Origin of the sequence: Leifsonia sp. YAF41 (assembly GCF_052113185.1) — a bacterium.
Taxonomy (GTDB): Bacteria; Actinomycetota; Actinomycetes; order Actinomycetales; family Microbacteriaceae; genus Cryobacterium.
This window is the reverse complement of record NZ_JBFRCS010000002.1, coordinates 286368-341695: the sequence shown is the minus strand read 5'-3', so window position 1 is coordinate 341695 and position 55328 is coordinate 286368. Positions and strand designations below refer to the sequence as shown.

The window sequence follows — 55328 nt, the reverse complement described above, 5'->3', positions numbered from 1 at the left end:
CCAAGATCGTCTTCGACGCGTTCTCGGTGCTTCCGCCGGAACGCCGCCCGATCGTCTGCGGCCTCGACATCACCGAGCAGATCGACCTGCTGCCGGAAGATGTCACGCGGATCGCCGAAATCGCCGAGAGCAGCCCGGCCGAGCTGCTTCTTCCCGAGCAGCCGCGCGGCACGCGCTCGACCGCTTCGAATGACATCGTGCGGCACCTCTCCGATGCCGTGCGCTTCTACGTTGAGAATCAGCAGGTCAACGGCGACGGCTACAGCGCCCACATGCACGACCCGTTCGCCGCGGCCCTCGCCATCCGGCCGGAGTTGGCCGAATATCGCTCGGCCACCGTCGACGTCGAACTGGCCGGATCACTGACGCGGGGCACGACGGTCGCCGATTTCCGCGGCCACTGGGGCCGGGAGCACAACGTCGACATCGCCACAGCCACCCATCCCCGGGTTTTTCTCGACGAATTCGTCGAACGAGTAGGGCGTTTCGCCCGTGAGATCCAAGGAGCTTCAGTATGAGCCGCATCCTGCTGGCCGGAGAGTCGTGGTCAACGACATCCATCCACTCGAAGGGCTTTGACACCTTCACCACCACTCACTACGAGGAGGGCGCCGGTTACTTCATCGCGGCCCTCGAGGCGGCCGGGCACGAGGTCGTCTTTCAGCCCAACCATGTTGCCGCTGACCGTTTTCCGACCACCGCTGCCGAACTCGACGAGTTCGACGTCGTCGTGCTCAGCGACATCGGCTCGAACACGCTGCTGCTGCCCGCATCCGTCTTCCAAAAAAGCCAACGGATGCCCAACCGGCTGCAGGTTCTCGCTGACTGGGTGCGGGGCGGCGGGGCGCTGCTCATGGTCGGCGGCTATCTGAGCTTTCAGGGCATCGAGGCCAAGGCCAACTACCGGGGCACGGCGCTGGCCGCGGTGCTGCCGGTGGAGATGGAGATCGGCGACGACCGCGAGGAGTGCCCGGAGGGCGCCGTGACGGTGTTGACCATCGAACACGAAATCACGCGCGGCATGGATGCGGAGTGGCCGCACCTGCTCGGGTTCCACCGCCTCGTCGCCAAGCCCGGCGCGCAGGTACTGGCGACAACCAACGATCGACCGATGCTCGTCGTCGACGAGGTGGGCACCGGCCGGGTTGCCGCGTTCGCGAGCGACATGGGTCCGCACTGGTTGCCGAGCGAGTTTCTTGCCTGGGACGGCTTCGCCGCGCTCTGGCCTCAACTGACCGACTGGCTTGCCGCATCCGGCAACACCGCGAAGTAAATGTAACTGCAGAGGAAGACGAAGCGATGAATGATGTGACCCTCAGTAACGCGACTCTGAACGCGGTGGCCCCGAGCGACGTGGCCCCGAGCGACGCGATCGTGAGCGACGAACCGCCCGCCGGCCTGGTCGAGGCGCAGCGCCTCGCGATTCGCATCGCCGAGACCGCCTGCGCCGAGGCCCGGCCCGGCGAGACGGAGCGTGAGGTGCGCGACCGCATCGACGCCCAGGTCGTGGCAGCCGGCGGCACCGGCGTGTGGACCCCGACGACGGTGGGCTTCGGCATCGGAACCCTGAGCTGCTTTCCGACGGATGTGCCGAGCGAGCGGGTGCTCTGGAATCTCGATCTCGGCATGGTCGACGTTCACCCGGTGACCCCCGACGGCTGGTGGGGTGACTGCACGCGCTCTTTCCAGGTTGGCGACAGCATCGCCCAGGCGCAGGCGCTGGCGACGATCGAGCGCATCCATGCCACCGTGCTCGCGGCGGCCAAGCCGGGGATGCGCGCCTGCGACTGGTTCGGCGTCTTCAAGGAGGAGCTCGACAGGACCGAATTCGTGCTGCTCGACCGGCTCTCGAACATCGGCCACTCGCTCGTGCAGAACTCGTCTTACGACGAGGGCTACATCGACGCTTGGAACGAGACAGTGATGACAGGGGCCTGGGCCGTCGAGCCGTTCATCGGCAACCACCTCTACGGGGTCAAGCGCGAAGATGTGGTCTGGTTCGGGCCGACGCGCTGCACCGTCATCGCGTAGGCCGACCGGTCACATCCGGCCCCGTCGTCGCGAGGGACGCCGGCGACACGAGCGATACGAGCGATACGAGCGACACCGAGCGACACGAGAGGATGCAATGAGCGAGACGCACGGAACCCGGCGCATCCACTATGCCGCGATGCTGCGGCTGCCGGGGGTGCCACTCTTCATGGTGACCTCGTCGGTCGCGCGCCTGCCGATCGCGATGGCCAGCATCGCATTCCTGCTCTACGTGCAGCGGATGACCGGAACTTTTGCGGACTCCGGGCTGGTCAGCGGCAGTGTGCTTCTGGGGGTCGCCTGCGGAACCGTTCTGCAGGGTCGCCTGATCGACACCTTCGGGATGCGACGCGCACTGGCCCCCGTGCTCGTCGTGTTCACCCTCGTGGCAGCGGCGAATTTCTGGGCCGTCGAGACACACGCTCCCGTTGCCGTGCTCGCGGCATCCGCTTTTCTCTTCGGGCTGACGCAACCGTCGGTCTCGCCCGCTTCCCGAGTGGTCTGGGTGAAGGAGGTGCCGAGCGGCAGGGCGCTGGAGGCCGCGCTCACCTATGAGGCGATCAGCCTCGAGGTTTTTTTCATCCTGGGACCGGCGCTGGCCGGAATCCTGGCCGCGCTGCCCTGGGCGGGAACCGGACTGCTCGTCACGGTTGTGCTGCTCATCGGCGGTTCACTGGCTTTTCTCGCGACGCCCCTCGTCGGCCATGCCGGCCGGAGCGAGTCGCGCGGAGAGGCGCGACGGCTGGAGCGGCTCGAGAGCAAACGGCTCTCGCGCGAACTCCTGCGGAACCCCGGGATGCACACCCTGGTTCTCATCGCCGTCGGTTTTGGAATACTCCTCGGAACCGTCGAGGTGGTGGCCCCGGCGGTGGCGGTGGATGCCGGCCATCTCGCCCTCGGCGGCGCGCTCATCGGCGCGTGGTCGCTCACCTCGGTGGTGTTCGGACTCCTCTACGGCATCCGGCCGTGGCCACAAGCGCTGCACCGGCGCACGCCGGTCCTTCTCGCCGCCTTCGCGGTGTTGATCGGGCTGATGGCGCTTCCGCACAGCTTTGCCGGCTTCGTCATCACGCTGATGGTCGCCGGCACGCTGATCACGCCCCAGGCCACGGTGCACTCTCTCTTGGTCGATCGGGTCGCGCCGGCGGCGGCATCCGGTGAGGCCTTCGCCTGGGTCGTCACCGCGGTCACGCTCGGTCTCGGCCTCGGCCAGGGGATCGCGGGCCCCCTCTATTCGAAGTTCGATGCGGCGCCGGCCCTGCTCGGGGCCGTGCTCATCGGTCTGCTCATTGCCGGGGTCGCCTGGCTGCGGCGGGCAACGCTGCTGCCGGCCGCGGCGATCGTCCACCCCACGACCGCGCCGGCGATGGCGCCTCATTCGGAGACCACGGCATGACAGAGACAACGCTCTTTCTCAGCGACCTCGACGGCACGCTTCTCGCCTCGAACGGAACGCTCAGCACACTTACCCGCACCACAATCAACCGCCTGATCGCTGACGACGGCCTGCTGTTCAGCTACGCCACGGCACGCTCGTTCGCATCGGCGAGCGTCGTGCTGGCCGGCCTTCAGGTGCGGATGCCGGTGGCCGTCTATGGTGGCGCGCTCATCGTCGACGGGATGACCGGAGCGGTGCTGACCCGGTACGGCTTGGATTCGGCGGTGGTGTCGCTGGTGCTCGCCGAGTGCCGGGCGAGAGACCTGCCGCCGATCGTCTACGAGTTTCGCGACGGGCGTGACTGGGTGAGCTGGAACCAGGCCGACGAGAGCCCCGGCACCCGAAATTACACGGCGACCCGGCGCGGCGATCGACGGATGCGGCCTGTCGATTCGTGGGAGGGTCTCCCCCACGACGGCGTCTTCTACCTGACCATCATCGGAGGGCGGGAGGCGATCACCGGCGCCGCTGATGTGCTGGCCGCGCAACTTGCCGGTCTCGCCAACCTCGTCGTTCAGCGCGACAACTACTATCCCGATGAGTACTGGCTCGAGATCAGCGCGGCCGAGGCGAACAAGGCCGTCGCTGCGGTCGCGCTGCAGCGCTACGCCGGTGCCGAGCGCCTCGTCTGTTTCGGTGACAACAACAACGACCTGCCCATGTTCGCGGTGGCGGACGCCAGCTATGCGACGGCGCTGGCCAATGAGACGGTGCGAGCAGCGGCATCCGCGGTGATCGGCGCGAGCGACGACGATGCCGTCGCCCACCACCTCGTCGCGCTGCACCCCGCCTCGCGTCGCGTGGCACGCCCGTGAGGGGCCAACTTTCGCTAGTTCGGCGCGCGTTTAACTAGCACAAGGTGGCACCTCACGGTCAGAGGAGCTTGCGCTCCAGGGCCCACGCGGTGAGCTCGTGCCGCGACGAGAGCTGCAGCTTGCGGAGCACCGCCGAGACATGGGTTTCGACGGTTTTCGTCGAGATGAAGAGCGTGCCGGCCACCTCTTTGTAGGTGTAGCCGCGGGCGATCAAGCGCATGACCTCCTGCTCGCGGGCGGAGAGCCGGTCGAGCTCGTCGACGCGTTCGGCCACCTCGCCGGCAACGGCGCCGAAGGCGTCGAGCACGAATCCGGCGAGCTTGGGCGAGAACACGGCGTCGCCGTCTGAGACGCGACGGGCGGCATCCGACACCTCGGCCCCCGACGCACTTTTGGTGATGTACCCGCGCGCACCGGCTCGGATCACGCTGACCACATCATCGGCGGCATCCGAGACGCTGAGCGCCAGAAAAAGGGTCTGCGGGGCGCGGCTCGCAGCGTCGCGAATCACTTCGGCCCCGCCGCCGCCCCGGCCGCCGGGCAGGTGCACATCGAGCAGAACGACTCGCGGTTGCAGGGCGACGACGAGGGCGATCGCCTCATCGACCGTCGCCGCCTCGCCGAGCACCTGAATGCCTGCGTCGAGGTCGGTTCGCAGGCCGGAGCGGAAGATCGAGTGGTCGTCGACGATCACGACGGGGAGGGCGGCGGATGCGGCGGGCGCAGCGGAGGCGGGGTCGGTCACGGGGTGTCCGTTCGTGAGGGGGACGTGGTGGATTTCGCTGGTTCGCGAGGTTTCGAGACACTCGCTGGCGCTCGCTCCTCAACCAACGGGGCGGGTCCGGTCGACGCGGTCGGAGGGCGGCCGTCGGAGGTCTCGACAGGCTCGACCACCGGAGACTCAACCGCCGGGAACTCGACCTGAGTCTCGACCGGCGGAGACTCGCCCGGAGAGGGCTCCACCGGCGGAGGCCCCGCGGCCGTCACCGTCGGCAAAACCAGCAGGATCTCCGTGCCGGCGCCACCCGGACCGCGGCGCACCGTGGCGCTGCCCCCGACCCGGCGCATCCGCCCGAGAATCGACTCCTTGACGCCAAGCCGGTCGTCGGGGATGTCTTCGATGCTGAAGCCGGGACCCCGATCGGTGATGCTCAGCTCGATGCCCGTCTGGCCGGTCTCGAGGTAGACCGATACCGATCCGCCGGCGTGCCGGGCCGCGTTCAGCATGGCCTCGCGGGCCGCGGCGACCAGCGCGTCGGGAACATCGTCGGGGCTCGTTCCGGCCGTGACCACCTCGAAGCGCACCGGGAAGTCTTCTTCGATCACGCCGGCGATGCGCCGTAGTTCGGTGGCGAGATCGACGGTCGTGGTGTCGGATCCGGTGAACAGCCACTCGCGCAGCTCCCTTTCCTGCGCGCGCGCCAGCCGGGCCGCATCGCTGTGCGGGCCCGCCTTCTGCTGAATCAGGGCGAGGGTCTGCAGCACCGAATCGTGCAGGTGCGCGGCGATCTCGGCCCGCTCGGCCTCACGCACGCGGGCCGCCCGCTCCTCGGCGAGGTCATCCGACAGCCGGATCAACCAGGGCGCGATGACCACTCCGACCCCGAGCAGCACCGAAACGGCGGCCACGACGACGGTCCAGATGTTGGGACTCTCACCGGTGACGAAGAACAGCAAAATGCCGACGGCCACGAGCACGAGAGCGCCGAGCGTGCGCACCATCAACGCCGAGGACCGCTGGGCCGCGCCGCTTCGGATATCGGCGAACTGGCGCCACGCGAGCGCGACACCCGCGAGCACGACGATCGCCGGAATCACGACCGCCAGTGGGATGTCGGCACCCAGGCGACTGGCCACGAGCGCCACACCCGCGGCGAGCAGCGCGATGCCGAGCAGAATCTCGGTGACCGGGGCCGACCGGGGGTCGGGCGCCGCGGCATCCACTGCCGCCGTCTGCGTCGCGGCCGGGCGAGCCAGACTGGCTTTCGGCAGGGCGCCCGATACAGCCGAGGCAGTGGGCGTGGTCACCCAGAGCCAGGCGTAGAGCAGCACGCCCGCCCCGCCGCAGAAGGCGAGAATCACAGCGGCGGTGCGCACGGCACTGACGGGCAGCCCGGTGTGCTCGGCAAAACCCGCACAGACGCCACCGATCAGGCGCAGCCTGGGCCTGATCATCCGCGGTGTATTCACACTCACGATCAAAGCACGTTGGGGCACCCCGAGAAGCCCCTGGGCTGCGAAGTCAGGGTCGAATCAGGGTAAACCCCCATGGCAGCGCCCCCGCAGCCCCGCCAGACTCGAAGCATGAACGAAGCACCGCACACCCAGGGGACCTCACCCTCACCGAACGTCACCCGTTTCTTCGACTGGGTGCGCGCCACCGGTATCGACCGCGGACACGACCGCTGGTTCGCCGGCGTCTGCGGCGGCATTGCCCACCGCACCGGTCTCGACCCGCTGATCGTGCGCGGCATCGCCATCGTGCTCGCGATTCTCGGCGCACCGGTGCTGCTCGCGTATGCGATCGGTTGGGCTCTGCTCCCCAACCAGTCGGGTCGCATTCATGCCGAGCAGGCATTCCGCGGTGTCTTCGAACCGGCGATGATCGCCATCGGCGCGCTCATTCTGTTCACGATCATTCCGTTCAGTCGCGGACTCTGGTGGGAAGGCCCGCCGCTCGCCTGGGGCATGCCGAACTGGCTGTCCACCACGCTCACCGTCGGCTGGACGATCGCGGTCATCATCGGCATCATCTGGCTTGTCGTCTACTTGCTGCGCCGGGTTCCCGCGCCGGACAGCGCGTTTCGCTCGCCGCCCGCCGCGCCGTCGGGGCCACCTGCTTCTGGGTACTCGCCCGCGGCAGCATCGGCCTCGTTCACGGCGCCGACGTCTGCCTCAACGGGACCCTCCACGGGCTCCCCGCAGGGCACGTCGTCGAGCTTCGTGAGCACACCGACCAGCACAATGGATGCCACGGTGACAACGGATACCGCGGCCACCGGGCCCGGGTCGGCTGAGGGAACCCCCTCCGCTGCTTCGACTGCTGCCTTCGTCGGTGCCACGGCTGCGGCTGCCGCCGCGCCTCCGACCCGCAGCGCGTGGGACGCCGTCGTCGATCAGACGTACGGAACCCTGGGTACGAAGACGGACCGGGCTGCTTCCGCCCACCACGGCCAGACCGCTCACCACACCCACACGAACCGCCACCCCGGTGCAGGCTTCACCGCGATCATGCTCGGCCTCGGTCTGACCATTGGCGCCGCAGCATCCGTTGTCTACTCGATCGCGTTCGACGGGGGCGTCTGGTCGGACGCCGCACTGTTGATCGGCCTCGCCTTCACCCTCGGCGTTCTTGCCCTCGGCATCGTCATCGCCGGAATTCGCGGACGCACCAGCGGCGCCATGGGCGGTTTCGCGTTTCTCGCCGCGACAGGGCTGCTCCTGCTCGGCGTACTGCCGCAGGGCACGCAGTTCGCCCTGGTCGGCGCACCGACCTGGTCGGTCAGTGCGTCGGCGGTCAACGCGGTTCCCGGCTACGCCCTCGGCGCCGGGGTGGCGACGGTCGACCTCACCGCGCTCGACAACGCCCGGGCCGTCGACGACCGCACGATCGATGTCTGGCTCGGCTTCGGTCAAACCGAACTGGTGCTTCCGAATGACCGCCCGGTGAACGTCGAGGTCAACTCGTTCATCGGCGGGCTCGACTACTCCGACGCGTCGAGCAGCAACCAGTCGAACACCGAACGCGGCGGCATCCTCCTGCACGACTCACGCACATTCAACGGTTCCGAAACGCTGGCCGTTGCCCACATTCGTGTCTGGACCTTCATCGGCCAGGTCACCGTCGTCGACGCCCTCTAGGAGCTCTCATGTCTGACTTGCCCACCGCTCCCATTCCCGATTCGACGCCTGAGTCCGACCCGACAGCGACAGAGCAGGCGCGCCTCGTACCCGATGATTCAGCGACGGCCGACTCCAGCGCGTCGCCCGATAGTTCGGTGCCCGAAGCTGCGCCGCCGACCGCTGGTTCGGCTTCGGCTTCGGCTTCGACATCGACTTCGGCATCGGCGAGCACCCCTCCCCCCGCCGCCGGCGCCGATCCGAACGCGACCAGCGCCTTCCCCACTGGCGTGTACCCCGACAACTCGCAACAGCCGACGGTTCCGCTGAACACGGATGCCTGGGCCTCGGCGGCGCAGCCCGTCCCCAGTGCGCCGAGCTCGGCATCCGCCCCTCGTCGTAACCGGCCGCGGTTCGCAACGATTCTCTGGGGCGTGCTGCTCCTCGTCTTCGCCGGCTTCATGGTGGCTGTGACGGTGCTGCCCGTGGCCCCCGACCCGATCCTGCTCTTGCTCGGCGCGGTCATCGCGATCGGGGTCGCTCTGGTCGCCGCCGGTATCGCCGCGGCGTCGCGTCGGGCCGGCTAGCCAGCCCCCGGCCCGGCTGAGGCGCGCGTGCGCCCACATCGTCGCCATTGCTCCCCGTGAGGCGACGATCTGGGCGCATGCGGGAAATTTCGACGATCACGAGTGGATGCCGAAGCGCACTCACCCACGCAGGAACCTCGGGCTAGAGCGACACCCCGATCAGCACCGGCTCCGGCTGCAGAATCACACCGAATTCCGCCGCGACCCTGCCCTGCACGAAGCGCGCCAGCTGCGCGATCTCATCGGCCGTCGCCCCGCCCGTGTTCGTCAGGGCGAGGGTGTGTTTGCTGGAGATTGCGGCCCGGGAGCCCGGCAGGCGGAATCCCTTGGCGATGCCGGCCTGTTCGATGAGCCAGGCCGCGCTGAGCTTCGTCAGACGCACCGCCTCGACGCCCGGAACCGGGCCGACTCCGGCATATTCCTCGAGCGGAATAACACGGTCTGGAATCACGCTCTGCTGCGACCAGCGGGGCGCATCATCGGGAAGCTCCCGGGCAAAACTCTCGGTGACAATCGGGTTGGTGAAGAATGAACCGGCGCTGGCCGTGTCGGGGTCATCGGCATCGAGAACCATGCCCTTCGAGGCCCGCAACTCGATGACCGTCGACCGCACGATATCGAGCGCGACGCGGTCGCCCTGCTGCACGCCGAGTGCACCGGCGAGCTGTGCGTAGGCGATCGGGCGTCCGAGGTGGCTGCCGAGCACCGCTGCTTCGGCGCGCGTGTCGTGAAACTCCAGCTCGACGGCGAGCACAATGCCGGCTCGGCCCTGTTTGAAGGCCGAGGTGCGGTAGTCGAGTTTCAGGTCAGCCACTTCGATCCGCTGCACCTCACCGCTGTCGAAGTCGAGAAAGTCGACCGCGACGAGGCACGATGCGACCTCTTGGCCGTACGCGCCGATGTTCTGCACGGGGGCGGCACCGACCGAACCGGGGATTCCGGAGAGCGCTTCGATTCCGGCCCAGCCCTGAGCGACGGTGTAGGCGACGAGTTCGTCCCAGGATTCGCCGGCCTGCACGCGCAGTCGCACGCGGGCAGCATCGCTGCCGGTCGCGCCGCCGGTCTCGCTGGGCGCGTCGCCCACCTCGCCTGCTTCGCCGTGGGAGAGATCAACAGTCCCGCCGAGCACGCTTCCGCTATATTCCGTTTCTGGAATGACTTCGATGCCCCGGGTCAGGATACGAATGACCGTGCCCTCGAAACCCTCATCTGCTGCGACGGTGTTCGACCCGCCCGCCAGCAGCATCCATTCATCGCCCTCTGCCCAAATCTCCCGGGCGGCGGTGACGAGATCCTCTTCGGTCGCCGGGGCAACCATGGCGAGCGGAACCCCGCCGACCCGCAGGGTGGTCAGGTCGCGAAGTGCAATCGGGGTCGTCGCGAAGCGCGACAGAGCGGAGTCGGGAGTCATCGAGTCCACCGGGTTACGCCAGGCTGACGCGGGCCTGCGCCTTGCCGAGAACCGTCTGCTCGTTGAAGCTGACGGTGAGATCGATGCGGGCCACGGCGGCATCCGTGTCGATGGCACCGACCGTGGCGACAACGGTGACCAGCGCACCGTCGGTGGCGTCGACCGGAACCGGGCGGGTGAACCGCACTTGGTAGTCGATCACGCGGGCCGGGTCGCCGGCCCAGTCGACGACCGGCTGCACGGCCAGGCCCATTGTGAGCATGCCGTGGGCGAGAACGCCGGGCAGGCCGACCGACTGCGCGACGTCGTCGCGGTAGTGAATCGGGTTGAAGTCACCGGATGCCCCGGCGTAGCGCACGAGGGAATCTCGGGTCAGGGTGTAGCTCGCGCCGGCAACCACGTCGCCAACGGTCAGAGTGTCGAGGGCTGGTGCGGCGTTCATTCGTCTCCCCTGACGACAAGGGTGGATGTCGCGGTGACGACGTGGGCGCCATCCGCGTCGGTGATCGCCGATTCGGCGGTGACCATGGAGTGGCCGCCGAGCGTCTTGACGCTGGCCACGGTGAGGGTGGCGGTCAGCAGGTCGCCGGCCACGATGGGGCGGCTGTAGGTGAACTGCTGGTTGCCGTGCACGACCCGGCTGAAGTCGATCCCGGCATCGGGCTCGGCCAGCAGCTGCGCGAGCGTGAGCTCCTGCACCACCACGGCGAAGGTCGGCGGCGCGACGACGTCGGAGTGGCCCGCGGCACGCGCGGCCTCAGGATCGTGGTTGATCGGGTTGGTCGCGAAGACGGCACGCGAGAACTCGCGCACTTTCTCGCGGCCGACCAGGTAGGGCGGTGCGGGCGGGAAGACCCGGCCCTGAAGTTCGGGGTTTACTGACACTCGCCCAGTCTACGGGGCAGTGTTCCTGACCGTGAGGGGTCGCAAATCGACCTCTATTGAACCGGGGAAGGTCGATTTGCGACCCCTCACGAAAGAAACAGCCGAAGTCTCGCGGCCCCACGTCTCCCGGAGGCACACCCACCGCGCGGATCGGGCAAACTTGGTCAAATGGAATTCGCACGTGTACGCCTCCTCGACCCGCGGGCCGAGCAGCTTCTGTCCGGTCTTCGCCACGAGTATGAGGTGCGCTACGGCCCCGGCGATGCCGCCGACGACGTGCCGGCCGTCGAGTTCGACCCGCCGATGGGCATTTTTCTGGTTCTGATGGATGGCGACGTGACAGTCGCCGGAGGCGGCCTCCGTCGTTACGACGCCGAGACCTGCGAGGTCAAGCGCATGTGGACCCACGCCGACTACCGCCGCCAGGGCCACGCGAAAGCGGTGCTCGCCGAGCTGGAGTCGATCGCCCGCGAGATGGGCTACCTGCGCATGCGCCTCGAGACCGGCGATGCCCAACCCGAAGCGCTGGCCCTCTACCCAAGCCTCGGTTTCGTGCAGATCGACAACTACGGCCATTATGCGACCGCAACGGGCTTCGAACGCGCGCTGACCGACGCCTAGGCGCAACCAGCATTGAAACGACGGATGCCCGTCCACTCAGTGGCCGGGCATCCGTCGTTTCAGGAAGAAGGGAAACTACGCGGTCGGAATGACCAGGCCGTCCCAGGTGTCCTTCATGAACTTCTGCGTCGCGGGGTCGAGCAGCAGTTCCTTGAGCTTCTGCACGCGCGGGTCGTTCTCGAGCTCCGGGGTGGTGGCGAGCACGTTGGAGTAGGGGCTGTCGGCGCCCTCGATCAGGATCGCCTGCTTGGCGGTGAGTCCGGCCGGGAGGGCGAACGAGATCGTCACGAACGCGGCGTCGACATCCGGAACCGCCTGCGGCAGAGTGGCGTTCTCGATCTCGACGAACTGGAAGTCCTTCGGGTTCTTGGTCACATCGGCGAGTGTGGACGGCTCGTCGATGGTCTCGATCAGGCCCTCGGCCGCGAGGATCTTGAGCGCGCGACCCTCATTGGTCGGGTCGTTCGGGATCGCAATCTTCGCGCCCTTCTTGAGGCCGTCGAGCGACGTCACCTTGTCGCTGTAGAACGCGGCGCTCGGCAGGTAGATGCTGCCAAGGCTGGTCAGCTCGCCGCCGGTCTGCTCGTTGAAGTTCGCCAGGAAGGTGGCGTTCTGGAACAGGTTGGCGTCAACGTCGCCGTCGGTCAACGCGATGTTCGGGGTGTTGTAGTCGGTGAATTCCTGAAACTTGATCGTCAGGCCGGCATCGGCAGCGAGATTGTCCTGCACGAAGTTCAGGATGTCGCCGGCCGGCGTGGCCAGCGCGCCGACGGTGATCGTGCCGAGATTGCCCGAGGCAGCGGCCCCCGTTGCAGCCGGCTTCTCGGCCGGTGCGGCGCAGGCGGACAGGCCGAGCAGAGCGGTGACGGCCACGGCCGCACCGAGGATGCGGGTGCTGCGGGTAGTGCGTGCGGTGAATTTCATCAGTGAACTCTTTCGACAAGAAACGGAACGCGACCGGTCGGGCGCGTCAGAACAGCGGGGAGAAAGAAGAAAAGTGGCGCCAAGACGGCGCTAGGCCATCAGACCCACTGGCTGCATCTCGGCACGCGCATCCGCTCCCGCGCGACCGGCCGAGGGCCGCGAGCGGTGCGAGAACCGGCGGGCCAGCCGGGTGGCGATGGCCTGCAGAATCATCACGATCACGAAAATCACAATGATCACGGCGACCATGTGGATCGTGCTGTAGCGCTGGTAGCCGTAACGCACCGCGACGTCGCCGAGCCCGCCGCCGGCCACCGTGCCGACCATCGCCGAGAAGTTGATGATCGATGTGACCGTCGTCGACAGCCCCAGGATCATCGGCGAGATGGCCTCCGGCACGAGCACCTTCGAGACGATCTGCCAACGGGTTGCGCCGAGCGACTCGGCCGCCTCGACGAGGCCGGTGTCGACCTCCTTGATCGCGATTTCGACCATCCGGGCGAAGAACGGCACCGCGACGATGGTCAGCGGAACAATTGCGGCCGTCGGCCCGATGAAGGTGCCGACCACGGCGCGGGTGAACGGGATCAAGGCGACCATCAGGATGATGAACGGCACGGATCGGCCGAGGTTCACGAGAAATTCGAGCACCCGGTTGACGACCCGGCCGAGCGCGCGCGAACCGAACGGCTTCTCGAACAGGCCGCCAGCCTCGGTGCCGACCAGGATGACGCCGAGCGGCAGCCCGATGATCACGGTCAGTAGCAGCGAGACACCCACCATATAGAGGGTCTGCCCGGTGCCGACCAGCAGCACCTCGAAGAGGCCGGGCCAGAAGCCGGGGTCTGTGGGGTCGATCATGACGCATCTCCAACGATCTCGACGAGCAGGCCTTGGTCGCGCAGATCCTTGATCGGCGCGGCATTCGCGGCAACGCTGCCCGGAAGCTGCAGCCGGCTGCGCCCGGCCTGGCTGCCGCCGATCGTCTCGATCGCGGCGCCCAGGATGCTGATGTCGAGTCCGTAGGCGCGGGCCAGCTGCGAGATGACCGGGCGGTCGGCGGTGCCGCCGCTGAAGGTGATCTCGACAATGGTGTTTCCGTCGCGGGGCGGCAGCGCGCCGAGCGGGAACAGGTCGTGCGCCAGCCGGGACCCCGGGGTCGAGATCAACGACACGATCGGCCCGGACTCGACGATGCGACCGCCCTCGATCAGCGCGGCCGAGTCGCAGACGCGCTTGACGACATCCATCTCATGCGTGATCAACAGCACCGTGAGGTTCAGCTCAACGTTGATCGTCTTGATCAGATCGAGAATCGAGCGCGTGGTTTCGGGGTCGAGAGCGGATGTCGCCTCGTCGGAGAGCAGCACCTTCGGGTTGCCGGCGAGGGCGCGGGCGATGCCGACGCGCTGCTTCTGGCCACCTGACAGCTCGGCCGGGTAGGAGTCGCGCTTGTTGACCAGGCCGACGAGGTCGAGGATTTCGAGCGAGCGTCGACGCCGCTCGGCCCCGTCGACGCCGATGATCTCCAGGCCGAGCTCGACGTTGCCCAGCACGGTGCGCCCGGCGAGCAGGTTGAAGTGCTGAAAGACCATGCCGATCTTGCGTCGGGCCGCACGGAGGCCGGCGGGGTTCAGGGCGGTCAGTTCGTCTCCGTCGACCGTGACGGTACCGGAGTCGGGGCGCTCAAGCAGGTTGATCGCCCGAATCAGGGTGCTCTTGCCGGCGCCGCTCTGGCCGATGACGCCGTAAATCTCGCCGGGCGCGACCTCGAGGCTGACGTCGTTCAATGCATAAGTGGTGGATCCGCCCGACCCAAAGGTCTTCGAGACGTGTCGTACGGAAATCACTGAGAGAATCACCCGGAGTTCAATAGAGCGGCATACATTACAGCTGTCCGATCCAGTCTGGCCAGCCGCCGCGGCATCCGCCAAATCGCCGTTTCGCATTGTGACGTCACACGTGACAATCCGCGTTTCCGCCAGTTGTCCAGGTGCGCCAGATAAACTGAACCCGCCATGGCAAACAAACTTGAAACGCACCCCGATATCCCCCTCGACCTTCCGACCGCTGAGCGCATTCAGGCGGCCGTCGCCCACTACGGCGAGGACGTCGTGAGTGCGAACGCCGTCACGCTGTTGCGCGCCAAGAACGCCGGTAAAGACTTCCTGCTCTACGCCGGTGGGCGCCACGCGCTCGGCATCCTCGAAGGCGCTCCGGCCCTCTACTGGCCCGAACTCTGGGGCGCCCGCACGCTCCTCTATGTCTGGAACGACTCGGCAGCACCCTACGTGGTCGTCGGTCTGACCAACCAGGCCTGGCGCATCCGTGAAATGTGCGCCCGTGTTGTCATGCTGCGCGAGTTGCAGGTCGCCCCGAAGCTGGTGCGTCTGACGACTGATGAGGTTCCGCGCGTGCGTTCCGCAGCGCTCACCGCTCTCGCCGCGCAGGGAACCGTCGAGCACCTCGACACCATCGCCGAGCGTTTGCGCGACCCCGACAAAGAGGTGCGCCGCACCGCACGTGCCGCTCGCGAGACGCTCACCACACGCCTCGTGGCGGCGGGCGAGACAATTCCGTCGCGCGACGCCGCTCCGGCCGTCGATGCAGCGGAGTCGACTGACGCAGCCGAATCAGCTGAAGCGGCCGAGTAACAACACGCACACCCTCAGGCCGGCGGAGTAGGCTCTCCCAGCTGGTGCGAGAGAGGTCGCGTCGGCGACGAATCGCACCGGGAGATTTCATGTATCTGCGCTACGTGGCAATGGGAGACAGCTTCACCGAGGGTCTCGGTGATGAACGCGCCGACGGCCAGCCGCGTGGATGGGCCGACCTCGTCGCGCTCGGGCTGGCCGCGGCCACTCCCGAACCGGTGGGGTACGCCAACTTTGCCATTCGCGGCAAGCTGCTCGGCCCGATCGTTGCCGAGCAGCTGCAGCCTGCCCTCGCGCTGAAACCTGACCTGTTGACGATCGTCGGCGGCGGCAATGACATCATGCGGCCCAAGGTTGAGATCTCCTACGTCATCGATCTGCTCGAGCAGGTCGTCGAGAGCGCCCAGGCCACCGGCGCTCGGGTGGTCATGCTGAGCGGCGCGAACCCGTCACGGCATCTGCCGCTCGGTTCGCTCATGCAGAAGCGGGGCGATCGGCTGGCGGATGCCGCGCGCGCCGCGTTCGTGCGACCGGGGGTCACGCTCGTCGACAACTGGGCAGACACCGAACTTGAGCAGAAGAAGTACTGGTCGGTCGACAAACTGCACATGAACGCGCTGGGTCACACGCGGGTCGCGGGCAACGTTCTGCGCGCTCTCGAGGTGCCGGTCCCGGCCGAGTGGAGCAATCTCGAACTCACTGCCGCAGGCGTACGCACGCAAAGCACCGCGGCCTACTACCGCGAATTCGTTGTGCCGTGGATCGGACGACGGCTCACCGGACGCTCCTCGGGCGACGGTCGGCCGCCGAAGCGCCCGACCCTGCAGCCCGTCGAGGTGGCCTGACCCCACCGGGATTCCCCGGGTCGATCAGCCCTGCGTCGATCAACCGCGCGTCGATCAGTCGCGCGTCGATCAGCCCTTGCGACCTGAAAAGGCACGCACGATGAACATCACCAACGCAATGAGGATGAGCACGAAGCCGACCCAGAGCAGGAACTGCAGTGAGTTCACGAGCCCGCCCGTGAAGAGCAAAATGACGGCGACAACGACGATGATGATGAGCAGCGCGTTCATGAGTAACCCATTCCTCGGCAGCGGAGACTCTCTGTGCTGAGGAGCATAGCCCGGTCACCTCTTTCCGCCGAGCTTGAGCCGTGCGGTCGAGCTTGCCTGTTCTGCCGGACAAACTCGACCGGAACGCTCAAACTCGGCGAACAGGATGTTGCCGAGCCCTGAACCGAGCGACTCAGCGGGCGGATTCCCCCCACGACTGCGACTCGCCCGCCCCAGCGCGACGCTGCGGAACGTTCCACGGGTTGTCGTCGCGCAGCGGCACCGGCAGCAAGGCGTGCGGAACGCTCTGGTAGGCGACCGGGCGCAGGAAGCGCCCGATCGCGGCGCTGCCCACCGACGTGCTGCTGTCGTTGCTCGTCGCCGGCCACGGTCCGCCGTGCTGCTGCGCCGGCGTCACCGCGACGCCGGTCGGCCAGCCGCCGAACAGCACCCGTCCGGCATGCCCTGAGATCCAGTCGATCACCGAGCGGAGCGCTGCGCTGTCTTCGCCGGCGCCCGCGTGCACGGTTCCGGTCAGATTCCCCTCGAAGAGGTCGTCACAGTGCGCGGCCAGCGTGCTCTCGTCGTCGTATTCGACGACGACCGACAGCGGTCCGAATGACTCATCGAGAAGCGCCTCCCGCTGCAGCTGCAGGCCGTCGAGGGAGACCGTGACAATCGTCGGCGTCGCCCAGCCCTGGCCGTGCTCGTCGAAACGCAGTGACCCTTCGACGATCGGGGTGACGCCCGGTGCGGCGAGCACGGCGTCGCGACGGTCGAGATACCCAGCGGCGATGCCCGGGTTCAGCAGACGGTGTTCGCCGATTGCCGCGGCTTGGGCGGCGAGGCGGTCCCCCAGCGCGTGACCGGTCGGCACGAAGAGAAACCCGGGCTTGGTGCAGAGCTGACCGGCAGAACCGGCCACGCTGGTCAGATAGCCGTCGGCGATTGCGTCGGACCGCTCGTCAAGGGCGGCCCGGGTCACGAAGACGGGGTTGACGCTGCCGAGCTCGCCGTAGAACGGGATCGGTGCCGGGCGCGCGGCGGCGACGTCGGCCAGGATGCGACCGGCCCGGATCGAGCCGGTGAAGCTGCCGGCTGCGATGCGCGGGTCGTTCAGCATTGCGACGCCCGCGGCCTGGCCGCTGATCAGCTGGAGGATGCCGGCGGGCGCACCCGCCGATTCGAGGGCGCCGGCCACGATCTCCGCGGTGCGCACCGAGAGCAGCGGATGCCCGGAGTGCGCCTTCACGATCACCGGGCACCCGGCCGCGAGGGCTGCGGCGGTGTCGCCGCCGGCCACGGAGAAGGCGAACGGAAAGTTGCTCGCCGCGAAGTTCAGCACCGGACCCACCGGAATTCGGTAGCGGCGGAGATCCGGTCGCACCCCAAGCGCGAAGGCCGAGTCCGCCTCGTCAATGCGCACATCGAGGTAGGAACCGTCGACGACGGTTTCAGCGAACAGGCGCAGCTGCACGGCCGTGCGGGTGACTTCACCGGTGAGGCGCGCCTCCGTCAGGCCGGTCTCCGCCATGGCGATCGCGACCAACTCCGCGCTGGCCGCGGCCAAGGCATCCGCTGCCGCGACCAGGGCACGTGCCCGCTCGCGGGGAGCGGTCGCAGCCCAGACGGGGGCGATGTCGGCTGCACGCTGCGCGATCGCGTCGAGCTGGTCGGGGCTGGTGGCCGTGGTGGTCGTGGCTGTCGTTGCGGTGGTCATCGCTGTGCACTCCTCAGGGTGAAATCCGGTCAGGGTGAGTCCGGTCAAAATTGAAATCCGGTCGGGAACGGGTCGGCCGGGTCCAGCAGGTATTGGGCCGTGCCGGTGACCCAGGCCCGCCCGGTGATGGTGGGGATGACGGCCGGGATGCCGGCGATCGTCGTCTCGCGAACCAGGCGCCCGGTGAATTTCGAGCCGATGAACGATTCGTTGACGAAATCCGTGTCGAGGGCGAGTTCGCCGCGTGCCCAGAGTTCGGCCATGCGCGCCGAGGTGCCGGTGCCGCAGGGCGAGCGGTCGAACCAGCCCGGGTAGATCGCCATGGCGTGCCGGGAGTATTCGGCGGTCGAGCCCGGCGCGATGAACTCGACGTGATGGCAGTGGTCGAGCCCTTCGATTTCGGGATGCTTCGGCGGATTGGTGGCGTTGATCGCCCCCATGATGGCGAGACCGGCCGTCAGGATCTCCTGCTGGTTGGCGCGGTCGAAGGGCAGGTTCACCGCATCGAGGTCGACCATCGCGTAGAAGTTTCCGCCGAAGGCGAGGCTGTATTCGATCGGGCCGTAGCCGGGCACATCGACGGTGTCGTCGAGGCGCACATTGTACGACGGCACGTTCTCGAGGGTGACCGAGTCGGCATGCCCGTCGCTGACCGCGACGCGGGCGATGACAAGGCCGGCCGGGGTGTCCAGCCGGATGGTGGTGACCGGCTCGACGACCTCGACCATGCCGGTCTCGACCAGCACCGTCGCCACCCCGATGGTGCCGTGGCCGCACATCGGCAGGCATCCGGACACCTCGATGTAGATGACCCCCCAGTCGGCATCCGGCCGGGTCGACGGCTGCAGGATGGCGCCGCTCATCGCCGCATGTCCCCGTGGCTCGTTCATCAGGAAGAGACGGATGTCGTCCATCTGCTCCATGAAATGAAGTCGCTTGTCGTTCATCGTCGCCCCCGGAATCACGCCGACACCGCCGGTGATGACCCGGGTGGGCATCCCCTCGGTGTGGGAGTCAACCGCGGTGAACATCCGCTTGGATCGCATGGGGAAATCCTCTCGTCGAAAGTGGGGCTTGTCGAGCGACGCGGGTTGAACGCCGCTGCGCGGGTCGCATCCGACCCGCGTGACGGCGTTCGACCCGCGCGGCGCCGAAACCGGCACGACCGCGCAACCGGTCCGGCGCGACCGACGGTTACGCGGCGGCGCGGGCAGCGCGCGTGGCGAGGTAGTCGAGAGCCTTCTGCGTGTCGGCGCGCACCCCGGCCTCGTGCTCGGGGCTCAGCGGTCCGCGCGGCGGACGGGTCGGTCCGCCGTAGCTGCCACCGGCCATGTCGATCGAAAGCTTGATGGCCTGCACGAACTCGGTCTTGGAGTCCCAGCGGAACACGGCGACCAGCTGCGTGTAGAGCTCGAGCGCCTCCGCGATCCTGCCGTCCTTGACCAGGGTGTAGATCTCGACGGCCTCGCGCGGGAACGCGTTCGGGTAGCCCGCAAACCAGCCCGTCGCCCCGGCGACAAGCGATTCGAACAGCAGGTCGTCGGCGCCGGCGATGACGTCGATGTCGCAGCGTTCCTTGATCTCGAGCACCCGGCGGATGTCGGCGGAGAACTCCTTCACCGCGACGACCTCGGGAATCTGGGCCAACTTGGCGACCAGGCTCGGGGTCAGGTCGACCTTCGTGTCGTACGGGTTGTTGTAGGCCATGATCGGCAGGCCGACCTCGGCCACGCGCTGGTAGTGCTCGATGACTTCGGCCTCGTTGGCCCGGTAGAGGGTCGGCGGCAGCAACAGCACGCCGTCGGCGCCGTCTTCCTTGGCGTACTCCGCCCACTTCTTGGCCTGGTGCCAGCCCACGCCGTGCACGCCCGCGACGACGAGTCCGCGCCCGCCGACGGCCTCGACGGCAACCTGAACGACCTTGCGGCGCTCCTCGTCGGTGAGCGAGGAGTACTCGCCGAGCGATCCGTTCGGGCCGACGCCGCGGCATCCGTTGCTGATCAGCCAGTCGCAGTGCGCGGCGAACTTGTCGTAGTCGACTGCGAGGCCGGCCGGTGCCGATGCGTCTTCCTTGAACGCAAGGGTGGTAGCGACAATGACGCCGCCCAGGTCGAAGTTCTTCGTTGTCATGGTGGTCCTTTCAGGGTGCATGCGTGGATCGGTCGTGTCGATGAAATTCAGGGGTGGCCGGGTGGTCACAGGGTGGAGTGGGGCGGCGGGGTCGCCGCGGCGGCGAGCTCCCCGAGCCGGATCGGGGCGGCGATCGGCCGGCGGTCGGTGCTCACGTCGTCGCCGAGCCCGCCGATTTGAACGGCGATCAACGTCTCGACCGTGCGCCCGCAAACCCGGCCCTGGCAGATCCCGAGGCCCGCCCGCGTGCTGAGCTTCAACGCGCGCAGCGAGCGCGAGTGCGTGTTCTCGACGGAGCGGCAGAGCGAACCGAAGCTGACTTCTTCGCAACGGCAGACGAGGGTGTCGTCGGTGAGCATTTTCGGCCATCCCGCACGGATGCCGTGAGCCGCCTCGATCCGGGCGGCGAAGTCCCAGAAGATGCGGCGTCGGCGTCGGCTCGAGCGCAATTCGTCGGCCCGGGACACCCCGCCGGCGGCCACGTGTCCGGCGATCTCGCCCTCGGCCAGCGCCAGGTCGACGCCGCCGATGCCGGTGATCTCGCCCGCCGCGAAGACCCCGGGAACGCTCGTGCGCTGACCGTTGTCAACCCGCACGAATCGTTCGGGGGTGAGCTCGCAGCCGGCCGCGATGGCCAGTTCGAGTCGGGGGGTGAAGCCGTGGCTGACGCAGACCGCGTCGACCGCGATGCGTTTCTCGGTGCCGCTGATCGGCGCCCAATCGGCATCGAGTGAGGCGATGGTCACCGCTTCGACCCGGTCGGTTCCGTGTGCGGCGATGACCGCCTGACCCAGACGGTAGGGGATGCGATGACGCAGCTGCCCGGCGGCATAACCGGCGAGTTCTGCGCCCTTGTGCGCGGCCGGAAACAGTTGCCAGAACCGGGGCAGCCAGCCGCGCAGCAGCGCCGGGAGCCGGTTGGCCTCGAAGACCCCGATCACCCGCGAACCGGTGGCCGCCAGTGAGGCGGCGACGGGCAGCAGGAACGGCCCGGCACCGGCGACGACGACGCGCCGGCCCACGGCGAGGCGCTCCCCCTTGGCCAGCGCCTGGGCGGCGCCGCCGGTGAACACACCGGGGAGATCCCAGCCGGGAAACGGCAGCGTGCGGTCGTGCGCACCGGTGGCCAGCACGATCGCGTCGGGGTGCAACAGAATGCGGTCACGGCCGACGCCATCGGGTTCGCCGACGACGACGTGCACGGTTCCGGGCGCGTTCGCGCGCAGTTCGAGAGACCAGACCTGTGCACCACGGATGATGCGGCATCCGTCGTCGCCCTCGAGTGCGTCGCGCAGCGCCTGGAAGGTGTCCCAGCCGTGGTGCAGTAGGCGTTCAGCGGCGGCGGGCCGGGCGTCGGGCAGGTGGCGCCAGAACTGGCCGCCCAGCTGGTCGGCCGCGTCGAGGAGGGTCACCGTTGCACCCCTTTTTCGGGCGGCGCGCGCAGCCGCGAGCCCGGCCGGGCCGGCGCCGATCACGAGAACGTCAGTCATGGTGAGGCTCCCCGTTCTCGACGAGCTCGTTCACCGGAGGCAGCTCATCGTGCTGACTGACGACGACGTCGCCGGCGGATGCCCGGCGCTGGCAGGCGCGCACGTCACGCTGGCCGTTCACCTCGACCAGGCAGTCGAAGCAGACACCGATTCCGCAGAAGACGCCGCGCGGCTTGCCCGCGGCGGATGTGGTGCGAAAGCCGAGGGTGCCGCTGGCCAGGATGACGCCGGCCAGGCTCTGCCCGACGACACCGGTGGCAGGAACACCGTCCAGGCTGATCGTGACCGGGGTGGGCGGGACCGGGCGAATTTTGTCGTTGCCGAACGGCAGCAGGAAGGGCGCCATCTCAGGCCACCTCCATCAGATGAGAGGCGAGCGAGGCACGAGTGAGGGAGAACGGCGAGGGGTCGAGTTTCGGCGGGACGCCCCGCATCAGGTCGACGAGCAGGTCGGCGGTGGCGAGACTGAGCCCGATGCCCGCGCCCTCGTGACCTGTTGCGTGCCAGAGGCCGGGCATCCGCGGGTCTTCACCGATGACCGGCAGGTGGTCGGGCATGAACGGGCGGAATCCGCCGTAGCTGCGCATGATCGCGGCGTCGGCGAGAAACGGGAACAGGCGCAACGCCTTGGCGGCGATCTCGTGCAGCGCGTCGACCCGGAGCCGGGCGTCGAAGCCGACTTGCTGGCGGGACGAGCCGATCAGAACCGTGCCGGATCCCGTGGACTCGACCACGCTCGAGGTCTGCAATGCGCTGTCGTCGGAACCGACGGCGCCCACATAGTCGGCGTCGTAAACCTTGTGAAAGATGCGGTGTCGCATCCGGCTCGTGACCAGCACCTCGCCGCGGCGCGGACGCACCGGAAGGTGCTGACCGAGCAGAGCCGCCACCTCGCCGGACCAGGGACCGGCCGCCACCAGAATGCGGTCGGCGCGCAGCTCGCCCGCGCTCGTGACGAGGCCGGTCAGCGCGCCGGCCGAGTCGAAAATGGGGCCGAGCACCGTCGTGTTCTCGAGTACCCGGGCGCCGAACAGCCGGGCCGAGCTCATCAGCGCATCCGTCGCGATGGTCGGCTGCACTTGGGCGTCTTCCGGGTAGTGCACGGCGGCTTCGATCCAGGGCGCAAGGTCGGGTTCGAGCTCGTGCGCGTCGGCGACGCTGATCACCCGGGCGTCGACTCCGGCGGCGCGCTGACTCTCCGCGAATGCGAGCAGCGGGCCGGCGCCGGCCGGTGTCGTGGCGACGACAAGGCCGCCCTTCTGGTCGTACTCGACCGAGGGAAAACCGTCGCCGAGCTGCTCAGCGAGGTCGGCGACCGCCTGCTTCCAGAGCGTCGACGCGAACTGGGCGAGCACCAACTCGTGGCCAGGACCCTTGTCGGAGACCAGCAGGTTTCCCTCGCAGGCCGACGAGGTGCCCCCTGCAACGGTGCCGCGATCGATGACAGTCACGGTGTAGCCGGCGACGGCGAGGGCACGGGCGCACGCGGCGCCGATGATTCCGGCACCGATGATGATCACATCGTCGGCCACGTCGCCCTCCCTTTTCGCCCGCCACTGGGCTTCATCTCGTTGAGTAATATATTACATACTATTGAGTCCTGAGGGAAGACCCCCGGCCGGATTCCCGCGGAATACGGCCGATGCCCCACTACCCGCCCTGCTGTGCGCCCGGCCGTCCGCCCGCCTAGCCGCGAAGCGCGGCGCTCATCCAGTTCTCGATACCGCTCGCATCGATCGGCAGGGCATCCGACAACACGTCTGACCCGGTCTCGGTGACCAGGATGTCGTCTTCGAGGCGCACGCCGATCCCACGCAGTTCCGGGGGAACCGTCTCGTCGTTGGCGTGGAAGTACAGCCCGGGTTCGACGGTGAGCACCATGCCGGGGGTCATCACTCCGCCCTGGTAGGACTCATAGCTCGACTGGGCGCAGTCGTGCACGTCGAGGCCGAGGTGATGCCCGATGCCGCAGACGAGGTAGCGCCGGTGGTGCTGACCGGTCTCGCTCAGCGCCTCGTCCACCGAAACGGGGAGCAGGCCCCAGTCGTGAAGCCCGTTCGCGATGACCTCCATCGCGGCGCGGTGGAAGTCGGAGAAGTCGCGACCGGGTCGCACCTCGGCGAGGCCGGCCCGGTGCGACTTCTCCACCAGGTCGTGCACCTGACGCTGAACCGGGCTGAAGGTGCCGGATGCCGGAAAGGTGCGGGTCACATCCGCGGTGTAGAACGTGCGGTTCTCGACGCCCATATCGAGCAAGAGCACCTTGTCTTCGAGCACCGGACCGTCACAGCGCACCCAGTGCAGGGTCGGCGCATGAGCGCCGCTGCCGACGATCGTCGAGTAGCCGGGGCCGTTGCCATAGGTGCGAGCGTGCCGGTCGAATGTTCCTTGCAACCAGCGCTCACCGCCCCCAGCGATGGCGGTCGGAATCTCGCGCAGCACACTGGCGAAACCGTCGACGGTGGAGTCGACCGCGCGACGGAGCTCGGTGATCTCCCACTCGTCTTTCACCATCCGGAGTTCGGCGAGTGTGCGGGCGAGTTCAACGGAGGAGGGGACGTCCCCGAGCACCTCGCCGGACCGCGCCGCGGCACCGGCCACCATCGGGTCGTTCACCCGGCGCAGGTCGGACTCAAGGGTGCTGAGCGGTTTCACGGTCAGTCCCAGCGCCGCCGACCAGTCGGTCATGCCAGGGGCCGAGCCGACCCAGAGTTCCCCATGCGCCGGATCGGCGAAGAATCCCGGCTCACCCGGGTAGGCCGGGGCGGGCAGGTACACGGTCGCGTCGTGTGAGCCGGACGTCGGAGACAGCACGATGACGGCATCCTCCGCGTCGCATCCGGTCAGCCAGTAGAAGTTGCTGTCGGGCCGAAAGCCGTAATACGTGTCGTTGCTCCGGATCGGCGCTCGCCCGCCCCGCACAATGAGAGTGCGGCCGGCAAGCAGGGCGCTCAGGCGTTCGCGGTGCGCCCGGGCAGCGGATGCCGCGCCCGGCTCGACCGGAGCGGTGCGGTCGGGTGTGCCCCAGCCGGTGCCCATGTAGTCGACGAAGCCGGGCAGCCCGGCCAAGCGGGGAAGCCGGGGATCGGGCGCGGTCGGCGCGGGCATGGATGCGTGCTGCGTGCCAGTGGCCTGCTGCGTGTCGGTCATGTGAGGGGTCCACCCATCTCTGAAACCAGGGAAATCAGGCGCTGGGTCACCCGCGTGTCCTGGCGAATTCCGTCATGTTCGTACTCGTTTGTCACCCAGAACTGCAGGTTGCCGACCAGGTCTTTGGTCTCCGTTGAGATTCCCACGTCGACGTACATATCGTCAAAGTAGGAGACCGACGCCACCGGAACCTCGTTGGCGGCGAGCCGGTCGAGGTCGTAGAGCACCGTGTAGTCCTCGAACTCGGCGAGCGCTTCGGCCGCCGCCTTGAAGGGGCGGAGCGACCGAATCTCGTCGAACATCCAGGGGTACATCATTTCGCCGGTGAAGACCAGCGGCCGATTCGCCGCGTCGAATTCCGAGTGCTGCTGACCGATCCGGTCGGCCGCCCAGCGGGTTGCCCCGGGACCCGAACCATAGATGCTCTCCTGCATCACGGCGAAGAGGGGGTTGTCGTCGTAACTGGTCTTCGCGGCGACCTGCGCCAGGAAGCTGTCGGAGAGCGAGCTCGCGCGGCGCGGCTCGTCGACGAACGCATCGTCGAACAACCAATGCACGCGGTCGGGGCCGGGGCCCATGCCGAGGTCGAGACCGAGGGTCTGCAACCGGCGCACCGTCAGCACGTCGCCATCGGGCAGCAGAACGTCGCCGTCGGCCAGGAGATCGGCGACCGCGCCGACCCGTTCGCGTTCGAGTGGGAAGCGTTCGTAGAACCGCCGGGTCTTGTCGGCCACCCGCGGGTAAGTGCGCCGGTACACCTCCTCGGCCGACGGCGACACACTCGTCAGCCCGCCGGCCACGTAGCAGGCTGAGAGTCCCTCCGGAGCGAGCGACAGATAGCTGAGGGTGATGAACCCGCCGTAGCTCTGGCCGAGGCTTTGCCACTTCACTCCGCCATAGACCGTGGTGCGGATGAATTCGAGGTCCGCCACGATCGAATCGGCACGGAAGCAGAGCAGGTAGTCGCGGGCATCCTGCACCCGGTCGAACTGCGCGACGGCGTCCGATTGCACGCGGGTGCTTCGTCCGGTGCCCCGCTGGTCGACGAGCACGACGCGGTGCGTCTCGAGCACCGACGCGATCCAGCCCTCCCCCGGTATCGGGCGCGGAGACTTACCGCCCGGCCCGCCCTGCAGAAAGACGAGGAGCGGGAGCTGCTCGTTCTTCTTGCGCGGGTCGACGACCTCGCGGGCGAAGATCGTGATGGTGCGTGAATCGGAGGGATCGTCCCAGCGAAGCGGCACCGTCACCACGTGGTCCGTGATGTGCATTCCGGGGATGGTGTACTGCGGTGAAGACATGGTTCGTCGCTTTCTTTCCGCGTCAGGCGGCAGTTCTGATTCGGGAGTCCAGGAAGGCATACAGGGTGTCAACGATGATGTTCACGATGACGACAAACAGCCCTCCGAGCAGAACAACGCCAATGACGACCGGGCGATCCTGGTTGTTCACCGAACTCACGGCAAGGCTACCCACTCCGAGAAGGCCGAAGACCTGCTCGATCACGATCACGCCGCCGAGCATGAGCCCGATGTCGGTTCCCAGCTGGGTGACCAGCGGAGGGATGGCACTCCGCATGGCGTGCCGGTAGACGACGCGGCGTTCGGTCAAGCCCTTCGCCCGGGCGGTGCGGATGTAGTCCTCACCGAGTACTTCGAGCATCTGGCCACGCATCAGTCGCGCATAGATCGCGGCCGAGACGAAGGCCAGGGTCAGCCAGGGCAAGATCAGGTGCCAGAACCACTGACCGGGGTCTTCGGTGAAGGGAACGTATCCGCTCGGCGGGAAGAGATGAATTCCGGCTTTGGCTGGCAGGAAGTAGAGCAGGTAGAGGGCCATCATTCCGAGCACGAAACTCGGGAAGCTGATCCCGATGAGCGCGAAGGACTGGCCGAACCGGTCGCGCAGGCTGCCGGGCGCCTTGGCCGACATCACGCCGATCGGGATTCCGACGCACAGCCAGATCACGACGCCGCCGAAGACGAGCGACACCGTCGCGGGGATCCGGTCCATGATGATCTCGGCCACCGGCAGCTGGCTGCGATAGGAGAAGCCGAGGTTGCCCTGAAGCAGGTTCGTGATGAACGTCCAGTACTGCACGTAGATGGGTTGGTCGAGGCCGAGGTTCGCGCGGATTTGCGCGAGCGCCTCCTCGGTCGCCTTATCGCCGGCCAGAACCCGCGCCGGATCACCCGGCGCGATGTAGAAGAGCGCGAAGACGAAGATGCTGAGAACAAAGAGAACCAGCACTCCGAATCCGACTCGAGAGAGCAGATAACGCCACATCGTCAGGCCTTCCTTGCGGCTCGGGGATCGAGGGCATCGCGCAGGCCGTCGCCCAGGATGTTGAATGCGAGAGTGGTGAACAACAGCGCCAGGCCCGGGATGATCACGAGCCAGGGTGCAGCCAGGTAGATCGAGTTGCCGGCGGCCTCGGAGAGCATTCCGCCCCAGCTCGCGGTCGGCGGCACCACGCCCATGCCGAGGAACGACAGCGTCGCCTCGAAGACAATGGCGCTGGGGATCATCAGCGTCGAGTAGATGATGATGGGCACCATCAGGTTGGGCAGGATGTCACGGAACATGATTGAGACATGTCCGGCACCGAGGGAACGCGCCGCCTCGACGAATTCGCGTTGCTTGAGCGCGAGAACCTGGCCCCGGATCACCCGGGCGATGGGGGTCCAGGTGAAGAAGACGATCACGCTGATGCTGAGCGCGAGGCTGGGGCCGAGTACCGAAACCAGTGCGATGGCTGCGAGCAGAAACGGAACGCTCATCACGAGGTCCATGATTCGGGAGAGCACCGTGTCGGTGCGGTTGCCGAAGTAGCCGGCCAGAAGCCCGACGACGACACCGATCGTCGCCGCGGCGATCGAGGCGACGACGCCGACGACCAGGGAGATCCGGGCGCCGTAGGCCAGCCGCACCAGCACGTCCCGACCGAGCTGGTCCGTTCCGAAGAGAAACTCGTCTCCCGGCCCGACCGGGATGCCGGCCGGGGTGAGGCCCGTCTCCCGGAATTGCTCGTTGGGACCGTGCCCGGTGAGCGCGGCGATCACCGGAGCGCCGACGGCGAACAGCACCAGAATCACGATGAAGATGAAGGCGATCACGCTGCCGGGGTCGCGGCGCAGTCGGCGAAAGGTGAGCGCAAGCGAACCGCGCTGCACAACGGTGACGGGCGCGAGGTTCGCCGCCTCCGCTGCCTTTTTCGGAGTCTTGAGGATGCTCATGAGCGGCTTCCGATCAGGGTGTCATCACCGGTGGCCGACCCGAGAAGCGCCCGCGGCGCACGCGCACTGAGCTGCGGCCCGGGAGCGGAGGCGGCCAGCAGTTGCTTCGTGAAGTCGTGCTGCGGATTCGAATAGAGCGCCTCAGCCGAGGCGAGTTCCACGATCTGGCCGTGGTCCATCACCGCGATCCGGTCGCAGACATGCCGCACCACCGCGAGGTCGTGTGAGATGAACAGATAGGTGAGATTGAATTCCTTCTGCAGGTCGCTCATCAGGTTCAACACCTGGGCTTGAATCGACACGTCGAGGGCGGAAACCGGCTCGTCGAAGATGATGATCGACGGGTTCAGGGCCAGGGCGCGGGCGATGCCGATGCGTTGCCGCTGACCGCCCGAGAACTGGGACGGAAAACGGTTGTAGTGCTCCGGGTTGAGCCCGACGAGTTCCATCAGCTGTTGCACGCTGGCTTTGCGCTTCGCGCCGGAGGAGATCTTGTGGATCCGGAATGGATCCCCAATGATCGAGCCGACCCGCCGACGCGGGTTGAGCGATCCGAACGGGTCCTGAAAGACGAGTTGAATTTCGCGGCGCAGCTGGCGCCACTGGTCGTGGTTGACCGTGGACAGGTCATGCCCGGCCAGCGTGACGGTGCCGGACGTTGCCGGGATGAGACCGGCGATGACGCGGGCGAGTGTCGACTTGCCGCATCCGCTTTCACCGACCAAGCCGAGGGTCTCACCGCGATACATCGTCAGATCGATTCCGTTGAGCACCTGCACTTGGGTGCGGGTGCTCTTATTACGGAAGAAGAGTTCGACTCCGCTCGCCTGCACGATCGGGGTGGCGAGCTCGGTGGTGTTCGGATCGAGCGACTCGATCGGAAGGTCGTCCGGCAGATCGAACGAGGTGCCCCGCGTCGGTTCCGACGGCGCGTCGGTGAGCCAGCAGCTGGCCTCGAGGCCGTTGTCGTAGTGGCGGAGCGGCGGTCGTTCGCTCCAACACTGCGTCATCACATCGGGGCAGCGCGCTGCGAAGACGCAGCCCTGCACCGGGTCGAGCAGGCTGGGCGGACGACCGGCGATCGGGACCAGCGCGACGCCGGGCTGCGAGTTTGCGGGCGACGAGCGCAGCAAACCGGCGCTGTACGGATGCGCGGGGGCGGAGAACACCTCGCGGGCCGGACCCATTTCCAGGCGGTGACCGGCATACATGACCATCATCCGGTTCGCGACGGTGGCGAGCACGCTGAGGTCGTGGGTGATCATCAGGATGGTCGTGTCGAATTCGAGTTGCATCTCGTGCAGCAGTTCGAGGATCTGGGCCTGCACCGTGGAATCGAGGGCTGTGGTCGGCTCATCGGCGATGATCAGTGCCGGGTTCAACACGAGCGCCATCGCGATCATGACCCGCTGCCGCATGCCGCCGGAGAATTGATGCGGGTAGGCGTCAAAGCGCACCGCGGGGTCGGGGATGCCGACCTTGCCGAGAATCTCGATCGCGCGCGCCTTCGCGTCGGCGCGGCTGACGCGGGTGTGAGTGTGAATCTGTTCGGTGATCTGCCAGCCGATGGTGAACTGGGGATGCAGGCTGCTGAGTGGGTCTTGGAAGATCATGCTGATCGATTTGCCGCGGATCTGACGCAGCTCCTCCGACTTCATCAGCAGCAGGTCGCGCCCGTTGAAGTAGGCCTCCCCCGTGATCTCGGCGCCCGGCACGAGCCCCATGATCGCCTGCACCATCACACTCTTGCCGGAGCCCGATTCACCGACGATGCCGAAGAAGTCACCGGCTTCGACGGAGAACGACACGTCGCGCACGGCGTGGATGACGCCGTCCTCCGTGGGGATGCGCACATTCAAATGGCGCACGTCAAGAACTGGCATTGGAGCCTCTTTCACTCGCAGAGCTGCATCGGGATGAACGGATGGCGGTGGCCGGCCCCTCTGGGCGCCGGCCACCGCCGGATCAGACCGTTACTTCAGCGAGACGTTCGTCCAGTCGCCCTGCACGCTCAGTGCGTACGGGATGAAGTTCTGCACACGGTCGCTGTGGTAGATGTTCGCCCGGGGCGAGGCGATCGGGATCACGATCGCATCCGTCATCACCTTCTCGTCGACCTGGCCCCAGAGCTTCGCAATCTCGGCGGGATCGGTGGACTGGATGGCCTGGGCGGCCAGAGCGTTCGCCTCGTCGTTGTTGTAGTCGACGTAGTTGTAGGTCTGCGGCGTACCAGTGAAGGTGAACTGCGGCTGGAAGACCGAGCGTGCCGCGCCGCCCTGCCAGTCGGGAGTCCAACCGACCGGGGCGATGTCCCACATGCCGGCTGCGGTGTTCTCCGGGTTGGTCAGGAACTTCGAGTAGTAGTCGCTCGGGTTCACCGGCACGAGTTCAACGGTGAAGCCGGCCTTTTCGAGGCTGGCCTGGATCGTCTGGGCAATCTGCGGTTCCTGGTCCTTGGTGCGGTACGGCATCTTGAGTGCGAGGCCGTTCGGGTAGCCGGCTTCGGCGAGAAGCGATTTCGCCTTCTCCGGGTCACCCTTGGAGTCCTTGCTCGGGTACAGGTCGAAGTCGTGCTGGCCGAGCACACCCTGTCCGAAGATGCCGTTCTGCACTGCGGCGACATCCGGGCCACCGAGCGTCTGCACGACGGCCGCCTTGTCGACGGCGTATTGCAGTGCCTGACGCACCTTGAGGTTCTGCAGTGCACTGTCGTTGTTGCTGGTCTTGGTGTTGATCCAAATGAACGGGTTGACCGCGCCGCTCGCCACGCTGACCAGCTTCTCGTCGTTGGCGGCCTTCAACTGCTGAATCAGCGCCGGCGACAGCGTGATGTCGAATGACATGTCGGCGGAGCCCGCCTGCAGCTGCTGCGTGATGGCATCCGCGGTGAGGCCGAACGTCACGTCGATGGCGTCGACGTTGGCCGCGCGCAGCGGGTCGGACTTCGCATCCCAGGCCGGGTTGCGCTTGAGCTTCAGCTCCTTGTCGGGCGTGTAGCTGTCGACCGTGTACGGGCCGCTGGAGATGAAGTTGGAGCGGTAGTCGGGGGAATCCGGCTCATAGTCGAGAACCTCGACCGGGGCGGGCGACGCGTTGTTCAGCGACAGCATGTACAGGAAGTCGCCGGCGGGGCTCACCAGGTCGATTTCGAGAGTCTTGTCGTCGATCGCCTTGATGCCCGAAACCGGGGTGTCCTCGATGTATTTCTTCATCGAGGGGGCATCGGTGGGAACGGATGCGAACCCCTCACAGAAGGGTTTCATCCCCTCGATCGCCTCGTTGAAGTAGGTCAACATCGGGCTGGACTGCAGCGGGTTGCAGAGACGCTTGAGCCCGCGGGCGAAGTCGTCCGACACGATCTGACGCGCGCCGTCAGGGGCGTCCCACTTCGCACCGTCGCGAATGGTGAACGTGTAGGTCAGGCCGTTGTTCGTGGGCTGGGGCACCTCGGTTGCGAGGTCGGCCTGCGGGGCGATTCGTTCGGTGGCGTCATCGACTGTCTTGTAGCTGATCAGCTGTCGGCTCACCGCACGCATCACGCTCGTGGTCGGCACGTAGGCCGCGAGTGCGGGATCGAGGTGGTCGACGTCGCCGGCACCGAGCACCTTGAGGGTGCCGCCTGCGGTAGCCGGCTTATCGGAGGAGGTGCTGCTCGTTGCGGTGCTGCACGCCGTCGTGCCCAAAAGGACCGCCGCTGCAATCAGTGCCACCGCTTGTGTGGTGGAACGTTTCGTTTTCATGTGTCACCCAATCAATACTTCGCTGTACTTGGACGCTACGAAGGGAGCCTGTAGTGGGTGACATACTACATATTATTAATGCCGTACCACAATCGGTATTTCGTGCGAGGCGCGAAATGCCGAACGAGGAGCGGGGCGTTGGGTCGCGAAAACAGCCGAACCATCGGCCGTGCGACGGGCCGTGCGACGGGCCGTGCGACGGGCAGTGCGACGGGCAGTGCGATAGGCCGTGCGACCGATCAGGCGTCGCCGGCTACAGCCCACCACCCGATGATGTGCTCAAGGTGGTCGATGGTGAGCTCCTCGAGCGCAGCTCCATCTCCGCTCTCCAGCAAATCGAGCATGAGGTGGTGTTCCTTCGCCGATTCGGGCAGCTCGTGACTCTGGGTCATTTTCGCCAGGTTCACCATGCGGGTCTGCAGTCGCAGTTCGCGAACTGCGCTCACCAAACGCTCGTTGCCGTGCAGGGCGAGCAGGCCCAGGTGAAAGTCGCGGTCCCGCTCGATGAAGCCGGAGAGGTTCGCCTGCTCGGCGTGCGTCGAGATCTCGGCGGCGAGCGAACGCCAGTGCGGCATTGTGTCGAGCGGGAAGTCCGCGGCGAGGGAGCGCATGACCGGCGCCTCGAGCAGCTGGCGCAGCTCGATGATCTCGCGCAGGTCACCCTCGCTCACCTCGGTGACGCGGAAACCCTTGTTGCGCACGGAGGTGACGAAGCCGCGTTGCTCCAGATCGAGCATCGCCTCGCGCACCGGGGTCGCCGAGACGGCGAACTGCACTGCGAGGCTCGGAACCGAGACGAGCGTGCCGGGCGCGAGCTCGCCGGAGATGATGGCGGCCGAGAGCGACTCGCCGATGCGGTCACGCAGGCTCGAGACCTGCTCCACTTTGTGAATGGCTGAAGGAGCCATGGGATCCTCTCCCTCGCATTGTCTGCTGAAATTTTGCCCGCGCTACTCGCGGGATGGAAAGCTACTCACTAGCATCATGATATGTGCCATATTACAAAGCCGGTCCGGACCATCGATTACCACACCGCCGGTGAACCTTTTCGAATAGTACTGGACGGCGCTCCCGAAATCAGCGGCGCAACCGTCGCCGAACGGCGGGTTGTGGCTCAGAACTCGGCGGAGATCGACGCCGTGCGGCAACTGCTCTGCCGGGAGCCGCGCGGTCACGCCGACATGTACGGCTGCTTCATCGTTCCGCCCGACGACGACGGCGCCGACTTCGGCGTGCTGTTCTGGCACAACGACGGCTTCTCAACGGCCTGCGGTCACGGCACGATCGCACTCGGCGTGTGGGCCGTGCAGAGCGGCCTCGTCGCCGCGCAACCCGACGGGGTGACCCCGGTGACCATCGACGTGCCGTCAGGGCGCGTGGTCGCTCACGTGCGTCAGATCGCGGGGATCGTCACCAGTGTGGTGTTCGAGAACGTGGTCTCCTACCCGGTCGCCCGAGCCGTCGATGTGGAGACGTCGCGCGGCCGCGTGCAGGCCGACATCGGTTTCGGCGGGGCGCTCTACGCCTGCGTCGAAGCGTCGTCGCTCGGCCTCACCGTGACCCAGGACAACTATGAAGAACTGCTCGCCATCGGGCGCGAGATCAAGTGGACGCTGAATGACAGCCCGTTCGCCGAGCATCCTGCCGATGACCGCCTGAGCGGCATCTACGGAACCATCATCTTCGATGACCTCGGCGACACCGCCGACGGCCCGCACCAACGCAACGTCACCGTCTTCGCCGACGGGCGCGTCGACCGTTCCCCCTGCGGCTCGGGCACAGCCACCCGGATCGCCCTTCTCGCGGACTCCGGCCGGCTCGCACCCGATCAGGCGCTCACCCACGACTCGATCGTGGGCAGCCAGTTCATCGGCCGCGCGCGCGCCGTCGACAACGGCGCCCCAGAGAATGAGATTCACGGCTCCGTGGTTCCGACCGTCGAGGGAATGGCCTACAAGACGGGCGAACACACCTTCATCCTGGATGCGAACGACCCGGTTGCGACAGGATTCATCCTGTGACTTCCGCAGCCCCCGCACTCCCCTCCTTCCCCTCGCCGCTGCCCTGGATCTCTGCCGAGGAGGTCTTCGCCCGTGTCGATTTCGAGCGAGCCGCGCGTGCGATTCAGCGGGACCTCCGTGCTGGCCTCGACCCGGCGACCGACTTCAGCCGCGGCATCCTCGATCTGACCGCCGGACAACTACTGCTGATGCCCACCCAGTCGAGTGAATTCGTCGGGGTGAAGGTGGCCACGGTCGCGCCGGGGAATCCGGACCTCGGTCTCGAGCGCATTCAGGGCGTGTACCTCCTGATGGATGCCACGACCCTCAGCCCGATCGCGCTGATCGACGGCACGGCCTTGACGACGCTCCGCACGCCGGCGGTCTCGGCGGCGGCGGCGGACCTGCTCGCCCCGGCAACCGTCGAACACCTCGTCGTCTTCGGATCCGGGCCGCAGGCCTGGGGTCATATCGAGGCGATGCGCGGCATCCGTTCGATCGGTCGGGTCTCGATCGTCGCACGCAATCAGGAGCGCGCTGCAGCGCTGGCCGATCGCGTGCGTGCCGGCGGCCTCACTGCCACCGTCGGCACGGCGGATTCGGTGCGCGACGCCCAGCTGATCGTCTGCGCGACGACGGCCCGCACGCCCGTGTTCGACGGAGCGCTCGTGCCGGATGACTCGTGCACCGTCGCCGTCGGATCCCACGAGCCCGACGCCCGCGAGCTGCCCTCGGCTCTCGTCGACCGTGCGCAGCTCGTGGTGGAGGACATCGCCGTCGCGCTGCGCGAGGCGGGCGACCTGATCATCCCGATCGGTGAAGGTGCGATCGCCGCCGACGCCCTGGTACCGATGCGCGACGTCATCACCGAATCGGTGGCGGTCGACCACAGCCGACCGCGCGTCTTCAAGAGCTCGGGAATGTCGTGGGAAGACCTCGTCATCGCGGCCGAGGTGTTCCGCGCCGGCTAGAGACGTCGCCGAGTTTGAGAGTTCCGGTCGAGTTGCCCTGTTCTACCGGGGCAACTCGACCGCAAGTGTCAAACTCGGCGCTCGGCGACGGGCAACGCGGCCAAAAACGGGTCCGACGCCCAGAGATGGCAGAGCGCATAGGCACGGTAGGGCGACCACGATTCGGCGCGCGCCGCGGCATCCTTCGCCGAGATGCCGCCGAGAGCACGGCGCAAGACCAGATCACCCGGCGTGAACGCGTTGCGGTCGCCGAGGGCGCGCACCGCCAGATAGTCGGCCGTCCACGGGCCGATTCCCGGCAGAGCGAGCAGTCGGCGACGGATGTCGGTGTGGTCGTTCTCGGGAGCGATCTGCAAGCCGTCGGCGCAGGCCTCGGCCAGTGCCTGAACCGTGCGCGCCCGGGCGCCGGTCACCCGGATTCCTTGCTGCAGCTCGTCGGGAGTGAGCGCGGCCAGCCGCTCGGGATCGGGGAAAAGCCGCAGCCCGCCGGGGCCGTCACTCCCCCAGGCCTCGGCCACCCGGCCGCCGAAGGTGCGGCAGGCGGCGAGCGACACCTGCTGGCCGAGCACCGTCATCACCGCGGCTTCGAAGCCGTCGGGGTAGCCGATGATCCGCAGGCCCGGTCGCGCCTCGAGCAATGGTCCGATCACCGAATCGTTGCCGAGGACCGTGCGTACGGCCGCCAGATCGGCGTCAAGGTCGAGCCAGCGGCGCACGAAACGGAGGAGATCGGCGGGAGCGGCGGGATCGGTATCGTCGAGCCGGTCGGCATCGACCGCGCCGACGCCCGCATCCTCCACGCCCTGATCGTCAACCTCAACCAGCACCGCGTGAGCAGTAATCGTCACGGTCACCGGGCGCGGACCCGCCACCGTCGGCAACAGCCGGCGGTAGGTGCCCGCCGCGCGATCGGTGACCTCGACCCCGGGAATCGCGTGCAACGCCAGTGATCCGAGCATCGACGCGGCGTCGAGAGGTTCGTCGACCGGCAGGCTGACGTGAGTGTTCACGATCGTCCGGCCGAGTTCCAGACCCCGGAGCTGCCACGGCGATGGCTGTCGACCAAATGGGTGTCCACGATGCCGATGGCTTCCATCAGGGCAAACATCGTGGTCGGACCGACGAACGCGAAGCCCTTCGCCCGCAGGCCCTTTGAGAGGGCGACCGACTCGACCGACTGAGTGGGGACATCCGCGTAGGTGACCGGAACCGGAGTCTCGGCCGGCTGAAACGACCAGACGAAGTCGACGAGTCCGCCCTCGGCGCGGAGCGCGATGGTCGCCCGGGCGTTGGTGATCGCCGCGGCGATCTTCAGGCGGTTGCGCACGATGCCGGCATCATTCATCAGCCGTTCGACGTCGGTGTCGGTGAAGGTGGCCACCCGGTCGGGATCGAAGTCGGCGAATGCGGCGCGGAAGGCCGGCCGCTTCTTCAGGATCGTCGCCCACGACAGCCCGGCTTGGAAAGCCTCCAGGCTGATCCGCTCGTACATCCCGTGTTCGTCACGCACCGGCACGCCCCACTCGGTGTCGTAGTAGTCGCGCATCAGCGGGTCGGTCGCGGCCCAGGTCGGGCGGAGGAGTCCGTCGTCACCGCGCACCACGCCGGCCGGAGTCGACACCGGTGCCGTGGCATCCTCGTTCATCGTGGTCATTGGTCTGACAGTCCCGTCACTTGCTTGATGGTCATTCGACGGGCAATCCCGTTACCCTCATCGTGATGTTAATTCTGCCGCGTGCGAGGCCCGTGGCGCGGCTTCCGGTGTCGGGATAGACCTTGGGCACGCCGTGAAAGGCGAACCGGCTTGGTCCGCCGAACACGAACAGGTCACCGGACTCAAGGTCCAGGTCGGTGTACGGTTTGCCGCGATCTGTTGTATTCCCAAAACGGAATTTGCAGCTGTCGCCGATGCTGAGCGAGACGACCGGGGAGTCGTCGAGTTCGTCCTTGTCCTGATGCATTCCCATCTTCGCGGTGTCGTCGTAGTAGTTCACGAGTGCCGCATCCGGATGGTACGCGGCTGCGGCCTGCGGGTTCAAGGCTTCGGCGACCGCGCGCCGACCGAGATCGGCCAGCCAGTCCGGAAACTCGAGCACGCGCACCCCGTTCACGTCGCCGGCCTCCCGGGTGTACCGGTAGGGCTGCCAGTGCCAGCCGAGGCAGACGGTGCGCACCGACATCTCGTGGCCGCCGGGGAGTTTCGCGGCACGGATCGGCACCGGACCGCGTGCCCACTGCATGAACTGGGCAACGATCGCTTGCTGCTCGTCGAGCGAGAGCCAGCCGGGAACGTGCACGGCGCCGGGCGCGATCTCGCGGCGTTCGGCGGGAAAGAGCGCGTCGGTCATGCCGCTCCCTCGAGGTGAAGCAGCAGTTGCTTGGCCTCCGTGCCGCCGAGGTAGCCGCCGAACGAGCCGTCGGAGCGCACCACCCGGTGGCACGGCACGATGAGTGGAAGCGGGTTTGTCGCGCAGGCCGTGCCGACCGCCCGCACCGCGCGGGGGCTCCCCGCGGCGAGCGCCACCTGCGCATAGCTTTCGGTCTGGCCGTAGCCGATCTCGGGCAGGTGGGCCAAGACGCTCCGCCGGAATCCCTTCGAGAGCTGATGGTCGAGGGGCAGGTCGAAGCGTTGGCGGATGCCGGCGAAGTACTCGTCGAGTTCGCGGGCCACGGTGTCGAGCCGGGCCGGCGCCCGCAGAATGCGGGGGCTGATCGCCGTCGCGAGTCGCTCGAGCACGGCATCGTGGTCTTCGCGCTGGAAGGCGACGCGCACGAGTCCCGCTTCGGTCGCGGCGAGGAGCAGCAGTCCGACGGGCGAATCGACGGTGCGGTAGGCCACGTCGAGGTCGCCTTCGGCGGATGCCGCCGCGACGAACGCGGCATGCAGCCGGTCGAGGTCGGCCGGGTCGGCGGCGTGGAGCGGTGCGAGCAATTCGGTCGTGGCGGTGTCGTGAGCAGTAGTCATGGGAGCAGTCCTTTCGAGGTCACGCGAGAGAGGTCCGTTCCGGTGGTTGAGGAGCTCGCGACGAAGGAGCGCGCGTCTCGAAACCTGGCGAGCCGATCTCTGAACTGTGGTCGAGTCTGGAGGTCGGATCGCGGGGTTTCGAGACGCTCGCTGGCGCTCGCTCCTCAACCAGCGGATGGGTCTCCGCGAGCCGCCTCCGCAAAGTCTTGATGCCGTCGGCGGCGGCCCGACGCGCGGCATCCGTCGTGCCACCGAGAATCTCGGCTACCTCTTTATAGGGGAGCCCGACGACGTGGTGATAGGCGACGGCCTGCCGTTGCGTGGCGGGCAAGAGTGCCAGTGCGGCCCAGAGGTCGTGATCGGTCGCCTCGGGATCTCCACGGGTCGCGGCCCGCTCGGGCAGCGCGTCGACCGGGATCGGCAGTCGCGCCCGTGCCCGGGTCACGTCGATTGCCTTGCGGTGGGCAATCGTCACGAGCCAGGCCTCGACGTTCGCGCCCTCGGCGAGCGCTGGGTACGCCCGGAGCGCGGCCAGAAAAGTCTCGGACCATGCGTCGTCGGCATCGACCGGCCCGAGCACCGCGCGGCAGACGCGCAACACCGTTGCACCGTGCTCGGCGACCACTCGTTCAAAGGGTTGCATGCTCAGCTCGCGCCTCTGATCGGCGCAGCGGATGCGCCGGCGCGGTTTTGCTGCGCATCAGAACAGCCGGTCAAGGCTCGCCTCGGCGGGTTCTTCAAGCGCGAGCAGAAACCGTTTGCGGTCGAGTCCACCGGCGTAGCCGACGAGATTGCCGTCGGCGCCGACCACCCGGTGGCAGGGCACGATGATGCTGATCGGATTCTTGCCGTTCGCCGCGCCAACCGCCTGTGACAGGTTGCGGTCGCCGAGCTCGGCAGCCAGCTGCCCATAGCTGCGGGTTTCCCCATACGGGATCTCGCGGAGGAGCGCCCAGACCTTGAGCTGAAAGTCATTCCCGACCGGTTCCAGCGGCAGGTCGAAGGCCGTGCGCTCTCCGGCGAAGTATTCACCGAGCTGCGTGGTCACCGTGCCGAATGCACCGTCGTCGCGCGGGCCGAAGGTGTCTGCATCCGGGCGATGCTTGTGCTCGGAAAAGTACACCGCGGCCAGGGCTCCGCTCTCCGCGGACACCACCGTGAGCTCGCCGAGCGGCGAGCCGATAACGCTGTGTGAGACGCTCATGCCTCGCTCCCGTCAATCGTGAATCAGCTGTGGTTCAACCAGTCATGCTTCCGCCCCCATTCTCTCGAATGTGACGCTGTTCTACCTTGAAGACGCTGACCGCACACCAAACGTGAGATGCGTCATCCGAAGTTCTCGCTCCCTCACCGAAGATCGCCGCTCCCGCCGAGATTCGCCGATAGCGCGGCGATTCTCGGCGGCATCGGCGACGCTCGAGGAACTTCTGCAGGTCGGCGGCGAATGCGACCCTGGGCAGACGGAGCCGGGCGGCGTAGCCTGACGGTACGGAGGTGAGCTGAAATGCAAGCAACTGCAGGCGATCGGATTGTGATCCGCGGCAAGACCGTTGAGACGCCCGACCGACACGGCGAGATCGTCGAGGTGCGCGGCGAGAATGGTGGTCCGCCCTACCTGGTGAAATTCGAGAACGGACACGAAACAGTGGTGTTCCCCGGCTCTGACTTCGTGGTCGAACATCAGGCCTGATGACCGAGAATTCCCCTCCTCCCGACCCGGAGGAGCTCGCCGAGGCGCCCAGCCCATCACCTTCGGCGTCTCCTCTGCCGGCTCCCCCTCGAGCGCCTCACGCGCCGCACATGAGTCGCGAGGAACGATCGATTGAGGTGCGCGAGATCATCGCAGTGTTCCTGCTGTCGGTGACGGCGATCCTGACGGCCTGGTGCGGGTTCGAGTCGTCGAAGTGGAGCGGCGAGATGTCGATCGAGTTCTCGCAGGCTTCGAGCGCTCGCGTTCAATCGCTTGACTACGCGAACGTAGCGCGCGCTGCGGAGTCGACCGATCTAGCGATCTACACGCAGTGGGTGGATGCGAAGGCCCGCGGCGATCAAGCATTTGCCGACTATGTCAGTGCCCGGTTCACCCCCGCGTTTGCCGTGGCGTTCGCGAGTTGGCAGATCGCGGGCGAGAACACGAAGTCGCCGTTCAATGAGCCGAGCTATGTACCGGATGGACGGGTGGAATCAGCGAAGTTTTCGAAGCTGGCCGATCATAAGTTCGAGACGGCGCTGCAAAGCAATCAACGTGGTGACAACTATGCGATTCTCACCGTTCTGTTCGCTCTCGTCCTCTTCTTCACCGCGATGTCGGGGCGCAACAAGCTGCTCTGGGCGGGGTGGTTTCTGCTCAGTTTGGCCGCATTCGTCGCCGTCTTCGGCGCGGTGATTCTGGCGACCTATCCGGTGCTGGTCTGATCTCGCGGCGAGAAAGTCGACCAGGAACCAGCAGCCAGCTTCCCCATTCGACGGAGATTTTTGCTGACGCGACCGTGATCAGGGGGCGTTTGGCCGAATTGGGCCGGATTCACGAAAGATCTCCGTCGAATGGGACGTGCTGCTCCGATATTCACGATAGTCAGCGAAGCGGATACCACGGCCGGCCTCCATCACTCGTCCGGCGGCATCCGTGTCACGCTTTCCCTTTCACCCCAGAAGACGCGATAAACTGACAGCCTGTTTGGCCACGCGGCCAAAGTGGTCGGCACACGCACATGCGTCGTCGGTCCGAGGCTTGAAACCTCCGGCATCCTTTTCGATACCCGGAGGTTTCTCCATGTCCACTCCTCGTCGCACGCCCAATCGCTGGTGGGCCCTGGCCGTGCTCTCCCTCACGCAGCTCGTCGTCGTTCTTGATGGCACCATCGTGAACATCGCCCTCCCCCAGGCCCAACTCGAACTCGGACTCTCCGACGTCGAGCGGCAGTGGGTAGTTACCGCGTATGCCTTGGCCTTCGGCGCGCTGCTGCTTCTCGGCGGCAGAATCGCCGACTACTGGGGCCGCAAGCGCACCTACTTGGTCGGCATGGTCGGCTTCGGCGCGGCATCCGTCTTCGGCGGCCTGGCTCAGAACGGAACAGAGCTCATTGCCGCGCGCGGCCTACAGGGCCTCTTCGCGGCGATGTTGGCGCCGGCCGCGCTCGCCTTGCTCACCGTGACGTTTGCGCACGGCAAGGACCGCGCGACCGCGTTCGCCGTGTTCGGCACGGTGGCCGGAACGGGTGCCGCAATCGGGCTGCTGCTCGGTGGCCTGCTCACCGAGTTCGCCGACTGGCGCTGGTGCTTGCTGGTGAACGTGTTCTTCGTGATCCTCGGCTTCATCGGCGGCGTGCTCTTCGTCAGCGAGAGCAAGGCCGAAGGCGACAACCGGTACGACGTGTGGGGCGCGATCACCGTCACGCTCGGCCTCGGCTCGCTCGTCTATGGCTTCAGCCTCGCCGAGGGCGGCTGGGGATCCGTCGACACCATCGGTTTCCTCGCCCTGGGCGCCCTGCTTCTCGCGCTGTTCGTGTGGATCGAGTCACGGGTCGCCCAGCCCCTGCTTCCGCTTGGCATCGTGGCGAACAAGGTGCGCGGCGGGGCGTTCTTGATCCAGGCCGTCACCGGAAGCGTGATGATCGGAGCCCTGCTCTACCTGGCGTTCCACCTGCAGATCGTGCTGGGCATGGCCCCGTTCGCATCCGGCCTGGCCAGCTTGCCGATGACCGTCGCCATCATGATCACCGCGCCGATCGCCACGAAGCTCCTGCCGGCGATCGGCCCGCGCCCGATGATGATCGGCGGGCCACTGGTCGTGGCCGCCGGGCTCGTCTACCTCAGCCAGATCACGGCCGACGGCAACTACTTCGTTCAGGTGCTGCCCGCCCTGATCGTCATGGGACTCGGCATGGGCTTCGTCTTCGTGCCCCTGCAGAACCTCGCGCTCAGCGGTGTCGCCCCGCACGATGCTGGCGCCGCCTCGGCCACCGCCAATTCCGCCATGCAGATCGGTGGCTCGATCGGCCTCTCGATCTTCACCGCGCTCTACGCAGCGACGGCAGGGCCGACTACTGACCTGACCGGAAAGCCACTGCTCGAGGCGTTCACCAACGGATACTCCGCAGCGTTCCTCGCCGCCGCCGTCGGCATGGTTCTGGCTTCAATCATCGCCGCCACGCTCATCCGTGGAGCGAAGACGGAGCTGCTGCCGCAGGGCGATGCGCACGCGCTGGTGCACGCGGGCTAATCGATGCCCGGCGTGCTACCGTGCCGCACATCACGTCGACTCGCGACGTGCAGCATCCGTCGCGTTCGTTCGCTCACGCGCCCCGAAAGGACTCCCCATGACCGCTTGGACTCCCGACGAGCTCACGCGCATCGGCGAAGCCGAAGAGTTGCGGGTCGCCTCCCGCCGAGCCGACGGCACCCTGCGCCGGTTCGTGACGATTTGGGTTGCACGGGTCGGCGACGACATTTATGTTCGCTCGGCTTATGGACCAGACAACCCGTGGTTCGTGCGGGCGCAGGCCAGCGGAACCGGGCGCATCCGTGCGGGTGGCGTCGAGCGTGATGTCGCGTTTCTCGAAACGGATGCCGCGGATGCCGACACGCACGCGGCCATCGACGCCGCGTACCACGCCAAGTACGACCGCCATGGGCCGGCGATCGTCGGCACCGTCGTCGGTCCGCAGGTGATGGCGACGACGCTGCGACTCGTTCCCGCCACCTGAGTCATGGCGCCAAAACATCCCGTTTACGCATGTTCCGCACCAAAACATCGAGTTTCACATCGGTTTCGCCGCAGCATGATGATTTCGCGCGGCCACCAATGACGAAAGCCCCGGCGTCCTATGCAGGATGCCGGGGCTTTCGAAGAGAGAGGTTACTGGACGGGCGTTCGAGGCGGCGGCTGGCGCAGGACCCTGCGGAGGTAGCGCTCGTATTCGTCGAAGTCGATCGGATTGAACAGGCGCGTGACCACGATGAGCACGAGCACGAGTCCCACGAGGACGAAGTACGTGGTCGTCACCTCAACGACGCCGTGCTGCAATGAGCTGGCCGGCACACCGAAGGGCAGCCGGTTCACGTACGTCGGATCCACGGCACGGCCGGCGAACACGGTGTGGACACCGAGGACGCCCCACAGGATCGCGACCAGCGTGAAGACGATGAAGCCCCACACGTCCGACGCCCTGCTCCACAGCACCCGCGCCTTGCGCAATGTGAGCTGGTACTGGAGCCCATCGTTGACGCTCAGGAGCTGGAACATCCACGCCCACATGATGAGAAAGAGCATGTTGATGCCGTCGAAGGTGCCGATCCCCAGCTGAGCGATCCTCGGCGGGATGTACAAGCCGGCACCGCTGGAGATGCTCAGAAGAACGAATGCTCCTCCAGCCACAACCACGGTAATGGCGAGGAACAACCGACCCTGCACGCGGCTGTTTCTCCGCAGCCGCGCGCCGTCAGCGGATTCCGCCCACATCCCAGCCCCCCGCCTGAATGGGTCCGGCTTGCGAGAGAACCTCTGCTGACCGAACGGGACATAGCATAGCCCCACTTTTACGCAGGTCGATAGGGGCCAAAGACGGCATTCGCCAACGCCTCGATAGAGCGGAGCTTTGGTAATACCCGATCAAAAAAGAAAGACCCTGTGACCGAGAGGAATCCTGGTCAAAGGGTCTTTATGTGTAGCGGGAGCGGGAATTGAACCCGCGACACCACGATTATGAGCCGTGTGCTCTAACCAACTGAGCTACCCCGCCGTGACTATGACCCAAGCCTAAACCTGCATCCAGCCTGAGCCCCCTGTGGGAATCGGACCCACTACCTCTTCCTTACCAAGGAAGTGCTCTACCAATGAGCTAAGGGGGCAAAGTTCCAAAAGAACTGCGCCCGAATTTCGGCAACCCATAGAGATTATCATCACTTCGCACCCTCAAATGACCGTTCGGCGCCTTCGGGGCCGAACTCGGGCAAATTGATGCCCGACAGCGCCCACGCGGTGAAGGATGGACTACCGGCAACGGATGCCGTCGGCATGCGAAACGGGGGTGGCGATCATGATCGCCACCCCCGTTCACTCCTCCGCCGAACTAGCCGAGGTTGTTCCAGAGATCGCAGTTGTGCGACTTCTCGAACGAGGTGATCATCTTCAGGCCACCGGCCGACTTCGTCTTGAGTTCGAGAATCTGACGCTTGTCCCCGAATTCCTTCCATTCGGGTGCGCCCTTGAGCGTCGGCTCGCCGGTCTTCATGAACGACAGCCAGAGCGAGACCATCTGGTCGCCGAGGGCACGCTGCTCATCGTTCAGCGAACGCTGCGCGGCGGTGTAGTTGAACAGACCCTGCAGTTCAGTGGTGTGGGTCGCTCCGAGCTCCAGCGTCGACGGCGGGAAGGGGTCTCCCAGCGAGCGCCATCCCGGCACGGTGCGATCAGCGAACTCATAGAAGTGCACCGAGTTGCCGGCCTTCGCGAAGGTGTCGGCGCCGACGACCGTCGGGCAGGCAAACCCGGCGTCGCCGTGCACCCAACCCAACGGGAAGATCGGGTCTTCCCCGGCGTCGGCGGGGTAACGTTCCAAGACCTTCGGAGCGAGCGGGCCGAATTCTCCGGCGATACGGGCCTCGTAGTCTGCGGGCGCCAGCGGGTAGCTGCCCGACTCGAAACCGATCCATTCGTCGCGGGTGACACCGACGATGAGCGGAACATCGGCCAGGGTGCCGGCGGCGGCGGCCGCAAGCACATCAACCGGCTGGTCTGGCCCGCCACTGACCGGCTGTGCGAACCCGAATCCCGACGCTGATCCGACGACTGTCGATGCGGGAACCGCACGGAGGCAGGCCGCGTCATCCGCCGCACAGCCCCACTGGGCTGCATAGGCGGTTGTGTCGGCGGGAGTGTCGCCGAGACCGCACGCCATCGACTGAATCACGGCCTTGTCGAAAAGCCCCTTCGCCGTCGGTGAAGCGAGTTGGAAGCAGACCGACCCTCCGCCGGCGGATTCGCCCACGATAGTGACGTTGTCGGGGTCGCCGCCAAAAGCGTTGATGTTGTCCTGCACCCAACGCAGCGCCTGCTGCTGGTCAAGCATTCCCCAGTTTCCTTGAGCTCCGAATTCGCTCTCGGCAGCCGTGGCCGGCGAGGCGAAGAAGCCGAACAGTCCGACCCGGTAGGCGGGGATGACTGCGACAGCATCACCGGTCGCCGCAAAGTTGCGACCATCATAAATGTTCGGGGTGCCGCCGGTGTAGCCGCCACCATGCAAAAACACCACGACGGGCAGCTTCTTGTTCTTCGGCTTGTCCGGCGAGTACACGTTCAGGTAAAGACAGTTCTCGCTCAGTGATCCGTCGGAGTCGCCGTTCACCGTCTGCGGGCAATCCGGACCGGGCTTCGTTGCGTCGAGCACGCCCGCCCACGGTTCGGGTGCCTCGGGTTCGTGCCACCGCAGGTCGCCGACCGGAGGCTTGGCATAGGGAATGCCCAGGTATTCGATCGTGCCCGTCGCGGCAGCGCCGGTCAACGAACCCTGTTCGATTTTGATCGTCGCCCCGGCGGCCGGCTTGCTGCCCTGAGCCGGGTCGGCGGTGGCGCATCCGCTGAGGAGGAGCGCTGCCACAGCAGCGACACTCGCCACCGTCGCGATCCTGCGTTTCATCTCTGATCGCATTGCTGATTTCTACTTCCTCGTAGTGAACTGTCGTGATTTCCGACACTTCCCGACACGTTACTAACCCGTGCTTTGATCGGTTTTCACTATGTTGCGAGGAATCCACATTGTTACGAGCTTGATACAGAGTGAACGTCGTTCACAGCCGACTACTACGACGTCGACACATTGATGCCCGGCAGCGCCCACGCGGTGAACGACGGACCACCGGCGGTGAGGCGGATGTCCCCGGCCGACACCGTCAATTCGGCCCCGCCGACGAGCGGCTCGGCCACGTCCGCTCCCCCGATTGCCTGCCCCGACAACGTCACCGTCGCCCCGGCCCGGGCGGCGAGAATAAGCACCGAACCCTCGGCCGATTCGCGCACAAACGCCACCGCGTCGTCGCCAACGTGCAGCCAGCGGATGCCGCCACCGTTCAGCGCGGCTCGGGCAGCCGGGTGCTGGGTGCGCAGCCGGATGAGCGAGGAGTAGAGCTCGATCGTGGCCGCGACCGTGGGGTCGTCAACCGTCTCCCAGGGAATCGGGGTGCGCGACTGCTCACCGTCGAAACCGACCAGACCGAACTCGTCGCCCGCGAAAACCACCGGGATGCCGGGCAGCGTGACGGAGAGTCCGAGGGCAACCGGCACCGTTCCCGGTCGGGCGCTCGTGCGAAACCGCGGGGTGTCATGGGTGTCGAGGGCGTTCATGGTGGCCAGCCGCGTGCGCCAGGGGAACCCGGCGGCAAAACGAACATGAGCCCGCCAGAACTGCTCGCCGGTGTACTCGGGCACCCGTCCGTCGACGAAGCCGATACCGCCCTCGGCGGGGCTGCCCGGCTCACTGAGCCAGCTCCAGAGCGGCCGGGTGAACGGGGCGTAGGTCATTGCGCCGTGCCAGGCATCACCTTGAAAATCACCCGACGCGTCGTTCGTGGACTCACCGAGCAGAATCGTGTCGGGGTTCACCTCGAGCATGGTGCGCCGAATCGTCTGACGCACTTCGGCGTTCAGGTCTTCGTTGCCGAGCCGGCCGGTCATGTTCGCCACGTCGATGCGCCAGCCGTCGAGATGAAAGGGGGCGCCGAGCCAGCGGGCGACCACCGAGTCGTGCCCCTCGATGAACCGGCGGCGGAGCTCCTCCGAGTTCCAGTTGAACTTCGGCAGGCTGGACACGCCCAGCCACGACTCGTAACCCTCGTTCTCGGCGTCGCGCCAGTAATAGAAGTCGCTCTCGGCGGCATCCGGATGCCCATGGGCGGCAACGAACCACTCGTGGCGGTCCCCGGAATGGTTGCTGGTCAGATCTCCGATCACCTTGAACCCGCGCTCGTGCGCGGCCTCGATCAGGCGGACGTACGCATCGCCGCCGCCGAGCAACGGGTCGACCTCGTCGAAACTCGACGCGTCATAGCGGTGATTCGACCCACCGGGAAACACCGGGGTGAGGTAGATCAGGGTGACGCCGAGGCGCTGCAGGTGGTCAAGGTGCTCCCGGATGCCGTCGAGGTCGCCACCGTAGAACTGCTGCCCACGGGTCGTCAGGTTCTCATCGACCGGGTCGCCCCATGCCGACGGGATGGCCCACTCGGGCAACTCCCTGTCGTCGGCGGCGACCGATCGCCCGAACCGGTCGGGGAAGATCTGGTACATCACGCTCGAGGCCGCCCACTCGGGTGCCGCGGCACCGACCACGAGCTTGAAGTCCTCCGAATCAAGGGTTTCAATGTCGTGCAGCCCCGACGCGTTCAGCCACCACCGCGCGCCGTCGCCGAGTTCGATCACGAACCGATAGCCGTGCACCGGGTTCTCTACCTCGACCTCGGCTTCCCACCAGTCCCAGCCGTGCTGCGTGGCCACGACGGATGCCGCGGCGAAGCGGGGCTCACGGTTCGGGTTCGATCGCGTGCGCACCCAGGCCACCGGCCCGAACGAGTGCGGGATGCGCACCCGCACTCGCACCAGGTCGCCGAGCGCGGGCTCCTGCGTCGACACGTACACCGGCGATCCATCGTGGTGAGGCTGCAACATGGGTGGAACCTTACTTGACTGATCCGGCCGTCAGGCCACCGACAATGTACTTCTGCAAGAACAAGAACAGGGCCATCACCGGGAGTGCCGCAATGACGGCACCGGCCGAGAACGCGCTCCAGTCTGCATAGTTGGGGTTCGAGACGAGCTTGTAGAGGCCGACCGCGAGGGTCTGCTTCTCCGGGTCGATGAGCAGCACGCTGGCCACGACGAACTCGTTGGTGGTGCCGATGAACGAGAGCAGCGCGACGACGGAGAGAATCGGGCCAACCAGCCGCAGGATGATCGTGAAGAAGATGCGGGCGTGCCCGGCGCCGTCGATCTTCGCCGCCTCGTCGATCGATGACGGCACGGTGTTGAAGAAGCCGTACATCAGGTAGGTGTTCACCCCGAGGGCTCCACCCAGGTAGACCATGATCAACCCGATGTGGGTGTTCAGCCCGATCGCCGGAAAGATGTCACTGATCTTGCTCATCACCAAGAAGATCGCCACGACCGCCAGAAGCTGCGGAAACATCTGCACGAGCACGATCGTCAACAGCCCGGTGCGGCGCCCGGTGAAGCGCATCCGCGAGAAGGAATACGCGGCGAGGGCGCCCAGAAAGACCGTGGCGAGGGCCGTGATGCCGGCAATGATCAGCGTGTTGACGAACCAGGCGGCGAAGGGCTGATCCGGATTGTTCAGCAGCCGCTCGTACGCGCCCAAGCCGATCGTGGAGAAGAGCGCGTTCGACCCGGTGAGGGTTCCGGCCGGGTTGAGCGACGCGGAGAGCACGTAGAGCAACGGGAATACGGAGAACACGACCATGATGACGCCGATGAGGTGCCGCCACCCCGTTGCCCGGAACCAGCGGCTGAAGTTGAACGGACGCCGGGTGGAGACGGACTCCCCTGACTCTGTGGTGATGACGGGCATTAGTTCAGTTCCTCCAACGCCTTCGTTTTTCTGAAGCTGACGATCGCGATGACGGCGACCAGAATGAAGATGATGATCGAGAACGCGCTCGCCAGGCCGTAATCACGGGTTTGACCGGTGAAAGCGACCTTGTAGACCATCGAGATCAGGATGTCGGTGGATCCGACATTGACGCTCGCCGCCGCGTCACGTGGCCCGCCGCCGGTCAACATATAGATGAGGTTGAAGTTGTTGAAGTTGAAGGCGAACGACGCGATCAGAAGCGGCGCAACGGTCACAAGCAGCAGCGGCAGTTTGATCAGCCGGAACACGGCCCACGGTCTGGCGCCGTCGACGGTGGCCGCCTCCTCGAGTTCCTCCGGRATCGACTGCAGCGCCCCCGTACAAACCAGGAACATGTAGGGGAAGCCGAGCCACAGATTGACGAACAAGACGCTGAACTTCGCCAGCGTGGGGTCAGTCAGCCACGGGATGGAGGCGCCCCCGAGCAAGACCTGGTTGACGAAGCCGAAGCTCTCGCTCAACATTCCGGCCCAGACCAGGGCGGAGAGGAAGGCGGGAAAGGCGTACGGAAGGATCATCGCGACGCGATAGAATTTGCGCCCGCGCATCCGCTTGTCATTGAACACGATCGCCAAGAAGAGGCCGAGGAAGAAGGTCGAGGCCACCGAGACGAGCGCGAAGACGAACGTCCAGATTGTGACGCTGATCAGCGGACCACGGATGCTCTCCTCGGTGAACGCCCGAACAAAGTTGTCGAATCCGACATTGACCTTCCAGCCCGGAAGCAGCTGGGTGCCGTCGGGGGCCGCGAAGGCGCCTTCACCGGTGTCCGTGTAGACCGTGCCAGTGGTGACATCCGTCATGGTGTCTGCCGTGGCATCGTATTCGAGCGTCGAACTGTAGACGTAGGCGCTGCTGCCGTCAGGCGTGCGGAGCGCGCCATCGTTGGGATCGCTGGAAAACGGCACCGACATCGCGGTGAGTTCATCGGTGCGTTGGAGCACCTCAGCGAAGTTCAACGTGGTGTAGCCGTCGAGCGCGACGGCCGTGCCGCCCTCCATCGTGGCGTCGTCCATGGGCTCAAGGGGCGTCTCGGCGTTTCCGACACTCACCTCTCCGTCGGGATCGGTCACGAGCAGGTTGAGCTGACCGGCCCGGTCGAGCACGGTGACCGCGTAGGTCGGCGAGTCGGGAACCCGCTCGAGTGCCGAGTTCATCAAGGCGGAGACGGCCTGGTCTTTGTCGGAGTTGTGGCCGGTGCTGTAGTTGGTGAAGCCGATATAGCCGGTGTACCCGATGACGAAGATCTGAAAGATGACGAGGAAGATCACACCGGGCGTCAGGTACTTGGCCGGCAGTTTGCGCTTGGAGAAGTAGATCCAGTTGACCAGGACGGTCACGACGGCCACCAGCGCGCCGATCAGCCACTCCTTCTGCGCGAACAGAATGAAGAGGGCATAGACGGCGATGGCGTCGACGAGGCCGAGGGACACGATCTTGATCAGCAGGGTTGTGATGCCGACGGATGCCGAGTCCGCGATGCGTGCAGCCCGCTTCTGCTGTGTGGTCGGCGGTTTCACGGGGCCGGCGGCGACGGCTTCCTCTTCTTCAAGGGTGGTGCTCATGGTTCGTACTTTCCCAAGTCTTGTTCTGGCGGAGAAAAGCCCCCGGGCTGCCGTGTACCGGCGACCCGGGGGCTTCAGGTGATGCTGTTAGCCGATTGCTGCCTGCACGTCGGCAGCCAGCTTCTGCCAGGTGGCGACCGGGTCGGCACCGTTGATGATGGCTGCCTCTGCGATGCCCCAGTACTGCCAGACCTGGCCCATTGCCGGGATGGCCGGCATCGGAACCGCGTTGGCGCCCGCTGCCGCGAATCCTGCGACGATCGGGTCTTCAGAAGCCGTTTCGGCCGCTGCGGTCAGTGCCGGGAGAACGTTGCCTGATTTGAAGAGGGAGAGCTGCACATCTTTAGTGGCGATGTAGTTGACGAGGAAGTCGTTGGCGGCAACCTTGTTCTTGCTCTGCTCGTTAATGAAGAAGCCCTTCACACCGGCGAACGGCTGTGCCGTCTCGGGGCCGGGGCTCGGGATGGCGTCAACGGCCACGTTGATGCCGGCATCCGTCGCAGCGCCGACGTTCCACGGGCCGGTCAGCCAGAATGCCGCCTTGCCGCTCGTGAAGGCTTCCTTCGCGATGTCGCCGGTGATCTCGGTGTTGAAAACGCCGGTTCCGTTCTTGCCCTGGCCGCCGAGCCAGGTCGCGAATGCCTCGCCACCGGCGTTGCCGAGCTCGAGCTTCGTGGAGTCGTAGCCGCCGGATGCGTCGGTGCCGAAGACGGGAGCGCCGAAGCCGGTCTGGAACGGGTAGAGGTGGTACGGGTTGCCGTCGGTGCCCTGCTCGACGACGAACGGGTAGGTGACACCTGCCGCGGTGCCCTCTGCGATCATCTCGTCATAGCTGGCCGGTGCGGTTGCGGCGAGGTCGGCATTGCGCAGCAGCGCCAGGTTCTCGACCGCGTACGGCAGCTGGTAGACCTTGCCGTCGTAGGTCGCGGCGTTGATGGCGACGGGCAGAAAGTCTGCAGCCTTGTCGCCGAGTTCGATCGGCGAGACGACGCCGTTGGTGACGAGCTCGCCGAGCCAGTCATGAGCGCCCATGACGACGTCGGGGCCCTTACCGGTCGGAGCCTGCTGGATGAAGTCATCCTTGATCTTGGCGACGTCTTTGGAAACGAGGTTCACCTCGACGCCGGTCTTCTTCTGGTATGCCGCTGCCGCGTCCTTCAATGCGTCGACGCGCTCGGCGTCAACCCAGACGGTCAGGGTGCTCGAGGATGCTGCAGCGCCGTCTCCAGCACCCGCCCCCGCTGTACTAGCTGAGCATCCGGCCAGGGCCAGGGAGGCGACGACCGCAACTGCACCAGCAGCACGCAAGCCCATCTTTTTCACCGTCATTGGTGTTGCCTTTCGTAGAGATTGCCGCAAAACTGCAAGCGATTACATTTATAGCCTCTCAGTTCGGCCTTGACAAAGCAAGGAATAGAGATCGAGATCAGTTCGTGACAATTCCTCGTATGCGAACTAGTGCAAACGCTTCCATTGCTGAGTGGATGCCGTAGTGTGTCCCTCATGACAGGCAACACAGAGTGGTGGAGAACCGCCGTTATTTATCAGATCTATCCGCGCTCGTTTGCCGACGCCAACGGCGACGGAATGGGAGACCTGGCCGGCATCACCCATCGACTTCCGGCGCTGGCTCAGCTGGGCATCGACGCGATCTGGCTCTCGCCGTTCTACACCTCGCCCCAGCGCGACGCCGGATACGACGTCGCCGACTACTGCGATGTCGACCCCCTCTTTGGCACGCTCGCCGACTTCGACATGATGCTCACCGGGGCGCACGCCCTCGGCATCCGTGTGATCGTCGACCTCGTTCCGAACCACACCTCCAGCGAGCACGCCTGGTTCCAGGCCGCCCTCGCCACAGGGCCCGGCAGCGAGGAACGCGGGCGCTACCTCTTCCGTGAGGGCACCGGCGAAAACGGCGAACTCCCACCGAACAACTGGGAGTCGGTCTTCGGCGGCGAAGCCTGGACCCGCGTGACCGAGGCGGATGGCACGCCGGGGCAGTGGTATCTGCACCTGTTCGACACCACTCAGCCCGATCTCGACTGGAACAACCCCTGGGTGCGCGAGCAGTTCCGCGACATCCTGCGCTTCTGGCTCGATCGCGGCGTCGACGGGTTCCGCGTCGATGTGGCTCACGGCATGATCAAGGCCGATGGCCTGCCCGACTACACGCCGCCGGCCGAAGGCGGCAGCATGGGTGGTGGCAGCGCCACGCTGGAACCCGAGATCAGCGCCGAGCCGCCGGCACCCGCCCCCTACTGGGCTCAAGACGGCGTGCACGAGATTTACCGCGACTGGCACCAGCTTCTTGCCGAGTACCCGGGCGACCGGGTGCTCGCCGCCGAGGCCTGGGTCGACCCGCTTTCCGAGGTTGCCAAGTGGGTGCGGCCCGACGAAATGCACCAGGCCTTCAACTTCGCCTACCTCGAGACCCCGTGGAATGCGCCGGCACTGCGCCATGTGGTCGACGAGTCGCTTGAGGCATTCGGCGCGGTCGGAGCCCCGAGCACCTGGGTTCTTTCCAACCACGACGTGGTGCGCCACGCCTCCCGGCTTGCGCTGACCGCAGAGAACCTGCAGGGGCACGGAATCGGGCCGAAGACCCCTGGCCTGCCCGACCCGGCACTCGGCCTCCGCCGGGCGCGTGCCGCGACCGCACTGATGCTGGCGCTGCCTGGCTCCAGCTATCTCTATCAGGGTGAGGAACTCGGGCTCCCCGAGGTCATCGATCTCCCCGACGCCGCCCGCCAAGACCCCACGTGGTTTCGCACGAACGGTGAACGCTACGGACGTGACGGATGCCGCGTGCCGATCCCGTGGACGGCCGACGGCGCCTCGTATGGATTTGGCCCGACAGCGGCGAGCTGGTTGCCGCAGCCGAAGGAGTGGGCACTTCTCGCCCGCGACGTGCAGGTTGACGTACCCGGCTCAACGCTCGAGCTGTACCGGCTCGCGCTCCGTCTGCGTCGAGAGCACCAGCTCGGCTGGGGAAACGTGAACTGGCTGGATGGCTTCAGCGATGAGGTCGTCGCACTCACGAATGGTACGGTCACGGTGATCGCCAACACGGGGGCGACATCCGTCACCCTCCCGGCCGGAAAACAGCTGCTCGCGAGTGGGCCCCTCGACGGCGATCTACTGCCGGGCGACACCACAGTATGGTTAGCTATGTGATCGATCCGCGGCGACTGCTGATCCTCCGGGCATTCGTGCTTTCGGAGTCGGTGACCGCTACGGCGAGCGCCCTGCACCTCACGCCGTCTGCCGTGTCGCAGCAACTCGCCGCCCTCGAACGCGAGGTCGGCCAAGCCATTGTTCTGCGCACCGGCCGTCGGTTGAAACTGACACCGGCCGGCCGAATTCTCGCCGAGCACGCTGAGGAGATCAACTCGCGGCTGAAGTTGGCGGAGGCCGAGTTGGCCTCTCACTCAGAGGGCACGCTGGGTCAATTGTCGATTGCCGCTTTTCCGACGGCCATCAGCTGGGTCGTCGCCCCGGCCATCGTCGAACTGCGCGCCGTCGCACCCGGCATCCAGGTGAAGGTGGTCGATGCGGAGGCTCATATGAGCCACCGCATGCTGATGCGCGGTGACGTCGACATGACGGTGAGTCTTGAGTACAACGCCGATCCCGAGCGGGACTCCCCGGAGATCTTGAAGTTTCCGCTGTACATCGAGCGATTCAAGGCGGTAATTCCACTCAGCCATCCGCTCGCCGATTCGACCGACGGGATCGAGCTGACGCAACTGCGTGACGACGGTTGGATCATGCCGTCGCCTGGTAACCCGTGCCGCTCGATGGTGCTGCAGGCGTGCGCAGAAGTTGGCTTCCATCCCGCCATCTCGCATGTGTCAGATGACTACCGCGCAGCGATTTCCTTGGTCATCGCCGAGGCGGGGATCTGTCTGGTTCCGGAATCTGCACTCACTGCGACGGACTCCGAGTGGGTGTCGGTGCTTCCGACCCGCGGCATCGCGCCGCTTCGCAAGGTGACGGTGGCCGCGCGCCGCGACAACCAGGGGCATCCGGTGATTCAGGCCGGTCTCGACGCGATGCGGGCCGTGCTCACTCCTGCAGAATCGGAAGCGCACGGCCCACTCGCCCGTTCCGACACCATCAACGTCGAGTAACGCGCCGATGCCGGTGCCGTCGATGATTCAGACGGAAGGGGAATTCTCGGCCAAGAAACGGTCGACGTGCCGGTGGTACTCATCGCCGCGATCGCGTCTCACACAGTGGTGCGCACCCTCGATGACCACGACGTCGAAACCGGGAGCGACCGCGTTCAACAGGTCCCGGCTGTGGCGATCGACGATGACGTCACCGCTGCCGGTGATCAGCATCGCCGGCACTCCCGCTGGGCCGACGGTGATCTGGCGCGCCGTGGGAGTCCAGAACCGGCGCTTCTCGTGAAGCCGGCGAGCCATGTATTCGTTGTCGACGTTCTTCATCGCTTCGGCGAGCGGACGCAGCTCCGACTCCGGCCACGCCGCGTTCTGACTGCGCTGCATTGCGACGAGCTCGTCGAGGGACATCGTGTCGGCATAGTCAAACGGGTCTTCAAGGCGTGGTTCGACGCTGAGCCAGGGATTCGGCCCGTCTTCTGGCACCCACCACGGCGGATCCTCGAGGACGACTCCCGCGACGAGGTGCGGTGCATCGGCGGCGACGAACGCGGCGATGCGTGCCCCCATCGAGTGACCGACGATCAGTGTCTTTCTGCCGGATGACTCCAAGAGATCGCTCAGGATGTCGATAGCGTCGGCCACCATGACGTCGGTCGAAGGTATTCCCGCGTGTTCCGGCGCCATCCCCGGCGATTTCCCGTGACCGCGGGCATCAGGAGCAACGATGTTAAAGCTGCCGCCCCATCGATCGACGGCGTCGCCCCAGCACTCCCCCGATTCGACAGCGCCATGAAGGATCAAGACTGATGGCGCCTCTGATGCGCGACGACCGTACTCTCTGACGAACAGATCAGTTCCCACTTATTCTCTTCCAGTCTCTAGGCAGACGGGCGCGGAACGGCCCGTTCATAGTTTGATGGTTCAACAGCCACGTCCTGCGGATTGTGGCACGCGACTTGATGTTCAGTGCCGCCGAGCACGGGTGTGACGGTGCGGCAGATTTGCTGGACGAATGGACACCTACTCGCAAACGCGCATCCGCTCATCAACGTCAGCGGGCTGGGCAGATGCCCGCCGACGGCGCTCGGCTTCGCGGGTTCGAGGTCAGCTTCAGGAGTCGCCGCCACCAGCGCCTGCGTGTAGGGATGCCGGGGCGCGTCGAAGATGCGATCGGCTGAGGCGACCTCGACGATTCGCCCGAGATACATCACCGCGACCCTGTCCGTGTACAACCTGATGACGGCGAGATCATGGCTGACATGGAGAAACGAAATCCCATGGTCACGTTGCAGGTCGGCGAGCAGGTTGAGAATCTGCGCGCGCACCGAGA

Annotated in this window: 54 protein-coding genes and 2 tRNA genes (2 of these 56 cut by a window edge); 18 read left to right on the top strand and 38 right to left on the bottom strand. The window is 66.4% G+C overall.

Going from position 1 to position 55328, the window contains the following annotated elements:
• The 5 genes from AB4Y63_RS03385 to AB4Y63_RS03365 form a co-directional block, all read left to right on the top strand.
• A protein-coding gene (locus tag AB4Y63_RS03385) for a nucleoside hydrolase (RefSeq protein WP_441789622.1) crosses the window boundary here: on the top strand, positions 1-518 show its 3' portion. Its footprint begins 523 nt before the window's first position; the window shows 518 of its 1041 coding nt (coding positions 524-1041); its start codon lies beyond the left edge, outside the window; its stop codon occupies positions 516-518.
• Positions 515-1273 (top strand): glutamine amidotransferase, encoded by a 759-nt coding sequence (locus tag AB4Y63_RS03380; RefSeq protein ID WP_441789621.1) that lies wholly within the window; start codon positions 515-517, stop codon positions 1271-1273. Before AB4Y63_RS03385 ends, AB4Y63_RS03380 begins: the two co-directional genes overlap by 4 nt.
• A gap of 26 nt (positions 1274-1299) precedes the next feature.
• Positions 1300-2031 carry a M24 family metallopeptidase gene (locus AB4Y63_RS03375; protein WP_441789620.1) on the top strand — a complete coding sequence of 244 codons (732 nt, stop codon included), beginning with the start codon at positions 1300-1302 and terminating at the stop codon, positions 2029-2031.
• 97 nt (positions 2032-2128) lie between these two features.
• Positions 2129-3427 (top strand): MFS transporter, encoded by a 1299-nt coding sequence (locus AB4Y63_RS03370; RefSeq protein WP_441789619.1) that lies wholly within the window; start codon positions 2129-2131, stop codon positions 3425-3427.
• Complete coding sequence (locus AB4Y63_RS03365) at positions 3424-4284, top strand: HAD-IIB family hydrolase (RefSeq protein WP_441789618.1); 861 nt, start codon at positions 3424-3426, stop codon at positions 4282-4284. The genes AB4Y63_RS03370 and AB4Y63_RS03365 overlap by 4 nt, the downstream gene beginning before the upstream one ends.
• 58 nt (positions 4285-4342) lie before the next feature.
• Here the strand turns inward: AB4Y63_RS03365 and AB4Y63_RS03360 are convergent, their stop codons facing one another.
• Positions 4343-5029 carry a LuxR C-terminal-related transcriptional regulator gene (locus tag AB4Y63_RS03360; protein WP_441789617.1) on the bottom strand — a complete coding sequence of 229 codons (687 nt, stop codon included), beginning with the start codon at positions 5027-5029 and terminating at the stop codon, positions 4343-4345.
• Entirely contained in the window at positions 5026-6459 is a 1434-nt protein-coding gene (locus AB4Y63_RS03355) for a PspC domain-containing protein (protein ID WP_441789616.1), read from the bottom strand. The genes AB4Y63_RS03360 and AB4Y63_RS03355 overlap by 4 nt, the downstream gene beginning before the upstream one ends.
• Positions 6460-6588: 129 nt before the next feature.
• On the opposite strand from AB4Y63_RS03355, the gene AB4Y63_RS03350 reads away from it, so the two are divergent.
• Complete coding sequence (locus AB4Y63_RS03350; RefSeq protein WP_441789615.1) at positions 6589-8145, top strand: PspC domain-containing protein; 1557 nt, start codon at positions 6589-6591, stop codon at positions 8143-8145.
• 8 nt (positions 8146-8153) lie between these two features.
• A complete protein-coding gene (locus AB4Y63_RS03345; RefSeq protein WP_441789614.1) occupies positions 8154-8711 on the top strand; it encodes a hypothetical protein in 558 nt (185 codons plus the stop codon).
• 142 nt (positions 8712-8853) lie between these two features.
• Here the strand turns inward: AB4Y63_RS03345 and AB4Y63_RS03340 are convergent, their stop codons facing one another.
• The 3 genes from AB4Y63_RS03340 to AB4Y63_RS03330 are packed head-to-tail and all read right to left on the bottom strand — an operon-like array spanning position 8854 to position 11007.
• Positions 8854-10122, bottom strand: coding sequence for a UDP-N-acetylmuramate dehydrogenase (locus tag AB4Y63_RS03340; protein ID WP_441789613.1), 1269 nt, complete (start codon positions 10120-10122; stop codon positions 8854-8856).
• Between the two features lie 13 nt (positions 10123-10135).
• The gene (locus AB4Y63_RS03335; RefSeq protein WP_441789612.1) at positions 10136-10564 is read right to left on the bottom strand and encodes a MaoC family dehydratase; all 429 of its coding nucleotides are present in this window, start codon (positions 10562-10564) and stop codon (positions 10136-10138) included.
• Positions 10561-11007 (bottom strand): FAS1-like dehydratase domain-containing protein, encoded by a 447-nt coding sequence (locus AB4Y63_RS03330; protein ID WP_441789611.1) that lies wholly within the window; start codon positions 11005-11007, stop codon positions 10561-10563. Before AB4Y63_RS03330 ends, AB4Y63_RS03335 begins: the two co-directional genes overlap by 4 nt.
• A gap of 168 nt (positions 11008-11175) precedes the next feature.
• Here AB4Y63_RS03330 and AB4Y63_RS03325 point away from each other — a divergent pair, with 168 nt between their 5' ends.
• The gene (locus AB4Y63_RS03325) at positions 11176-11628 is read left to right on the top strand and encodes a GNAT family N-acetyltransferase (RefSeq protein WP_441789610.1); all 453 of its coding nucleotides are present in this window, start codon (positions 11176-11178) and stop codon (positions 11626-11628) included.
• Between the two features lie 75 nt (positions 11629-11703).
• Here the strand turns inward: AB4Y63_RS03325 and AB4Y63_RS03320 are convergent, their stop codons facing one another.
• From AB4Y63_RS03320 to AB4Y63_RS03310, 3 genes are all read right to left on the bottom strand, one after another.
• On the bottom strand, positions 11704-12552 hold the full coding sequence (locus AB4Y63_RS03320; RefSeq protein ID WP_441789609.1) for a MetQ/NlpA family ABC transporter substrate-binding protein: 849 nt from the start codon (positions 12550-12552) through the stop codon (positions 11704-11706).
• A 90-nt stretch (positions 12553-12642) separates the two neighbouring features.
• Entirely contained in the window at positions 12643-13413 is a 771-nt protein-coding gene (locus tag AB4Y63_RS03315) for a methionine ABC transporter permease (protein ID WP_441789608.1), read from the bottom strand.
• Entirely contained in the window at positions 13410-14402 is a 993-nt protein-coding gene (locus tag AB4Y63_RS03310) for a methionine ABC transporter ATP-binding protein (RefSeq protein WP_441789607.1), read from the bottom strand. The genes AB4Y63_RS03315 and AB4Y63_RS03310 overlap by 4 nt, the downstream gene beginning before the upstream one ends.
• A 168-nt stretch (positions 14403-14570) precedes the next feature.
• Between AB4Y63_RS03310 and AB4Y63_RS03305 the strand changes: the two genes are divergently transcribed.
• Both AB4Y63_RS03305 and AB4Y63_RS03300 read left to right on the top strand, forming a co-directional pair.
• Positions 14571-15206, top strand: coding sequence for a HEAT repeat domain-containing protein (locus AB4Y63_RS03305; RefSeq protein WP_441789606.1), 636 nt, complete (start codon positions 14571-14573; stop codon positions 15204-15206).
• A gap of 89 nt (positions 15207-15295) precedes the next feature.
• Entirely contained in the window at positions 15296-16051 is a 756-nt protein-coding gene (locus tag AB4Y63_RS03300; RefSeq protein ID WP_441789605.1) for an SGNH/GDSL hydrolase family protein, read from the top strand.
• Positions 16052-16120: 69 nt separating this feature from the next.
• On the opposite strand, the gene AB4Y63_RS03295 is transcribed toward AB4Y63_RS03300, so the two are convergent.
• The 14 genes from AB4Y63_RS03295 to AB4Y63_RS03230 all read right to left on the bottom strand — a co-directional run bounded on the left by AB4Y63_RS03295 (position 16121) and on the right by AB4Y63_RS03230 (position 32635).
• Positions 16121-16282 carry a hypothetical protein gene (locus tag AB4Y63_RS03295; RefSeq protein WP_441789604.1) on the bottom strand — a complete coding sequence of 54 codons (162 nt, stop codon included), beginning with the start codon at positions 16280-16282 and terminating at the stop codon, positions 16121-16123.
• Between the two features lie 172 nt (positions 16283-16454).
• Complete coding sequence (locus tag AB4Y63_RS03290) at positions 16455-17981, bottom strand: aldehyde dehydrogenase (NADP(+)) (RefSeq protein WP_441789603.1); 1527 nt, start codon at positions 17979-17981, stop codon at positions 16455-16457.
• A 44-nt stretch (positions 17982-18025) separates the two neighbouring features.
• Positions 18026-19027, bottom strand: a complete 1002-nt coding sequence (locus tag AB4Y63_RS03285) for a proline racemase family protein (RefSeq protein WP_441789602.1) — start codon at positions 19025-19027, stop codon at positions 18026-18028.
• Positions 19028-19175: 148 nt separating this feature from the next.
• Positions 19176-20111 carry a dihydrodipicolinate synthase family protein gene (locus AB4Y63_RS03280; protein ID WP_441789601.1) on the bottom strand — a complete coding sequence of 312 codons (936 nt, stop codon included), beginning with the start codon at positions 20109-20111 and terminating at the stop codon, positions 19176-19178.
• 65 nt (positions 20112-20176) lie between these two features.
• Positions 20177-21601, bottom strand: a complete 1425-nt coding sequence (locus AB4Y63_RS03275) for an FAD-dependent oxidoreductase (RefSeq protein ID WP_441789600.1) — start codon at positions 21599-21601, stop codon at positions 20177-20179.
• On the bottom strand, positions 21594-21947 hold the full coding sequence (locus AB4Y63_RS03270) for a (2Fe-2S)-binding protein (RefSeq protein ID WP_441789599.1): 354 nt from the start codon (positions 21945-21947) through the stop codon (positions 21594-21596). Before AB4Y63_RS03270 ends, AB4Y63_RS03275 begins: the two co-directional genes overlap by 8 nt.
• Position 21948: 1 nt before the next feature.
• Complete coding sequence (locus tag AB4Y63_RS03265; RefSeq protein ID WP_441789598.1) at positions 21949-23133, bottom strand: NAD(P)/FAD-dependent oxidoreductase; 1185 nt, start codon at positions 23131-23133, stop codon at positions 21949-21951.
• A 154-nt stretch (positions 23134-23287) separates the two neighbouring features.
• Complete coding sequence (locus AB4Y63_RS03260; RefSeq protein ID WP_441789597.1) at positions 23288-24751, bottom strand: aminopeptidase P family protein; 1464 nt, start codon at positions 24749-24751, stop codon at positions 23288-23290.
• A complete protein-coding gene (locus AB4Y63_RS03255; RefSeq protein WP_441789596.1) occupies positions 24748-26052 on the bottom strand; it encodes an alpha/beta fold hydrolase in 1305 nt (434 codons plus the stop codon). Before AB4Y63_RS03255 ends, AB4Y63_RS03260 begins: the two co-directional genes overlap by 4 nt.
• A gap of 22 nt (positions 26053-26074) precedes the next feature.
• A complete protein-coding gene (locus AB4Y63_RS03250; RefSeq protein ID WP_441789595.1) occupies positions 26075-27037 on the bottom strand; it encodes an ABC transporter permease in 963 nt (320 codons plus the stop codon).
• Positions 27038-27039: 2 nt separating this feature from the next.
• Positions 27040-27987 (bottom strand): ABC transporter permease, encoded by a 948-nt coding sequence (locus AB4Y63_RS03245; protein ID WP_441789594.1) that lies wholly within the window; start codon positions 27985-27987, stop codon positions 27040-27042.
• Positions 27984-29870: a dipeptide ABC transporter ATP-binding protein gene (locus AB4Y63_RS03240; RefSeq protein WP_441789593.1), complete on the bottom strand. Its 1887-nt coding sequence runs from the start codon at positions 29868-29870 to the stop codon at positions 27984-27986. The genes AB4Y63_RS03245 and AB4Y63_RS03240 overlap by 4 nt, the downstream gene beginning before the upstream one ends.
• Before the next feature lie 90 nt (positions 29871-29960).
• The gene (locus tag AB4Y63_RS03235) at positions 29961-31727 is read right to left on the bottom strand and encodes an ABC transporter substrate-binding protein (protein WP_441789592.1); all 1767 of its coding nucleotides are present in this window, start codon (positions 31725-31727) and stop codon (positions 29961-29963) included.
• A 239-nt stretch (positions 31728-31966) separates the two neighbouring features.
• Positions 31967-32635 carry a GntR family transcriptional regulator gene (locus AB4Y63_RS03230; protein WP_441789591.1) on the bottom strand — a complete coding sequence of 223 codons (669 nt, stop codon included), beginning with the start codon at positions 32633-32635 and terminating at the stop codon, positions 31967-31969.
• Between the two features lie 81 nt (positions 32636-32716).
• On the opposite strand from AB4Y63_RS03230, the gene AB4Y63_RS03225 reads away from it, so the two are divergent.
• Both AB4Y63_RS03225 and AB4Y63_RS03220 read left to right on the top strand, forming a co-directional pair.
• The gene (locus tag AB4Y63_RS03225) at positions 32717-33748 is read left to right on the top strand and encodes a proline racemase family protein (protein WP_441789590.1); all 1032 of its coding nucleotides are present in this window, start codon (positions 32717-32719) and stop codon (positions 33746-33748) included.
• Complete coding sequence (locus tag AB4Y63_RS03220) at positions 33745-34698, top strand: ornithine cyclodeaminase family protein (protein ID WP_441789589.1); 954 nt, start codon at positions 33745-33747, stop codon at positions 34696-34698. Before AB4Y63_RS03225 ends, AB4Y63_RS03220 begins: the two co-directional genes overlap by 4 nt.
• A gap of 68 nt (positions 34699-34766) precedes the next feature.
• Here AB4Y63_RS03220 and AB4Y63_RS03215 read toward each other — a convergent pair whose 3' ends face one another.
• The 6 genes from AB4Y63_RS03215 to AB4Y63_RS03190 are packed head-to-tail and all read right to left on the bottom strand — an operon-like array spanning position 34767 to position 38867.
• Positions 34767-35708 carry a DNA-3-methyladenine glycosylase 2 gene (locus AB4Y63_RS03215; protein WP_441789588.1) on the bottom strand — a complete coding sequence of 314 codons (942 nt, stop codon included), beginning with the start codon at positions 35706-35708 and terminating at the stop codon, positions 34767-34769.
• On the bottom strand, positions 35705-36352 hold the full coding sequence (locus AB4Y63_RS03210) for a DNA-3-methyladenine glycosylase I (protein ID WP_441789587.1): 648 nt from the start codon (positions 36350-36352) through the stop codon (positions 35705-35707). Before AB4Y63_RS03210 ends, AB4Y63_RS03215 begins: the two co-directional genes overlap by 4 nt.
• A gap of 31 nt (positions 36353-36383) precedes the next feature.
• A complete protein-coding gene (locus AB4Y63_RS03205) occupies positions 36384-37046 on the bottom strand; it encodes an alpha-ketoglutarate-dependent dioxygenase AlkB family protein (RefSeq protein ID WP_441789586.1) in 663 nt (220 codons plus the stop codon).
• On the bottom strand, positions 37043-37663 hold the full coding sequence (locus AB4Y63_RS03200; protein ID WP_441789585.1) for a methylated-DNA--[protein]-cysteine S-methyltransferase: 621 nt from the start codon (positions 37661-37663) through the stop codon (positions 37043-37045). Before AB4Y63_RS03200 ends, AB4Y63_RS03205 begins: the two co-directional genes overlap by 4 nt.
• 19 nt (positions 37664-37682) lie before the next feature.
• Entirely contained in the window at positions 37683-38306 is a 624-nt protein-coding gene (locus AB4Y63_RS03195) for an RNA polymerase sigma factor (RefSeq protein ID WP_441789584.1), read from the bottom strand.
• A 57-nt stretch (positions 38307-38363) separates the two neighbouring features.
• A complete protein-coding gene (locus AB4Y63_RS03190) occupies positions 38364-38867 on the bottom strand; it encodes a methylated-DNA--[protein]-cysteine S-methyltransferase (protein WP_441789583.1) in 504 nt (167 codons plus the stop codon).
• A gap of 300 nt (positions 38868-39167) precedes the next feature.
• Between AB4Y63_RS03190 and AB4Y63_RS03185 the strand changes: the two genes are divergently transcribed.
• The 4 genes from AB4Y63_RS03185 (at position 39168) to AB4Y63_RS03170 (ending at position 42369) form a co-directional block, all read left to right on the top strand.
• The gene (locus AB4Y63_RS03185; protein WP_441789582.1) at positions 39168-39353 is read left to right on the top strand and encodes a DUF1918 domain-containing protein; all 186 of its coding nucleotides are present in this window, start codon (positions 39168-39170) and stop codon (positions 39351-39353) included.
• Positions 39354-39463: 110 nt separating this feature from the next.
• On the top strand, positions 39464-40078 hold the full coding sequence (locus AB4Y63_RS03180; RefSeq protein WP_441789581.1) for a hypothetical protein: 615 nt from the start codon (positions 39464-39466) through the stop codon (positions 40076-40078).
• A gap of 358 nt (positions 40079-40436) precedes the next feature.
• Positions 40437-41885 carry an MFS transporter gene (locus tag AB4Y63_RS03175; protein WP_441789580.1) on the top strand — a complete coding sequence of 483 codons (1449 nt, stop codon included), beginning with the start codon at positions 40437-40439 and terminating at the stop codon, positions 41883-41885.
• 97 nt (positions 41886-41982) lie between these two features.
• Positions 41983-42369, top strand: a complete 387-nt coding sequence (locus AB4Y63_RS03170; RefSeq protein ID WP_441789579.1) for a DUF2255 family protein — start codon at positions 41983-41985, stop codon at positions 42367-42369.
• Between the two features lie 152 nt (positions 42370-42521).
• On the opposite strand, the gene AB4Y63_RS03165 is transcribed toward AB4Y63_RS03170, so the two are convergent.
• The 8 genes from AB4Y63_RS03165 to AB4Y63_RS03130 form a co-directional block, all read right to left on the bottom strand.
• Complete coding sequence (locus tag AB4Y63_RS03165) at positions 42522-43076, bottom strand: hypothetical protein (RefSeq protein WP_441789578.1); 555 nt, start codon at positions 43074-43076, stop codon at positions 42522-42524.
• A 254-nt stretch (positions 43077-43330) separates the two neighbouring features.
• A tRNA-Met gene (locus tag AB4Y63_RS03160) sits at positions 43331-43404 on the bottom strand.
• Positions 43405-43441: 37 nt separating this feature from the next.
• Positions 43442-43513 (bottom strand) — tRNA-Thr (locus AB4Y63_RS03155).
• 221 nt (positions 43514-43734) lie between these two features.
• Positions 43735-45312 (bottom strand): carboxylesterase/lipase family protein, encoded by a 1578-nt coding sequence (locus tag AB4Y63_RS03150; RefSeq protein WP_441789577.1) that lies wholly within the window; start codon positions 45310-45312, stop codon positions 43735-43737.
• Between the two features lie 152 nt (positions 45313-45464).
• Positions 45465-47324, bottom strand: coding sequence for a glycoside hydrolase family 13 protein (locus AB4Y63_RS03145; protein WP_441789576.1), 1860 nt, complete (start codon positions 47322-47324; stop codon positions 45465-45467).
• 10 nt (positions 47325-47334) lie between these two features.
• Complete coding sequence (locus tag AB4Y63_RS03140; protein WP_441789575.1) at positions 47335-48240, bottom strand: sugar ABC transporter permease; 906 nt, start codon at positions 48238-48240, stop codon at positions 47335-47337.
• Positions 48240-49868 carry an ABC transporter permease subunit gene (locus AB4Y63_RS03135; RefSeq protein ID WP_441789574.1) on the bottom strand — a complete coding sequence of 543 codons (1629 nt, stop codon included), beginning with the start codon at positions 49866-49868 and terminating at the stop codon, positions 48240-48242. The genes AB4Y63_RS03140 and AB4Y63_RS03135 overlap by 1 nt, the downstream gene beginning before the upstream one ends.
• An 87-nt stretch (positions 49869-49955) precedes the next feature.
• On the bottom strand, positions 49956-51197 hold the full coding sequence (locus tag AB4Y63_RS03130; protein WP_441789573.1) for a sugar ABC transporter substrate-binding protein: 1242 nt from the start codon (positions 51195-51197) through the stop codon (positions 49956-49958).
• A 174-nt stretch (positions 51198-51371) separates the two neighbouring features.
• On the opposite strand from AB4Y63_RS03130, the gene AB4Y63_RS03125 reads away from it, so the two are divergent.
• Together AB4Y63_RS03125 and AB4Y63_RS03120 are read left to right on the top strand one after the other, a co-directional pair.
• On the top strand, positions 51372-53045 hold the full coding sequence (locus tag AB4Y63_RS03125) for a glycoside hydrolase family 13 protein (protein WP_441789572.1): 1674 nt from the start codon (positions 51372-51374) through the stop codon (positions 53043-53045).
• Positions 53042-54001: a LysR family transcriptional regulator gene (locus tag AB4Y63_RS03120; RefSeq protein ID WP_441789571.1), complete on the top strand. Its 960-nt coding sequence runs from the start codon at positions 53042-53044 to the stop codon at positions 53999-54001. The genes AB4Y63_RS03125 and AB4Y63_RS03120 overlap by 4 nt, the downstream gene beginning before the upstream one ends.
• 27 nt (positions 54002-54028) lie before the next feature.
• Here AB4Y63_RS03120 and AB4Y63_RS03115 read toward each other — a convergent pair whose 3' ends face one another.
• Positions 54029-54859, bottom strand: coding sequence for an alpha/beta hydrolase (locus AB4Y63_RS03115; protein ID WP_441789570.1), 831 nt, complete (start codon positions 54857-54859; stop codon positions 54029-54031).
• Between the two features lie 17 nt (positions 54860-54876).
• A protein-coding gene (locus AB4Y63_RS03110) for an ABC transporter ATP-binding protein (RefSeq protein WP_441789569.1) crosses the window boundary here: on the bottom strand, positions 54877-55328 show its final stretch. Its footprint extends 550 nt past the window's final position; only the last 452 of its 1002 coding nucleotides appear in the window; the start codon falls outside the window, past its right edge; it ends in the stop codon at positions 54877-54879.

What these genes read in the sequence shown, in the direction of transcription:
- AB4Y63_RS03380 (WP_441789621.1), top strand. Translation starts at nt 515, where the DNA reads ATGAGCCGCATCCTGCTGGCCGGAGAGTCGTGGTCAACGACATCCATC.
- AB4Y63_RS03375 (WP_441789620.1), top strand. Translation starts at nt 1,300, where the DNA reads ATGAATGATGTGACCCTCAGTAACGCGACTCTGAACGCGGTGGCCCCG.
- AB4Y63_RS03370 (WP_441789619.1), top strand. Translation starts at nt 2,129, where the DNA reads ATGAGCGAGACGCACGGAACCCGGCGCATCCACTATGCCGCGATGCTG.
- AB4Y63_RS03365 (WP_441789618.1), top strand. Translation starts at nt 3,424, where the DNA reads ATGACAGAGACAACGCTCTTTCTCAGCGACCTCGACGGCACGCTTCTC.
- AB4Y63_RS03355 (WP_441789616.1), bottom strand. Translation starts at nt 6,459, where the DNA reads ATGATCAGGCCCAGGCTGCGCCTGATCGGTGGCGTCTGTGCGGGTTTT.
- AB4Y63_RS03350 (WP_441789615.1), top strand. Translation starts at nt 6,589, where the DNA reads ATGAACGAAGCACCGCACACCCAGGGGACCTCACCCTCACCGAACGTC.
- AB4Y63_RS03345 (WP_441789614.1), top strand. Translation starts at nt 8,154, where the DNA reads ATGTCTGACTTGCCCACCGCTCCCATTCCCGATTCGACGCCTGAGTCC.
- AB4Y63_RS03340 (WP_441789613.1), bottom strand. Translation starts at nt 10,122, where the DNA reads ATGACTCCCGACTCCGCTCTGTCGCGCTTCGCGACGACCCCGATTGCA.
- AB4Y63_RS03335 (WP_441789612.1), bottom strand. Translation starts at nt 10,564, where the DNA reads ATGAACGCCGCACCAGCCCTCGACACTCTGACCGTTGGCGACGTGGTT.
- AB4Y63_RS03325 (WP_441789610.1), top strand. Translation starts at nt 11,176, where the DNA reads ATGGAATTCGCACGTGTACGCCTCCTCGACCCGCGGGCCGAGCAGCTT.
- AB4Y63_RS03320 (WP_441789609.1), bottom strand. Translation starts at nt 12,552, where the DNA reads ATGAAATTCACCGCACGCACTACCCGCAGCACCCGCATCCTCGGTGCG.
- AB4Y63_RS03315 (WP_441789608.1), bottom strand. Translation starts at nt 13,413, where the DNA reads ATGATCGACCCCACAGACCCCGGCTTCTGGCCCGGCCTCTTCGAGGTG.
- AB4Y63_RS03305 (WP_441789606.1), top strand. Translation starts at nt 14,571, where the DNA reads ATGGCAAACAAACTTGAAACGCACCCCGATATCCCCCTCGACCTTCCG.
- AB4Y63_RS03300 (WP_441789605.1), top strand. Translation starts at nt 15,296, where the DNA reads ATGTATCTGCGCTACGTGGCAATGGGAGACAGCTTCACCGAGGGTCTC.
- AB4Y63_RS03295 (WP_441789604.1), bottom strand. Translation starts at nt 16,282, where the DNA reads ATGAACGCGCTGCTCATCATCATCGTCGTTGTCGCCGTCATTTTGCTC.
- AB4Y63_RS03290 (WP_441789603.1), bottom strand. Translation starts at nt 17,981, where the DNA reads ATGACCACCGCAACGACAGCCACGACCACCACGGCCACCAGCCCCGAC.
- AB4Y63_RS03285 (WP_441789602.1), bottom strand. Translation starts at nt 19,027, where the DNA reads ATGCGATCCAAGCGGATGTTCACCGCGGTTGACTCCCACACCGAGGGG.
- AB4Y63_RS03280 (WP_441789601.1), bottom strand. Translation starts at nt 20,111, where the DNA reads ATGACAACGAAGAACTTCGACCTGGGCGGCGTCATTGTCGCTACCACC.
- AB4Y63_RS03275 (WP_441789600.1), bottom strand. Translation starts at nt 21,601, where the DNA reads ATGACTGACGTTCTCGTGATCGGCGCCGGCCCGGCCGGGCTCGCGGCT.
- AB4Y63_RS03270 (WP_441789599.1), bottom strand. Translation starts at nt 21,947, where the DNA reads ATGGCGCCCTTCCTGCTGCCGTTCGGCAACGACAAAATTCGCCCGGTC.
- AB4Y63_RS03260 (WP_441789597.1), bottom strand. Translation starts at nt 24,751, where the DNA reads ATGACCGACACGCAGCAGGCCACTGGCACGCAGCACGCATCCATGCCC.
- AB4Y63_RS03255 (WP_441789596.1), bottom strand. Translation starts at nt 26,052, where the DNA reads ATGTCTTCACCGCAGTACACCATCCCCGGAATGCACATCACGGACCAC.
- AB4Y63_RS03250 (WP_441789595.1), bottom strand. Translation starts at nt 27,037, where the DNA reads ATGTGGCGTTATCTGCTCTCTCGAGTCGGATTCGGAGTGCTGGTTCTC.
- AB4Y63_RS03245 (WP_441789594.1), bottom strand. Translation starts at nt 27,987, where the DNA reads ATGAGCATCCTCAAGACTCCGAAAAAGGCAGCGGAGGCGGCGAACCTC.
- AB4Y63_RS03240 (WP_441789593.1), bottom strand. Translation starts at nt 29,870, where the DNA reads ATGCCAGTTCTTGACGTGCGCCATTTGAATGTGCGCATCCCCACGGAG.
- AB4Y63_RS03235 (WP_441789592.1), bottom strand. Translation starts at nt 31,727, where the DNA reads ATGAAAACGAAACGTTCCACCACACAAGCGGTGGCACTGATTGCAGCG.
- AB4Y63_RS03230 (WP_441789591.1), bottom strand. Translation starts at nt 32,635, where the DNA reads ATGGCTCCTTCAGCCATTCACAAAGTGGAGCAGGTCTCGAGCCTGCGT.
- AB4Y63_RS03225 (WP_441789590.1), top strand. Translation starts at nt 32,717, where the DNA reads ATGTGCCATATTACAAAGCCGGTCCGGACCATCGATTACCACACCGCC.
- AB4Y63_RS03210 (WP_441789587.1), bottom strand. Translation starts at nt 36,352, where the DNA reads ATGACCACGATGAACGAGGATGCCACGGCACCGGTGTCGACTCCGGCC.
- AB4Y63_RS03205 (WP_441789586.1), bottom strand. Translation starts at nt 37,046, where the DNA reads ATGACCGACGCGCTCTTTCCCGCCGAACGCCGCGAGATCGCGCCCGGC.
- AB4Y63_RS03200 (WP_441789585.1), bottom strand. Translation starts at nt 37,663, where the DNA reads ATGACTACTGCTCACGACACCGCCACGACCGAATTGCTCGCACCGCTC.
- AB4Y63_RS03195 (WP_441789584.1), bottom strand. Translation starts at nt 38,306, where the DNA reads ATGCAACCCTTTGAACGAGTGGTCGCCGAGCACGGTGCAACGGTGTTG.
- AB4Y63_RS03190 (WP_441789583.1), bottom strand. Translation starts at nt 38,867, where the DNA reads ATGAGCGTCTCACACAGCGTTATCGGCTCGCCGCTCGGCGAGCTCACG.
- AB4Y63_RS03185 (WP_441789582.1), top strand. Translation starts at nt 39,168, where the DNA reads ATGCAAGCAACTGCAGGCGATCGGATTGTGATCCGCGGCAAGACCGTT.
- AB4Y63_RS03180 (WP_441789581.1), top strand. Translation starts at nt 39,464, where the DNA reads ATGAGTCGCGAGGAACGATCGATTGAGGTGCGCGAGATCATCGCAGTG.
- AB4Y63_RS03175 (WP_441789580.1), top strand. Translation starts at nt 40,437, where the DNA reads ATGTCCACTCCTCGTCGCACGCCCAATCGCTGGTGGGCCCTGGCCGTG.
- AB4Y63_RS03170 (WP_441789579.1), top strand. Translation starts at nt 41,983, where the DNA reads ATGACCGCTTGGACTCCCGACGAGCTCACGCGCATCGGCGAAGCCGAA.
- AB4Y63_RS03150 (WP_441789577.1), bottom strand. Translation starts at nt 45,312, where the DNA reads ATGCGATCAGAGATGAAACGCAGGATCGCGACGGTGGCGAGTGTCGCT.
- AB4Y63_RS03145 (WP_441789576.1), bottom strand. Translation starts at nt 47,324, where the DNA reads ATGTTGCAGCCTCACCACGATGGATCGCCGGTGTACGTGTCGACGCAG.
- AB4Y63_RS03140 (WP_441789575.1), bottom strand. Translation starts at nt 48,240, where the DNA reads ATGCCCGTCATCACCACAGAGTCAGGGGAGTCCGTCTCCACCCGGCGT.
- AB4Y63_RS03130 (WP_441789573.1), bottom strand. Translation starts at nt 51,197, where the DNA reads ATGACGGTGAAAAAGATGGGCTTGCGTGCTGCTGGTGCAGTTGCGGTC.
- AB4Y63_RS03125 (WP_441789572.1), top strand. Translation starts at nt 51,372, where the DNA reads ATGACAGGCAACACAGAGTGGTGGAGAACCGCCGTTATTTATCAGATC.